General features: G+C 64.4%; 62 protein-coding genes, 2 tRNA genes and 1 pseudogene (1 of these 65 running past the window's edge). 39 read left to right on the top strand and 26 right to left on the bottom strand.

Features of this window, described 5'->3' with window-relative positions:
* Together VHK65_01605 and VHK65_01600 are read right to left on the bottom strand one after the other, a co-directional pair.
* On the bottom strand, positions 1-1077 hold the 5' portion of the coding sequence (locus VHK65_01605) for a GNAT family N-acetyltransferase (protein HVS04847.1). It extends 1632 nt beyond the left edge of the window; the window shows 1077 of its 2709 coding nt (coding positions 1-1077); it begins with the start codon at positions 1075-1077; its stop codon lies beyond the left edge, outside the window.
* Between the two features lie 4 nt (positions 1078-1081).
* Positions 1082-1747 carry a response regulator transcription factor gene (locus tag VHK65_01600; GenBank protein HVS04846.1) on the bottom strand — a complete coding sequence of 222 codons (666 nt, stop codon included), beginning with the start codon at positions 1745-1747 and terminating at the stop codon, positions 1082-1084.
* Positions 1748-1875: 128 nt separating this feature from the next.
* Between VHK65_01600 and VHK65_01595 the strand changes: the two genes are divergently transcribed.
* A complete protein-coding gene (locus tag VHK65_01595) occupies positions 1876-2322 on the top strand; it encodes a hypothetical protein (protein HVS04845.1) in 447 nt (148 codons plus the stop codon).
* 138 nt (positions 2323-2460) lie between these two features.
* Here the strand turns inward: VHK65_01595 and VHK65_01590 are convergent, their stop codons facing one another.
* Positions 2461-2616 (bottom strand): hypothetical protein, encoded by a 156-nt coding sequence (locus VHK65_01590; GenBank protein ID HVS04844.1) that lies wholly within the window; start codon positions 2614-2616, stop codon positions 2461-2463.
* Positions 2617-2745: 129 nt separating this feature from the next.
* On the bottom strand, positions 2746-3174 hold the full coding sequence (locus VHK65_01585; GenBank protein HVS04843.1) for a hypothetical protein: 429 nt from the start codon (positions 3172-3174) through the stop codon (positions 2746-2748).
* Positions 3175-3307: 133 nt separating this feature from the next.
* Between VHK65_01585 and VHK65_01580 the strand changes: the two genes are divergently transcribed.
* Both VHK65_01580 and VHK65_01575 read left to right on the top strand, forming a co-directional pair.
* Positions 3308-3829: a hypothetical protein gene (locus VHK65_01580; protein ID HVS04842.1), complete on the top strand. Its 522-nt coding sequence runs from the start codon at positions 3308-3310 to the stop codon at positions 3827-3829.
* Between the two features lie 156 nt (positions 3830-3985).
* A complete protein-coding gene (locus VHK65_01575; protein HVS04841.1) occupies positions 3986-4576 on the top strand; it encodes a hypothetical protein in 591 nt (196 codons plus the stop codon).
* 55 nt (positions 4577-4631) lie between these two features.
* Here VHK65_01575 and VHK65_01570 read toward each other — a convergent pair whose 3' ends face one another.
* A complete protein-coding gene (locus tag VHK65_01570; GenBank protein HVS04840.1) occupies positions 4632-5000 on the bottom strand; it encodes a hypothetical protein in 369 nt (122 codons plus the stop codon).
* A complete protein-coding gene (locus tag VHK65_01565; GenBank protein ID HVS04839.1) occupies positions 4997-5128 on the bottom strand; it encodes a SidA/IucD/PvdA family monooxygenase in 132 nt (43 codons plus the stop codon). The genes VHK65_01570 and VHK65_01565 overlap by 4 nt, the downstream gene beginning before the upstream one ends.
* A gap of 54 nt (positions 5129-5182) precedes the next feature.
* On the opposite strand from VHK65_01565, the gene VHK65_01560 reads away from it, so the two are divergent.
* The 8 genes from VHK65_01560 to VHK65_01525 all read left to right on the top strand — a co-directional run bounded on the left by VHK65_01560 (position 5183) and on the right by VHK65_01525 (position 13713).
* Complete coding sequence (locus VHK65_01560; GenBank protein HVS04838.1) at positions 5183-5521, top strand: MmcQ/YjbR family DNA-binding protein; 339 nt, start codon at positions 5183-5185, stop codon at positions 5519-5521.
* A gap of 81 nt (positions 5522-5602) precedes the next feature.
* Entirely contained in the window at positions 5603-6775 is a 1173-nt protein-coding gene (locus tag VHK65_01555; protein ID HVS04837.1) for an FIST N-terminal domain-containing protein, read from the top strand.
* Between the two features lie 2 nt (positions 6776-6777).
* Positions 6778-9105: an EAL domain-containing protein gene (locus tag VHK65_01550; GenBank protein ID HVS04836.1), complete on the top strand. Its 2328-nt coding sequence runs from the start codon at positions 6778-6780 to the stop codon at positions 9103-9105.
* A 91-nt stretch (positions 9106-9196) separates the two neighbouring features.
* Positions 9197-9658, top strand: a complete 462-nt coding sequence (locus VHK65_01545) for a chemotaxis protein CheW (protein ID HVS04835.1) — start codon at positions 9197-9199, stop codon at positions 9656-9658.
* Entirely contained in the window at positions 9655-10173 is a 519-nt protein-coding gene (locus tag VHK65_01540) for a chemotaxis protein CheW (protein HVS04834.1), read from the top strand. Before VHK65_01545 ends, VHK65_01540 begins: the two co-directional genes overlap by 4 nt.
* Positions 10170-11543 carry a methyl-accepting chemotaxis protein gene (locus VHK65_01535; protein HVS04833.1) on the top strand — a complete coding sequence of 458 codons (1374 nt, stop codon included), beginning with the start codon at positions 10170-10172 and terminating at the stop codon, positions 11541-11543. Before VHK65_01540 ends, VHK65_01535 begins: the two co-directional genes overlap by 4 nt.
* A 26-nt stretch (positions 11544-11569) precedes the next feature.
* A complete protein-coding gene (locus tag VHK65_01530) occupies positions 11570-13213 on the top strand; it encodes an ATP-binding protein (protein HVS04832.1) in 1644 nt (547 codons plus the stop codon).
* On the top strand, positions 13210-13713 hold the full coding sequence (locus tag VHK65_01525) for a response regulator (GenBank protein HVS04831.1): 504 nt from the start codon (positions 13210-13212) through the stop codon (positions 13711-13713). Before VHK65_01530 ends, VHK65_01525 begins: the two co-directional genes overlap by 4 nt.
* A gap of 5 nt (positions 13714-13718) precedes the next feature.
* Here VHK65_01525 and VHK65_01520 read toward each other — a convergent pair whose 3' ends face one another.
* Positions 13719-14177: an NUDIX domain-containing protein gene (locus tag VHK65_01520; protein HVS04830.1), complete on the bottom strand. Its 459-nt coding sequence runs from the start codon at positions 14175-14177 to the stop codon at positions 13719-13721.
* A gap of 61 nt (positions 14178-14238) precedes the next feature.
* Here VHK65_01520 and VHK65_01515 point away from each other — a divergent pair, with 61 nt between their 5' ends.
* Both VHK65_01515 and VHK65_01510 read left to right on the top strand, forming a co-directional pair.
* Positions 14239-15108 (top strand): metalloregulator ArsR/SmtB family transcription factor, encoded by an 870-nt coding sequence (locus VHK65_01515; GenBank protein ID HVS04829.1) that lies wholly within the window; start codon positions 14239-14241, stop codon positions 15106-15108.
* A complete protein-coding gene (locus VHK65_01510; protein HVS04828.1) occupies positions 15101-15505 on the top strand; it encodes a hypothetical protein in 405 nt (134 codons plus the stop codon). Before VHK65_01515 ends, VHK65_01510 begins: the two co-directional genes overlap by 8 nt.
* A 96-nt stretch (positions 15506-15601) precedes the next feature.
* Here the strand turns inward: VHK65_01510 and VHK65_01505 are convergent.
* Positions 15602-16944: pseudogene (locus tag VHK65_01505) on the bottom strand (FAD-binding oxidoreductase).
* Between the two features lie 78 nt (positions 16945-17022).
* Entirely contained in the window at positions 17023-17679 is a 657-nt protein-coding gene (locus VHK65_01500; GenBank protein HVS04827.1) for a CAP domain-containing protein, read from the bottom strand.
* A 173-nt stretch (positions 17680-17852) separates the two neighbouring features.
* Here VHK65_01500 and VHK65_01495 point away from each other — a divergent pair, with 173 nt between their 5' ends.
* Positions 17853-18278: a DUF952 domain-containing protein gene (locus VHK65_01495; GenBank protein ID HVS04826.1), complete on the top strand. Its 426-nt coding sequence runs from the start codon at positions 17853-17855 to the stop codon at positions 18276-18278.
* Here VHK65_01495 and VHK65_01490 read toward each other — a convergent pair.
* The 5 genes from VHK65_01490 to VHK65_01470 all read right to left on the bottom strand — a co-directional run bounded on the left by VHK65_01490 (position 18262) and on the right by VHK65_01470 (position 23492).
* Positions 18262-19080: an alpha/beta hydrolase gene (locus VHK65_01490; GenBank protein HVS04825.1), complete on the bottom strand. Its 819-nt coding sequence runs from the start codon at positions 19078-19080 to the stop codon at positions 18262-18264. The genes VHK65_01495 and VHK65_01490 overlap by 17 nt on opposite strands.
* Positions 19081-19203: 123 nt before the next feature.
* On the bottom strand, positions 19204-19683 hold the full coding sequence (locus VHK65_01485) for a DUF1801 domain-containing protein (protein ID HVS04824.1): 480 nt from the start codon (positions 19681-19683) through the stop codon (positions 19204-19206).
* A gap of 46 nt (positions 19684-19729) precedes the next feature.
* Positions 19730-20983 carry an MFS transporter gene (locus VHK65_01480; protein HVS04823.1) on the bottom strand — a complete coding sequence of 418 codons (1254 nt, stop codon included), beginning with the start codon at positions 20981-20983 and terminating at the stop codon, positions 19730-19732.
* A complete protein-coding gene (locus VHK65_01475; protein ID HVS04822.1) occupies positions 20980-23280 on the bottom strand; it encodes a LuxR C-terminal-related transcriptional regulator in 2301 nt (766 codons plus the stop codon). Before VHK65_01475 ends, VHK65_01480 begins: the two co-directional genes overlap by 4 nt.
* A gap of 80 nt (positions 23281-23360) precedes the next feature.
* A complete protein-coding gene (locus VHK65_01470; GenBank protein ID HVS04821.1) occupies positions 23361-23492 on the bottom strand; it encodes a hypothetical protein in 132 nt (43 codons plus the stop codon).
* 77 nt (positions 23493-23569) lie between these two features.
* Between VHK65_01470 and VHK65_01465 the strand changes: the two genes are divergently transcribed.
* The 3 genes from VHK65_01465 (at position 23570) to VHK65_01455 (ending at position 25224) form a co-directional block, all read left to right on the top strand.
* Complete coding sequence (locus VHK65_01465) at positions 23570-23740, top strand: hypothetical protein (GenBank protein ID HVS04820.1); 171 nt, start codon at positions 23570-23572, stop codon at positions 23738-23740.
* A 112-nt stretch (positions 23741-23852) separates the two neighbouring features.
* A complete protein-coding gene (locus VHK65_01460; GenBank protein ID HVS04819.1) occupies positions 23853-24569 on the top strand; it encodes a DUF4386 domain-containing protein in 717 nt (238 codons plus the stop codon).
* Positions 24570-24810: 241 nt separating this feature from the next.
* On the top strand, positions 24811-25224 hold the full coding sequence (locus tag VHK65_01455; GenBank protein HVS04818.1) for a hypothetical protein: 414 nt from the start codon (positions 24811-24813) through the stop codon (positions 25222-25224).
* Positions 25225-25379: 155 nt separating this feature from the next.
* Here VHK65_01455 and VHK65_01450 read toward each other — a convergent pair whose 3' ends face one another.
* The 3 genes from VHK65_01450 to VHK65_01440 all read right to left on the bottom strand — a co-directional run bounded on the left by VHK65_01450 (position 25380) and on the right by VHK65_01440 (position 26785).
* The gene (locus VHK65_01450; GenBank protein ID HVS04817.1) at positions 25380-25793 is read right to left on the bottom strand and encodes a VOC family protein; all 414 of its coding nucleotides are present in this window, start codon (positions 25791-25793) and stop codon (positions 25380-25382) included.
* Positions 25794-25798: 5 nt separating this feature from the next.
* Positions 25799-26299: a helix-turn-helix transcriptional regulator gene (locus tag VHK65_01445; protein ID HVS04816.1), complete on the bottom strand. Its 501-nt coding sequence runs from the start codon at positions 26297-26299 to the stop codon at positions 25799-25801.
* A 75-nt stretch (positions 26300-26374) separates the two neighbouring features.
* Positions 26375-26785: a VOC family protein gene (locus VHK65_01440; protein ID HVS04815.1), complete on the bottom strand. Its 411-nt coding sequence runs from the start codon at positions 26783-26785 to the stop codon at positions 26375-26377.
* Positions 26786-26949: 164 nt separating this feature from the next.
* Here VHK65_01440 and VHK65_01435 point away from each other — a divergent pair, with 164 nt between their 5' ends.
* Positions 26950-27363 carry a VOC family protein gene (locus VHK65_01435; GenBank protein ID HVS04814.1) on the top strand — a complete coding sequence of 138 codons (414 nt, stop codon included), beginning with the start codon at positions 26950-26952 and terminating at the stop codon, positions 27361-27363.
* Between the two features lie 84 nt (positions 27364-27447).
* Here VHK65_01435 and VHK65_01430 read toward each other — a convergent pair whose 3' ends face one another.
* The 3 genes from VHK65_01430 to VHK65_01420 form a co-directional block, all read right to left on the bottom strand.
* A complete protein-coding gene (locus VHK65_01430) occupies positions 27448-28473 on the bottom strand; it encodes a PHP domain-containing protein (protein HVS04813.1) in 1026 nt (341 codons plus the stop codon).
* Between the two features lie 119 nt (positions 28474-28592).
* On the bottom strand, positions 28593-30209 hold the full coding sequence (locus tag VHK65_01425; GenBank protein HVS04812.1) for a hypothetical protein: 1617 nt from the start codon (positions 30207-30209) through the stop codon (positions 28593-28595).
* Positions 30210-30486: 277 nt separating this feature from the next.
* Complete coding sequence (locus VHK65_01420; GenBank protein HVS04811.1) at positions 30487-30732, bottom strand: hypothetical protein; 246 nt, start codon at positions 30730-30732, stop codon at positions 30487-30489.
* Between the two features lie 390 nt (positions 30733-31122).
* On the opposite strand from VHK65_01420, the gene VHK65_01415 reads away from it, so the two are divergent.
* The 6 genes from VHK65_01415 (at position 31123) to VHK65_01390 (ending at position 36433) form a co-directional block, all read left to right on the top strand.
* Positions 31123-33102: a helix-turn-helix transcriptional regulator gene (locus VHK65_01415; protein ID HVS04810.1), complete on the top strand. Its 1980-nt coding sequence runs from the start codon at positions 31123-31125 to the stop codon at positions 33100-33102.
* Positions 33103-33190: 88 nt separating this feature from the next.
* Positions 33191-33853 carry a hypothetical protein gene (locus VHK65_01410; GenBank protein ID HVS04809.1) on the top strand — a complete coding sequence of 221 codons (663 nt, stop codon included), beginning with the start codon at positions 33191-33193 and terminating at the stop codon, positions 33851-33853.
* Positions 33854-33862: 9 nt separating this feature from the next.
* Positions 33863-34177, top strand: a complete 315-nt coding sequence (locus tag VHK65_01405; protein ID HVS04808.1) for a transcriptional regulator — start codon at positions 33863-33865, stop codon at positions 34175-34177.
* Positions 34174-35109: an ABC transporter ATP-binding protein gene (locus VHK65_01400; GenBank protein HVS04807.1), complete on the top strand. Its 936-nt coding sequence runs from the start codon at positions 34174-34176 to the stop codon at positions 35107-35109. The genes VHK65_01405 and VHK65_01400 overlap by 4 nt, the downstream gene beginning before the upstream one ends.
* Positions 35106-35885, top strand: coding sequence for an ABC transporter permease (locus VHK65_01395; protein ID HVS04806.1), 780 nt, complete (start codon positions 35106-35108; stop codon positions 35883-35885). The genes VHK65_01400 and VHK65_01395 overlap by 4 nt, the downstream gene beginning before the upstream one ends.
* A gap of 188 nt (positions 35886-36073) precedes the next feature.
* Complete coding sequence (locus VHK65_01390; protein HVS04805.1) at positions 36074-36433, top strand: hypothetical protein; 360 nt, start codon at positions 36074-36076, stop codon at positions 36431-36433.
* Between the two features lie 412 nt (positions 36434-36845).
* Here VHK65_01390 and VHK65_01385 read toward each other — a convergent pair whose 3' ends face one another.
* From VHK65_01385 to VHK65_01370, 4 genes are all read right to left on the bottom strand, one after another.
* Positions 36846-37196, bottom strand: a complete 351-nt coding sequence (locus VHK65_01385; protein HVS04804.1) for a hypothetical protein — start codon at positions 37194-37196, stop codon at positions 36846-36848.
* 222 nt (positions 37197-37418) lie between these two features.
* Entirely contained in the window at positions 37419-38015 is a 597-nt protein-coding gene (locus tag VHK65_01380; protein ID HVS04803.1) for a hypothetical protein, read from the bottom strand.
* 237 nt (positions 38016-38252) lie between these two features.
* Positions 38253-38325, bottom strand: a tRNA-Thr gene (locus tag VHK65_01375).
* 97 nt (positions 38326-38422) lie between these two features.
* Entirely contained in the window at positions 38423-39610 is a 1188-nt protein-coding gene (locus tag VHK65_01370; GenBank protein HVS04802.1) for a hypothetical protein, read from the bottom strand.
* Between the two features lie 79 nt (positions 39611-39689).
* Here VHK65_01370 and VHK65_01365 point away from each other — a divergent pair, with 79 nt between their 5' ends.
* The 12 genes from VHK65_01365 to corA all read left to right on the top strand — a co-directional run bounded on the left by VHK65_01365 (position 39690) and on the right by corA (position 47242).
* Positions 39690-40559 carry a sulfurtransferase gene (locus VHK65_01365; protein HVS04801.1) on the top strand — a complete coding sequence of 290 codons (870 nt, stop codon included), beginning with the start codon at positions 39690-39692 and terminating at the stop codon, positions 40557-40559.
* Between the two features lie 174 nt (positions 40560-40733).
* A complete protein-coding gene (locus VHK65_01360) occupies positions 40734-42113 on the top strand; it encodes a L,D-transpeptidase (GenBank protein HVS04800.1) in 1380 nt (459 codons plus the stop codon).
* A gap of 164 nt (positions 42114-42277) precedes the next feature.
* Entirely contained in the window at positions 42278-42436 is a 159-nt protein-coding gene (gene rpmG / locus VHK65_01355) for a 50S ribosomal protein L33 (protein ID HVS04799.1), read from the top strand.
* Between the two features lie 41 nt (positions 42437-42477).
* Positions 42478-42553: transfer RNA gene (locus VHK65_01350), tRNA-Trp, on the top strand.
* Positions 42554-42610: 57 nt separating this feature from the next.
* A complete protein-coding gene (gene secE / locus VHK65_01345) occupies positions 42611-42832 on the top strand; it encodes a preprotein translocase subunit SecE (protein ID HVS04798.1) in 222 nt (73 codons plus the stop codon).
* Positions 42825-43580: a transcription termination/antitermination protein NusG gene (nusG, locus tag VHK65_01340; GenBank protein ID HVS04797.1), complete on the top strand. Its 756-nt coding sequence runs from the start codon at positions 42825-42827 to the stop codon at positions 43578-43580. Before secE ends, nusG begins: the two co-directional genes overlap by 8 nt.
* Positions 43580-44008: a 50S ribosomal protein L11 gene (gene rplK, locus VHK65_01335; GenBank protein HVS04796.1), complete on the top strand. Its 429-nt coding sequence runs from the start codon at positions 43580-43582 to the stop codon at positions 44006-44008. The genes nusG and rplK overlap by 1 nt, the downstream gene beginning before the upstream one ends.
* Positions 44008-44712 (top strand): 50S ribosomal protein L1, encoded by a 705-nt coding sequence (gene rplA / locus VHK65_01330; protein ID HVS04795.1) that lies wholly within the window; start codon positions 44008-44010, stop codon positions 44710-44712. Before rplK ends, rplA begins: the two co-directional genes overlap by 1 nt.
* Before the next feature lie 17 nt (positions 44713-44729).
* A complete protein-coding gene (locus VHK65_01325) occupies positions 44730-45116 on the top strand; it encodes a DUF1801 domain-containing protein (protein ID HVS04794.1) in 387 nt (128 codons plus the stop codon).
* Positions 45117-45243: 127 nt separating this feature from the next.
* A complete protein-coding gene (gene rplJ / locus VHK65_01320; protein ID HVS04793.1) occupies positions 45244-45828 on the top strand; it encodes a 50S ribosomal protein L10 in 585 nt (194 codons plus the stop codon).
* Between the two features lie 9 nt (positions 45829-45837).
* Positions 45838-46224 carry a 50S ribosomal protein L7/L12 gene (gene rplL, locus VHK65_01315; protein HVS04792.1) on the top strand — a complete coding sequence of 129 codons (387 nt, stop codon included), beginning with the start codon at positions 45838-45840 and terminating at the stop codon, positions 46222-46224.
* Positions 46225-46276: 52 nt separating this feature from the next.
* Positions 46277-47242 (top strand): magnesium/cobalt transporter CorA, encoded by a 966-nt coding sequence (gene corA / locus VHK65_01310; protein ID HVS04791.1) that lies wholly within the window; start codon positions 46277-46279, stop codon positions 47240-47242.
* A gap of 13 nt (positions 47243-47255) precedes the next feature.
* Here corA and VHK65_01305 read toward each other — a convergent pair whose 3' ends face one another.
* Positions 47256-47651: a hypothetical protein gene (locus tag VHK65_01305; GenBank protein HVS04790.1), complete on the bottom strand. Its 396-nt coding sequence runs from the start codon at positions 47649-47651 to the stop codon at positions 47256-47258.
* A 13-nt stretch (positions 47652-47664) separates the two neighbouring features.
* A complete protein-coding gene (locus VHK65_01300) occupies positions 47665-48822 on the bottom strand; it encodes a cation:proton antiporter (GenBank protein HVS04789.1) in 1158 nt (385 codons plus the stop codon).
* A gap of 76 nt (positions 48823-48898) precedes the next feature.
* Between VHK65_01300 and VHK65_01295 the strand changes: the two genes are divergently transcribed.
* The 3 genes from VHK65_01295 to VHK65_01285 form a co-directional block, all read left to right on the top strand.
* Positions 48899-49033, top strand: a complete 135-nt coding sequence (locus tag VHK65_01295; GenBank protein HVS04788.1) for a hypothetical protein — start codon at positions 48899-48901, stop codon at positions 49031-49033.
* 301 nt (positions 49034-49334) lie between these two features.
* Complete coding sequence (locus VHK65_01290; protein ID HVS04787.1) at positions 49335-52889, top strand: DNA-directed RNA polymerase subunit beta; 3555 nt, start codon at positions 49335-49337, stop codon at positions 52887-52889.
* A 3-nt stretch (positions 52890-52892) separates the two neighbouring features.
* Positions 52893-55139, top strand: a 2247-nt coding sequence (locus VHK65_01285; protein ID HVS04786.1) for a DNA-directed RNA polymerase subunit beta', incomplete at its 3' end; no start/stop codon positions are given.

Raw genomic sequence — 55139 nt, 5'->3', positions numbered from 1 at the left:
GGCGCCGCTCTGTGACATGAAGCCGACGCGACCGCGCGGAGGTGTCGCCGGGCCGAACGTGGCATTCATCGAAACGTCGGGCGCCGTGTTGATCACGCCCATGCAATTGGGCCCGACAAGTCGCATTCCGGCCTCACGGCACACCGCGAGCAACTCGGCCTGTCGGTTGGCACCCTCGTCGCCTGACTCGGCGAACCCGGAGGAGATCACGACGAGGCTCTTGACACCTTTCTTCGCGCATTGGCGCGCGGTCCCGACCGCGTGGATAGCGGGTACGGCAATCACGGCCAGGTCGACTGGGCCCGGGATATCGAGGACGGTCGGATACGCCACCACCGACTGGACGACGGCAGCGGAGGGATTGACGGGATAGGCCGGGCCATTGAAGCCGTTCGAGAGCAGGTTGTGGAAGAGCTCCGCGCCGATCGTCCCTCGCGTCCGCGACGCGCCGATGACGGCAACCGACCCTGGCACGAGCACATGCTCCAGTGCCGCCATCGCCGCCATCTGCTCTCGCCGCGCGAACCGCTCCACCGCCTCCGGCCGAAGAGAGGTAGGGAACTCAACGTCGATAACGCCTGCCGAGGCGTGGGTCGAAACTTTGAAGCCGCTCTCGCGGAATACCCCGATCATGCGATGGTTCTCCGAAAGGACGGAGGCATCGAACGTGGTGATGCCGACGGCGTGAGCGATCTCGGCCAGCTGGCCAAGGAGGATGGTCGAAATCCCACGGCCCTGGAATGTGTCAGCCACGGCGAACGCGACCTCCGCCCGGTCCCCCTCGCCGCGGAAATAGCCGGCCTGGGCGACGATGCTGGGTTCGGCGCCGACGAGGGCGACCAGGTTGCATCGCTCGCCGAGCTCGGAGTTCGCTGCCCGGTGAGCCGCTTCGCTCAGATTCGGCGCGCCGGAGAAAAAGCGAAAATACCGTGACTCGTCCGATAGCCCGCCGAGAAACGCGAGGATCGCCGGCTCGTCGCCAGCCCGCGTCGGCCGCACGCGAACGGTCGACCCGTCGCGCAAGACGACGTCCGTCTCCAACGCCGGCGCGCCGGCCGCGTCCGTGACCTGGCTCACAAGCTCAGGCGCCCGGCGTCGTGGTGTGTCGCGTCAGGTAGGCGGCAGCTTCGGCGCGGCGGGCGACCTCGAGCTTGGAGAGGATGCTGGTGACATAGTTCTTGACCGTCTTCTCGGCAAGGTGCAGCTTGTCGCCGATCTCGCGGTTCGTCTTGCCCTCGGCGATCATCTCGAGGATGCGCTCCTCCTGGGCCGAGAGGCGGGCCAGCCGTTCGTCCTTGAGCAGGTGCTTGCCCCTTCGTAGCCGATCGAGCAGACCCTTGGTGACGGCGGGATCGAGCAAACTCTCGCCACGGCCGACGGTCTGGACGGCCCGGACGAGGTCGGCGCCCTTGATCTGCTTCAGGACATAGCCGGCGGCGCCGGCCATGATCGAAGCGAAGAGCGCCTCGTCGTCCGAGAAGGTGGTCAGCATCAGGACCTGGGTGTTTGGCAGACGCGCCCGGATTTCTCGGGTGGCCTCGATGCCGCTGCCGTCCGGCAGGCGGACGTCCATGATGACGACGTCGGGTCGAGCCCACATGGCCCGCTCGATGGCGTCCTTGACGGTGCCCGCTTCACCGACGACGCTGACATCCGGAGTCTCTGCGAGGAGCGACTTGATGCCGTTCCGGACGACTTCATGGTCGTCGACGAGGACGACCCGAAGGGGAATGCCGCTCACGATCAGGCTATCTTCGCAGAAGAAGCGGGGTTAACCAAGATCACTGGTCCTGTCGGGGAGGGGACCATGGTCCCTATGGCTGTCGAAGCACTGGCTGTAGCGTCAATGCCATCTTTATCAGGTATTACGTCGAATTGCCGCACCCACGCGCAGCCCTCGAGCAGACGCTCCTCTCGGTGCCTGCAGGCGTGATTCCGAATTTAGCCATCGTTGCGGATGATCGCGGCCAGCATCTCATGGCTGAGGTCGGCTTTGCCGTAGACGGCCATCGGGTTTCCAAGCACGTCGAGATCGAGATTGGAGAGCCGGTCATGGGTACCGAGCGAACCTGGTTCCCGCTCACGTGGCGCGCGACCGGACCGACAGGACTTTTCCCCGTGCTCGACGCCGAACTGGAACTGGCTTCGCTGGGAGCTCACCTGACGCAGCTTTCCATCAGCGCTCGGTACCAGCCACCGCTCGGGTTGGTTGGGCGGACCATGGACAAGGCTCTGCTCTCCCGCGTCGCGGAAGCCACGATCAAGGACTTCATCGATCGGCTCGCCTCGGCCATCGAGGCAACGATGACGCCGGCCGGCTGACAGGCGGTATCCGAGGGGCCTCGTCGACTTCGTGGTCGGTGCGATCCGCGGGAGCAATCGCGTGACCGGCTTCGCCTCCGTCCTGGTTTTTCGGCTGATCTGGCGGTGCTATTACGCCGAGACGAACGCAACCGGTCGCTAAACCGTCCGCAAGCGTAGGCAGCGCATGAGGCGTTCTTCCAGCTCGTAGACGTCGTCCATCAGCTTGATCACGCCACACTCGGTCTCGAGCTGCGGGTTCCAAATGCCCGGCCAGGTTCGCTGCCCGGCGCGGCGCCGTTTCCTTCTCGCCACACCAGGACGGTACTTCGGAGACGCCGCGGAGTTGCAGCTCCTCGAGATCGTCGAGCAAGTTCATCGGCCTGATGGAGCGCGCGACGGGCGATCCGCCGATCGTCCTCGTCGACTAAGAGCGCCATGGGGCTACCAGGTCGCCGCTTCTCGAAGAACCGCGCGAACCGCCAGCAGCAGCGACTCCCGCCCGGGATTCGGGCGGAGCACGAAGACCTGCTCCGGACGGAACGTCGGTTTCCGATAGCGATCGGCGATCACGACCACCGGCTTGCCATGCTCGAGGTAGTAGCGGAGTAAGCGCCACCCGGGCAGGCCCGCCGTCGAGGCCCCAGGCAGCCGGCGGACGTCGAGCACCGCCACATCGGCCAGGTTGACCAGCGGGCAGAGCGCGTTCGAGGTTCCAAGGCAGGTGAAGTCGGGAGCGTGGGGCCCGGGGCAGTTGATCGGATCGATGCCCGCCGATTCCATCCAGCCACCGAAGCGCTCGCGGTCCTCTCGGTCCGGTTCGACCAGGAGCACGGTCGCGCGGCGGACCATGGGAAGTGTGGTGTTCCTCATATCAGGTACCTCCGTATGAGATCGCCCGTCAATCGTGTTCGACCCTGGCATCGGCTAGCAGGCCCATTCGTCCTCTCTAGGTCGGGACCAGCGTCCCTATGTGTGCGGCCTGTATTGGCGCATCCTCGTTTCCATGGTTGTCGCAGTTCGTCCCCCGATGGCGGAGCTCAACGAGCAGCGGACCGAGTGGGTGCGCCAGTATCGGCACGACCACGCTCTGGCAGACGTCTGGGCACGAGGCCTGCGCCACGTGCAGCACTCGATCGAGACCCAGGAGCGGGTTTTTCGCATGACGGAGCAACTGGCGCGCAGCGGGGTCGATCGCACTGATTTCTTCACGGCGCTCGAGGAAGCCGATCGCTGCGTCGCGCTATCGATCGATCCGCACGTCGCGTCCGAGGCCGGCTACCGCGTGATCAGCACGCTCGTACCCCTCGCGCTGGAGTCTCTGGCTATTCATGCGGGCGAGGACGAGTCCGACCTGCGGGCGCTGGGATTTGACCCTCTCGCCTTCGACGGCCACGACCCAGGCGCCTATGCCTGGGTGATGTTCGAGCTGAGCACGCGCGCCAACGCCGAGCGGCGGTCCCGCTGGCGGCGTTGCGTCCCGCAGGCTTTCTCGACACCCACGGCGATCGGGCTCGCCCGCCTGTAACGCTTCGGTCGCAGGACTTAGGTCCCGGCCAGCGGAGATTGGGTCACCACGAGGTCGGGACCTTCGGTCCTGAAGCTTTCCGCCCTACTGCTGCAGGATGAGATCAACACCTGGAGCGCACGACCAGGAGGCAAATTTTCGATGGAGGTAATTGAGATGACAAAGACATTGCGGTGGCGAGTGTTGGTCCTCCAGGCCGGCCTCATTGGCATCCTGGTTTTCTGCGCGGGGTTCCTGTTCTGGGGGAATTCTTTCATTCACAATCAGATTTCGACCGAGTTGACAGCGCAGCAGATCTACTTCCCGGCTGCTAATAGCCCGGCGATCGCGGCCCTCCCGGCCGCCGACGCGACGGCCATGAACGTCTACGGTGGCCAGCAATTGACCACCGGCGAGCAAGCCAGGGTCTACGCGAACAGCTTCATCGGCGTGCATCTGAGCGAAGTCGCCGGTGGCCTGACCTACTCACAGATGAGCGCGCAGGCGATGGCGAACCCCACTGACACGAAGATGGCCGGCCAGGTGGCGACGCTCTTCAAGGGCGAGACGCTTCGAGGCCTGTTGCTGAACGCTTACGGTTGGTGGACGATCGGAACCTACGCCCTTTACGCGGCGATCGGTTTGGCGGTCGCAGCCTTCGTGGTCCTCGGCGCCTTTGCGCTGGAGATCGTCCTCTGGGTCCGCCAGCGGCAGAAGGTCGCGCTGCCATTCGCGACAGCCAAGCCCAAGGCGATCCCGGCTGTCTAGATCGCGACATCGAACCGGAACGTCCCTCGCCGCGCAGAGCGAGGGACGTTTCGCATTATTCCGGCCCGTGCCGCGATGGGAGGTTCAGGCGGAGATTCCTCAGGTGCAGGCCAATCGCGAGGACGAGTAACGGCACGTGGATTGCGGGAAGGTTGTGGGCGAACCAACGGGGAATGAAGATGTCGGTGACGCCACCGCGCTTGGCGCCAAACTTGACGGCCAGCTTTGTGAGTGGGCACCGAAAGCCATTCGCCGCGAAGATGAGGCTCTCTCCTACTACCACCGCTCCCGCGACTGCCGCTCGTCGGTCGGACTGCCTTCTGAGCCCCGCATAGAGCAGGTACCCTACGCCCGACTCGATGGAGAACCAGGCGAGCGTGTGCACCATCTTGATCGCCGCCAGAGCAACCGGTCGTCGCTTCATTTGCCGGTCTTATCGAAATCGAAGACCGAGCTCCTCTCGAAGAATCGCGCGTTGAAGCCCGTCGGAGCCAACAGGGCGGCTAGGCTGAGATTAAACGGACCTACCCCTACCCCGACCGCGTCCAGCATTCGATCAGAGCCTACCGCAGGAGAGGGAAGGTATCGTCCCGTTGTGACATCGCTATGACGTCCGTCCGCCAGCTGCGCCGGACAGCGCTGTCGCTCCCCGAAGCGACTGAGCAGGACCACCACGGCCGGCCCTCCTTTCGGGTCCGCGGGAAGATCTTCGCAACCCTCTGGGACCCGGAACGCGTCAACGTCATGCTCGACCTGCATCAGATCCGGATCGCGGTGAACGATCACCCAGGCGTGTGCCGGGAGTTTTGGTGGGGGAAACAGATCCGCGCCGTCCAGCTGACGCTGCCCCTGGCTGATGCCCGGGTAGTTCGCGAGCTGATCACAGCGGCGTGGCGACTGAAGGCGCCGCGAGGATTGACGAGGTCTCGGGATCAGGGAAGATGACGAGCCGGTGACGGCTGAGCGGCACGGCAGCGGCAAACGATGGGCTTTGCGAAGCAATCAAGGCCCACTGAGTTCTGGCCTATGGTGGACACGGGCCCGCGTCGGTGGATGCGCGTCGGCCGATCGGCAGCGGGTGATGCCCGGTCGGCTGGCGAGGAGGCGGCCGGCCAGGCACTCGAGCAGGACAAGGCGAGCCTCCTCGTGGTGTTCTGCTCTGATGCCTACGACCTGGAGCTGCTGATCCGAACGATCAGCGAACGGTCGGGTGGCGCGCCGCTCATCGGATGCTCGACAGCGGGTGAGATCGGTGTCTCCGGCCCCGGGGATTCCAGCGTGGTTGTGACGGCGTTAGGCGGCGAGGGCTTCTCGATCGCAACGGCGCTGGCGACTGGCGCCTCCGGGCGCCTTCGTTTGGCGAGCGCGGAGGTCGCAGCGTCGGTATCTCGCCTGGCCGAGCGCCCGCACAAAGTCTTGATGCTCCTCAGCGACGGCCTTTCCGGCGACCAGCAGGAGGTCGTCCGAGGTGCCTACTCAGTCGTTGGCGCGGCCGTCCCCCTGGTGGGAGGCTGCGCCGGCGACGACCTCAAGATGAAACGGACGTACCAATTCCACGGCACCCAGGTGGTAACCGATGCCGTCGTTGGGGCAGCGATTGCCTCGGATTCCCCGATGGGCATCGGCGTTCGGCATGGTTGGCGGCGCGTCGGCGAACCGATGCTGGTCACAGGCAGTGCCGACAACCGGGTCCATACCCTCGACGACAAGCCTGCGCTCGACATTTACCTGGATCGCCTCAACGCGCCGGCCAGCGCTCGAACGGATGCCGCGGCCTTCACCCGGTTTGCGATCACCCACCCCCTCGGCCTCAGCCGGCGTAGCGGCGAGGAGGTCCGCTTCGTTGGCGAAGCCAATTTCGAGGACCGGTCACTCATCTGCATCGCCGGCGTCCCGCAGGGTGGCCTGGCCTGGTTCATGGAGGGCGACGACACGTCGGTGCTCGAGGCCACTGACGCGGCCTGCTCCGATGCGCTGGCCTCCCTCGATGGTCACCGCCCGGTCGGGTTCCTCGCCTTCGACTGCATCGCCCGGCGCGGCGTGCTGGGCGACGAGGGGATTCGCCGCGAGGTGTCGCGCATCGGCCTCCATGCCGGCGGCGCGCCCATCGCCGGGTTCTATACGTATGGCGAGATCGCGCGCACGAATGGCGTCAGTGGTTTTCACAATCAGACGCTGGTAATTCTCGCGCTGAGCTGACGATGTCGACCTACTCCGGTGGTTGGTCGACCCAACAGCTCGCCGAGTTCCTCACCGCCATCGCGTCCTACTCAGACCGTGCGGGTGCGCTCACCGGGGCCGTCGAACGGGTCGCCGAGGCGCTTGAGGCGGAGGTTGCCGCCGTCGTTCAGGGCGATGTTGTCCTGGCCGCGGTCGGATTTCCGGCGAACGATATCCCCACAGCGCTGCTATGTAGGGCTGCCGCACAAGACTCCGCCACGATCGAGCTGCCGTCACTTGGGGTCTGCCGCGTCTCCATCGTGGCATTGGAAACTCCGAAAGATGCCCGTCTGCTGGTGGCACGGACCGGAGCTTCGGAATTCGTCCGCGAGGAGGCGGTCCTTTTGCGGGCGATGGGTCGCGGCCTTGCGCTGACGGTCCGCTCGCTCGCGGCGCTCGAGGAAGAGCGCCACCTGCGCGCCCGTAGTGATGCGCAAAGCCGAGAGAACGTGCGCCTGGTGCGTCAATTGCAGGAACGGCAGACCCTACTCGAACGTCTGGCCAAGATCGGGCAGTCGATCTCGCATCGCGCTCCGTTCACCGAGGTACTCGACGCGATCGTCCGGGGCGCCAGCGAGCTCGTCAACGCGGAGATCGCCAGCTTCCGCTTGCGCGACGAGGCCAACGCGGACGCCCTCGTCATTCTGGCGCAGGTCGGCCTCGCCCCCGAGGTGCTCGCTGAGATGGCGCTGGAACCCTCGTCTCGCGGCGCCAGTAGTCGGTCGGTGGCGGAGGACCATCTGGTGGTCATTGCGGATTACCCGCGGTTCGAGGGAGGGGTCGCCGCCCTCGTCCGCGACGGTGTCCAGGTCGCGATGGCCGCGCCCGTACGAGAGACCGGGCGGGTCGTGGGTAGTCTCACGGTGGCCTCGCGCGAGGCCGGCCGCGTCTTCACGCCCGCGGAGCAGGACACGCTGGTCGCTTTCGCCGAACATGCCAGCCTCGCGCTGACTGACTCCAAGATGGCGGCTGCCATGCAGCACCAGGTCTTGCACGATGCGCTCACCGATCTGCCCAACCGCACGCTCTTCCTGGATCGGCTCGAGCACGCGCTCGCTCGGGCGCGGCGGGAGGTCGGCTCGATCACCGGAGTGCTCTTCATCGATCTCGACCGCTTCAAGAACGTCAACGACAGCCTGGGGCATGAGGCAGGCGACCAGTTGCTGATCCAGCTAGGGCGTCGTCTGCGCGGGTCGATTCGCGAGGTGGATACGCCGGCCAGACTTGGCGGCGACGAGTTCGCCGTCCTGGTCGAAGGGGTGGCCGACCTGAATGAGGTGATCATTGTCGCCCAGCGCATCCGCGACAACTTGCGCGAGCCCGTGACGATCGGCGGCAACGAGATCTTCAGTAATCCCAGCATCGGCGTCGCCACCAGCAGCGATGGGCGAGAGGCCGCATCCGAGCTACTGCGCAATGCGGACACGGCCATGTACCGCGCCAAGGAGACGGGCACCAGGCCCTGTGTCGTCTTCGAGCCGACGATGCACGCCGCGGTTATGCGCCGCCTCGAACTGGATGCCGACCTCGCCCGTGCGGTCGAGCGAAACGAATTCGAGCTGCATTACCAACCGGTGGTTCGGCTCGAGGGGGAGACCATCGATGGCGCGGAGGCGCTGGTCCGCTGGCGCCATCCGGTGAAGGGGCTGATCCCGCCCGCGGAGTTCATCGGTGTCGCGGAGGAAACCGGGCAGATCGTGCCGCTGGGACGCTGGGTCTTGCAGGAGGCAATCCGCCAGGCAACCGAGTGGAGGGCGGCTTTGCCGGATCGTCGCCACTTCAGCCTGAGCGTCAACGTCTCTGCACGGCAGCTCCAGGACCCGGACCTACTTGGGCAGCTGACGCGCATGCTCTACGAATCCGAGTTCAACCCCGCTGACCTCGTGCTCGAGATCACCGAATCGGTGCTCATGAAGGACATGGCGGGGACCGTAGGGAGGCTGCGGGAGCTAAAGCAGCTCGGGCTGCGGCTGGCCATCGACGACTTCGGGACGGGGTATTCCTCGCTCGGATACCTGCGTCACTTCCCAGTCGATGTCCTCAAGATCGATCGGGCGTTCGTCGATGACATCGCCGAAGGCACCGAGCAGTCAGCCGTCGCCCGAGCCATCATCGGCCTGAGTGATGCCCTCCACTTGACCACGGTGGCGGAGGGGATCGAAACGGTGGGTCAACTTCGCCTGTTGCGTTCGCTCGGCTGCGAGCTGGGACAGGGCTACTATTTCTCGCCGCCGCTGCAGGCGAAGGCGTTCGAAGCTCTTTTGCAGCGTGGCATCGGCTGGAGGCCGGGCGTCGCAGTCGCCGCCTAGGGCGATGGCCACCTGCATATATAGGTGGCGAGTAGTAACAGACTAGGAAGTTATGTAGTAGTGGACGGAGTCAATGGGTCCGTGGCCTGAAATGAGCCAGCACCTGGTGACGTTCGTCGTCGACGGCCTGCTCTGCTCGCTGCCGATGGAGCAGGTCGAGCAAGTTGTCGCTATGCCCGCTATCACGCCGCTTCCCGGCGCCGACCGTCAAGTCCTGGGAGTTATCGATCTGCATGGATCGCCGTGCCTGGTCATCAACCTCCGCCGGCTCCTTGGATTGCCGGAGGCGCCAATCCAGCCCGAGCAGCACCTCTTGATCGTTAAGGCTGGCCAGGGCGTCTGCGCCGTCGGCGTCGACCAGGCGCTCGACGTGGCAGCCGGCGATGTCCTGACGGTGCCGGGTGACCGCCGCTCAGGAGAGCTGATTCAGGGGCTGTCGCCGAGCGGCGGCCTCTTGCACCTCGTCCTGGACAGTGCTCATTTGCTAGATGCCGCGCCGCTCGCGCCGGGACGCGCACGGAAACTCGCCACGGCCGCGGAGATTCCGGCATGACCCGAGATTCTCAGCAGGTCCTGGTCGAGCGCGCCCGACGACTCGCGATGCCCCTCGGCGACGGTGCCGACGCCCGAGTGACGATGCTTGGCTTCACGCTCGGCGACGAAGGATTCGTCACCGCCCTGGCAGGGCTCACGGAGGCGACACCGGTCAGCCATCTAGCGCCGCTTCCCAACGTTCCCGCCCTCTACGCCGGGATTGCCAACGTGCGGGGAGCCTTGATTCCCGTCTTCGATCTGCGAAGCGTGCTGAACATTCGCGCGCCCCGTGCGGGGACGCTCCCGATCATGCTGGTTATCGACACTCCGCAACCTGCAGGGATCTGGGTCGACCGGCTGGACGGGCTGCTGTCCGTCGAGCCCGCGACCCTCCGCCGCGATCATGGGCCGCAATCCGCGTGGTTCCTCGGGCGAACGCCGGACCTTCGTACGGCGATCGACCTTCGCGCGCTGCTAACGACGGCCATTGCACTGCAGACGAACCGGGCTGTGGAGGCATCCACCCGGCCATGAACATCTTCGCCCGAATCCTTGCTGGCTACGCGTTGACGCTATTGATGACGCTCAGCATCGCCGCGGTCGCCGTCGTTCAGGTGGGGCAGATGGAGACTGCCAGCAATCGGGGTGCGGGCGCGAACGCTCAACTGATCGTCGGCTTGATTGTTGTGCTCGCCATCTTTATCACGGTCGGGATTGGCGTGTTCATCGCCCGCAGCATCTCGGTGCCGCTCGGCCAGATCACCGTCGCGGCAAACCGGATCGGCGATGGCGAGCTGATCGAGACGCCGCGCTTTGCGCGGCAAGACGAGATCGGGCTCCTGGCGGGCGCCCTCACTCGGATGATGCAAGGCCAGCGAAACCTCGCGGAACGCGAGCGCACGGCGAAAGAGGAATCGGCGAAGACGATCACGCGCTACATCGCCTTCGTTGCGAGAGTCGCCGACCGTGATCTGAGCGGGACCCTTGAGGTGTCCGGGAATGGGGAGATCGCCGCGCTTGGGCGAGACCTTAACAAGATGAACGCCAACTTGCGGGAACTGGCCGTCCAGATCCAGGACGCCACCAACGACCTGGGCTCAGGTGTTTCCGAGATCCTGGCCGCCGCCAGTGAGCAAACCTCGAGCGCGGCCAACCAGGCGACCGCCATCCAGGAGACCACCGCCACGATCAACGCGATCCGTACCACCGTCGAGCAGACCTCGCAGCGCTCGGGTCAGGTGGCGAGCATGGCCCGGGACTCGGTCAAGGCCACGGACGACGGCAGAGGCTCGGTCGAATCGACGATCGAAAGCATGGCCGCCATCAAGGCGCAAGTGGAGGGCATCGCGCAGAACATCCTGGCGCTGAGCGGACAGGGCCAGCAAATCGGTGACATCATTACCACCGTCAACGACTTTGCCGAGCAGTCCAACTTGCTCGCCCTCAACGCCGCTATCGAAGCGGCCCGCGCGGGGGAGCACGGAAAAGGATTTGCGGTCGTTGCCTCAGAGGTTCGCAACCTGGCGGAACAGTCCAAGGTCGCCACCACTCGGGTGCGGGAGCTGCTGAGCGAGATTCAGAAGGCGACGAACAGTGCCGTCATGGTCACCGAGGAGGGACTCAAGGGCGTCGAGAGCGGATCGAAGAACGTCGACGGCGCCGGGACCGCGATCAAATCGCTCTCGGAGACCATCCGCCGAACCGCGCAGACGGCCGAACAAATCGCGATCGCAGTGCAGCAGCAAACCGTGGGCATGGAGCAGATCGCCGTGGCAATGGGCGAGATCAACCAGGCGACCGCCCAGGCAGTGGCGGGGTCACGACAGACTCAGCTATCCGCTCAAAACATCACCGAGCTCAGCGAACGCATGAGCAAACTCGCCAGGAGTTACATCCTGTCGTAAGGGCGAAGCATGAGAACAAAGAAAGCATGAACGAAGAAGCCCTGACTCAAGAGCTGATGGCCACCTACCGGGCCGAGGCACGAGAGCGACTGGAGGCAATCACCAGGGTTCTGCTCGAAATCGAACGGAATCCTTCAGGGTCGGAGCGTGCTCAGCAAGTGGAGCACATCTTTCGTGAGGTGCACAGCCTGAAAGGCGCGGCGCGCTCGGTTTCGGCGATCGCCGTAGAGGGGGTCGCCCATGCTTTCGAGGATGCGATTGTCGCAGCGCGCAAGCGACCAACCGTCGAGGAGCTGCCGCTGCACGACTGGTACGGGCACCTTGATCAGCTGAGTGCCTTGATCGACCACTCCGCCGTCCCGAGTGCATCGGCAGAGGAGAGTATCAGAGTGGCGACGCCGCGACTCGACCGGCTGATGGCCGACGTCGGCGCGCTTCTTGTGGGGGAGCAAGCACGGGCCCAGCTAATCCGAGACCTCACGGGTCTAGCCGCGAGCCTGAGTTCGGCCGAACAGCGCTGGCGCCGGTCGCAGGCCGGGCGGCAGTCAGGCGGGTGGCCGGACGACCTTCACCACGTCCATCAGCGACTGAAGCTCAGCACCCAGTCGGCGCGCCAACAGCAAGCCGAGATGCGTCGGCAGCTCGACACGCTGGACAACGACATCCGCGAGCTTCGCATGATGACCGTTGGAGGACTTTTCCGATCGTTCGAGCGCATGGTTTTAGACCTGACTCGGGAGACAGGCAAGCGGGTTGACCTGGAGCTGTTAGGCGAAGCGACGAACGTCGATAAGGGTGTGCTCGACGCGCTTCGCGACCCGCTGCTGCATCTCATTCGCAACGCCATCGACCACGGCATCGAAACGCCTGCCGAGCGGGAGTCGGCTGGCAAGCCGGCGACCGCCCACCTGGCGCTGAGGGCGGACCGAGGAGGAAACGTGGTCGTCATCACCATATCGGACGACGGTCGGGGCATCGATCTCACCGCGGTGCGCGGACAGGCGGTTCGCCTCGGGCTACTCAGCGCCGCGCAGGCAGACGGCCTCTCTGGTCCTGAGGTCTTCGAACTGCTCTTTCGGAGCGGCCTTTCGACCCGCACCGAGGCGAGCGAAGTCTCGGGTCGTGGGCTCGGTCTCGCCATCGTCAGACAGGCCGTGGAGCTTTTGCGCGGGCAGGTCATAGTCGAGCGCTCCGGTCCTCAGGGAACGGTGTTTCGGCTCTCGGTCCCTCTCACCTTGTCCACCACGCGATGCCTGCTGGTGCGGGCTCTCGGCGGTACCCAGGCAATTCCACTGGAATTGATCGAACGAACCGCGCTCATCCGGCCGGAGCAGATCTTGACCGTTCAGGGACAGCCCACGATCCGCCTGGACGGGCGGGCGGTAAGCCTCTTCTGGCGCGAGCGCGCGAGCCCGCGGGCAAAAGAGAAGACGCCGGTCGTCATCTTTCAGACCCGCGGTGGCCTGGTGGCGTTTCCAGTTGATGCGTTGCTGGGCGAGCAGGAACTGGTTGTGAAGCCGTTTCCCGCCCTGCTTCCGCTCGTGCCCACGATGAGCGGCGCGAGCACGCTCCCATCGGGAGAAGTCGTTCTGATCCTCAATCCGATCGATCTCATCGACCACGCGCTCTCGCCAGCCGGCATCGCTCAGGCGGTCGCGGAGGCAGCATGACCGACGCTAAGAAAGCTTCGCGAATTCTGATCGCTGAGGACAGCCATACTCAAGCCAAGCGGGCGCAACTGGTGCTCGAGGAGGCAGGCTTCCAGGTCATCATTGCCGTCGACGGCGAAGCTGCTTGGGAGGTGCTCATGCAAGACACGATCGACATGGTGGTGTCCGACATCGATATGCCACGCCTCGATGGGTTCGGGCTGTGCGTTCGGGTCAAAGCCGACCCACGGCTCGCGCAGGTGCCATTCGTGCTCCTGACCGGCCGGATGGACCTCGAAGCCCTCGTGCGGGGGCTCGAGGTAGGCGCCGATGACGTCATCAACAAAACATGGGTTCCGAGCCTGCTCGTGGCCAGGCTGACCGCCCTTCTGGGGGGTCGGAGGCCGGCGGCTGGTGGGACCGGATCACGCGAGCGGCTGCTCGAGCTCATCTTGAGCCGAACCATCGAATTGGAGGACGCGTACCGAGCGCTTGACGAGGAGCGGCGCCGCGCTGCGTGAGAAGCCTACTGGCGAGTGAGGTCGGCGATGACGTCGAGCAGCTGAATCGGCTCAATGCGCTCGGAGGATAATCGGAGCTCCTCCGGGCTGAACCAGCGGTAGCCCAGAAAATTGTCGCGTTCGTCAGGCCGCAGCCCAGCGGGACGGACCTCTGTCTTCGGAATTCGCGCCAGGTAGAACCACTCCGTGTGCTCGTGGTCGCGGCCGTTCCAGCGAAAGGTGCGAGCAATTTCGACCGGCCGAGGCTCGACCAGGTCGCCGGGTAGGCCGGTTTCCTCGACGAGCTCGCGGCGCGCTGCCTGTAGCGGCGTCTCGCCTGCATCGATGCCCCCTCCTGGCGGCTCCCATTTGGTGGATCCATCGAAGGGATCGCGCCAGTGAAGCAAGAGAATCCGGCCCCTGTCATCGAGACAGATGGCTCGCGCGGAGGGACGGGAGACCTTGGGGAGCACCGCCACGATCATCTATCAAACGTGCCGCCAGGTTGCAAAGGTTCCGAGAATATGTAATGCTGGAGTTACATGTATGGGGCGGCCACCAGCCCGTTCCGCCGGTGGCAGCAGGGAGGCGGAAACGGCGCCGCTGTGGCGGGCATTGGCGGATCCGACACGACGGCGAATCCTCGACCTGCTGCTCCAACGGCCGCGGATCACCGGCGAGGTCGCCGGATACTTCCACATCTCGCGAATCGCTGTGATGCGGCACCTCACGGTCCTTTCAGACGCCGGTCTGATCGCCAGCCGGAAGCGGGGTCGCGAGAGACGGTATTACCTAAACGCGATCACGTTGCAACAGATCTACCGCCGCTGGTTCGATCCCCTGGCGGCGGGCTGGGTAACCGGAATCCTCCGCCTCCGAGCCGGCGTCGAGGCTAGCGGGCCGGGCGTGGAATCGGCGAGGCCGTCGGTCGATATTGCCTTCGACGCCGTCATCCAAGGATCCAATAGCGCCGTCTTCCACGCGCTGACCAAGGACCCGGGGGCCTGGTGGGGTCATCCGATGCTTCGTCCAGAGGCGACGGGGCTAACGCTCGAGCCCCGCCTCGGCGGCCTCTTCGTGGAGAAGTGGCGCCAGGGCGGCGCCGTCCTGGCCGCGGTGACCCAGTGGTCGACCGATCGGCACCTCGAGCTCACGGGTCCGTTCCACCTGGGGCTGGGCGTCGGGATCGCAAGCTTTGCGCTGGCGACCGAGGGCGAAGGAACGCTTCTCCAGTTTTCTTTCCGCGCCTTCGGTCCGATCGACCCGGATCGCGCGCGGATCTTTTCGGATGGATGGCGTGAGTTGGTTACCGGTCGGCTCAAGGCGCTGGTTGAACAGGGAACCCGTTTGGGCGTCTCTCCCGGAGCCCAGGCGGTCGCGAAGCAACCGGGAGCGAGGAGGAGAAGCGATGGCTGACTCGAAGTCCGTTTACGAGGACGACTGGGGTGAAATCATCGATCGCCCATCGAGCGACGTGATCGAGTTGCGCTGGTTCGACAGCACCGCGTCGATGTCCAAAGAACAATTCCAGCAATGGCTGACCACGTTTGCCGATCAGGTCGCGCGATTGCACCGGTCACGCGTCCTGATCGATGGCACCAATTTCAAGATGAATCCGGCGTTCATGGATGGAGGATGGAGGGACGCCAACATCATTCCGCGCTACAACGCCGCCGGTGTGGTGAGCTTCGCCTTCCATATGCCAGCGGAGATGCCGATGGTCGGCAAGCCGCCCGCGCGCGAGGAACCCGGTCGATTCCCGACGGGATACTTCGGCAGCCGCAAAGAGGCGGTTCGGTGGTTAAAGGGCTAGCCGTCTTCCGAGGCTCGGCAGGCACCACATATAGATATAGGTATCGCGGTTAGGGGTCGCTCGGTCCGTCGGTCGCTGCCAGCCTTTTCGGGCTGACTAGTCACGTGGGTCTGAGGGAGGAATATTGTGGTTGAGATGGAAGATGTTCCGTGGGTCATATTTGTCTTTGAGCGCGGTCAGCCGCGCCAGCTTATCCGGCGGATACGCGCGACGCACCCCTTCGGCGCCTTCGTCGCTTAGCGTATTGACGTACTGGCCTCGAGCGAACGGATCGAGAGCGGCGGCTGTGCGCCGCGCCAGGCCGATTCGGGTGTCGTCTTCGGCGGGATCGGTCCACCGACTCGCGGCGACGTATTCGAAGGACGTGTCGCGGAAGGCAAAGGCAGTGTCTTCATCGGGCACCTCGGCGATCGCGCCGCCATACGCCTGCAAGCCGATGCTTGGGAGACCTCCGGTCGGTGGGTCCGTTCGGCTCTTCAACAGGGACTCAATTGCATCGTTGGATAGCTCGCGGAGGTAATGGCCCTTCCAATTTCGACGCAGCGCGTGTCCCTGGGGAGTGTCATCCATCCGCTGGAGATCGACGTATGACAGCTCGGCCACATGCTCGGTCAGCGGCCTGCCCAGCGGCTTCATGCTTGGTAGCGGGTGGCCGGCCCGTGGATGGCCCACCCAGACGAACCCCACCGTGACGACGTTCTGGTCGCCCGCCAGGCTGGCGGTGAAGGTCGCTTGGCGGGGCGCCTCCGCGCTCAGGTCACGCCAGGTGCGAAGCACGGAGTCAGCAGCCTCGATTGGAAATGAAAGCTCAGTCACGAGCGCGGCGTGTGTGACTTCGTGGAGCCGGAATTCGAATTCAGTGACGACGCCGAAGTTGCCGCCACCACCGCGCAGTCCCCAGTAGAGATCGGCGTTCTCCGTAGGGCTTGCATGGACGACGTCGCCGTCGGCCGTGACCATCTCGAACCCCGCGACGTTGTCGCACGAAAGTCCATATTGCCGCGCTAGCCAGCCCATGCCGCCGCCGAGGGTGAGGCCACCGACCCCTGTGTGCGAAACGTTTCCTGCCGTCGTGGCTAGACCATGCAGTAGGGTCGCTCGGTCGAGCGCACCAAGCAGTGCGCCGCCCTGCACCCACGCACGCTTCCGGATCGGATCGACACGAACCGCACCCATCGGGGTGAGATCGATCATCAGCCCGTCATTCGGACCCCGTGGCCGACCACGCTGTGTCCGCCGCAACGCACGCCGATCTCGAGGTTGAGATCGAGGGCGGCCCGCACCGCGGACCGCACGTCCGCGACGTTGCGGCAGCGAGCGATCAGACGGGGCCGCCGGTCGACCATCGCGTTCCACACCGCCCGCGCCGCGTCATAGCCAGGATCTCCCGGTAGGAGGATGTCGCCGTCCAGGGTCCTGGTAAGGCGTTCTCGGATCATGCTCACTATGACCGCCTCAGGCGACGAAAGTCATCGCGCGGCTGGTATGAGCTTTCGACCGTTCAGCAGTCTGGGGGGCTAACCGAATTCGATGGCGAGATAGGCGGTGCCGTTGGGCGCGATCACCCAGGCCACGCCGACGTAGCGATACGGCCCCATGATGTTGGCCCGGTGGATCGGATCGCCCATGAACCACGCGTTCATGGCCGCATCGTTGATGCCGCCTCCCTGGAACCCGATGCTCTCACTGGCCCGCGAGCCAAGGTGACAGGCGAGGTCGAGGCTACGGCCGTTGGCATGAGAGATGTAGCCCTGTGCCGCCATGCGCGCCGCCTGCCCGGTCGCCACGTTTGCCAGGCAGGGGCTCCATTGCAGCGGCGCTAGACCGGCGGCCTGGCGGTCCTGATTGATCATGCGCCATTGGCCGCTGCCGACGACGGCCTGGGACGGCGCTGCCGACGCGGGCACCGGCTTCGGCTTGGCTGTTCGTTGCGGCACCCGCGCGGCCACAACTCGGGGCTGCGCCGATGGCGTTGGCGTCCGGCGGGCCACCTCCCGTGGGAGTAGTTCGGATGCAGGGTCGAAGATTTGCCGGATCGTGGTGGCTGCCGCCGATTGCACTAACAACGCATGCTGCGTGGGAGCGGAATACGGCGACGGGGCGGCGTACCCGATCGCGACCACTGCCAGCAGGATCAACCAAACCAGGGCGCCCCGCGACAGAAGCGACCTCATCAGTACTGATACCGGTCTGATCCCCAAATTCATATAGCGGAAGGGACGTTTCCCCGGGTGGAGACTATAACATCGGTGCCCTCGGTCGGAGCAGCGCCCAGAAGCCGCGGAAGCGGTACAGTGGCAGGCTCACATCCGGCGCCGGGACTCAACAGCAGGGCCTGAGTTACGTTGTGGGAATCGCACCTGAGTCGGTTGCCCCTGGGCCAGCACCTCGAGACATCTTCCACATCACGACGGAGGCCGACTGGGCGCACGCGCAGACGGAGGGCGTCTACGCCTTATCGACGAGAGGGCTGAGGCTGGCCCAGGTGGGCTTCGTGCATTGCGCCTTCGAAGCGCAGGTCTCTTTTGTGGCCAACGCGTTCTTTCGCGGCGTGGGGAACCTGGTCGTCCTGCGTATTGCGATCGACAGGCTTAAGGTCGACGTGCGATACGAGGATCTTCAGGGCGGCCATGAGCTCTTCCCTCATGTCTACGGTCCGCTCAACCTCGATGCGGTCGTCGCCACCACGCCCCTGGCCGCCGGCACGGACGGCACCTTTACTTTCTCGGTCCCCTCCGCCCAAACCATGACACCGCCTATTCCAGAAACGTGAGAGTAGCCGCGGCGAATAGGGGCGAGCTGAAGATGTTGTAGTGGGTCAGGCCCGGCAGGATCGCGAGCGCGTGGCCGCCCTTCGGCCGGCCCTCGCCCATCCAGCCGCCGTCTTTGAGGCCGCCACCAAGCAGTTTGAACACCTCGACGTAGTGGCTGGGCGGCGCCATGTCGGCGTCGGCAGCGACGATGAGCGTCGGCACCTGGAGCCTGCGGACGTCCTCGGTGAAGTCGAAGTCCTTCGACATCGCTTCGCCGATCTTGGTCAGTAACCGTGGGAAGTCCTCAGGGTGTGGCGCGACCCGCTGGTACAGCTGGTACATGGGCGTGTCTTTCATGAAGTCAGCTGCGGCGGCGTTTACCTGGCTCTGTTGCGCCCGCATCTCCGGATAGATGGCATTGGGCCGGATGTTCGCTGAGGCAACGACGAGCCGACGGACCTTCGCCGGGTACTGCACGGCTGTCTGCAGCGCTACACCACCACCGAGCGAGTAACCCACGACGTCGGGTTTGTCCAGCCCGAGGTGGTCGATCAGTGCCGCGATGTCACCGGCCATGAGCCGGACGTTGATCGGTCGATCGATGTCAGCCGTGCGACCATGTCCTTGCAGATCGACGGTGACGACCTGGTGACGCTCCGCGAGCACTGGAAGAATCGGCCCGAACATCTCGCCCGATCCAAGCCCACCGTGCAGCAGGATCACCGGGCGCCCAGCTCCATAGGTTTCGTAATAGAGGTTGATGCCGTTGACCTCGGCGTACAGGCCGGTGCCCGTCGTCTCGGTGGTCCAATCGGTCTTCACGTGGTGCTCCTTCTTTTGATGATGGAAACGGCGTGCCGAAGATGAAGACTCCATCCGTGCCGCGTATTCATCGGAGACGGACCGGCGATCCGCCTAGTGCGGGGCCAGTGGCGAGCTCAGTCCTCAGCTCACCGCTTTCTTCACGAGCGCGCCGATCCTTGCCTCGTCGGCGGCGGTCAACTGCTTCAGCGCGAAGGCGACCGGCCACACGGTGCCTTCGTCGAGGTTCGCCGCGTCGCTAAATCCCAACGTCGCGTACCGCGTCTTGAACTTCTGCGCGCTTTGGAAGTGGCAGACGACCTTGCCGTCCTTGGCATACGCTGGCATCCCGTACCAGAGTCTCGGCGAGAGAGCTGGTGCGCCGGCTTTGATGATCGCATGGAGCCGCCTTCCCAGGGCGCGATCCGGCGCCGGCAACTCGGCGATCTTCGCGAGCACGGCGCTTTCCCCGTCCGCCTCGTTCCCGGCCGCCTTCATCTCTTGGACGCGGGCCTTCATCGCGCCTCGCTCCTCGTCCGTAAATCCGCTGAACCTCTTGCCGATCGCAGTGGTGCTCTTGGCGGACCGCTGCGTGGCCTTCTTTGCAGGTTTCTTCTCAGCCATAGATGCTTGTTCTAGGTTCACGAGCCCTGTCTGCCATTTGACCACTTTATCTGACACCCCTGACCGGCAGGATGGCGAGGGCCCCGATGATGGCGCAGATGCCGGCGAAGGCGTAAAGCACGCCGTAGTTGCCGCTGCCGATCGCCAGGATGGCGGGCGCGCCCGCCGGCGCGATGGAGAAGGGGAGAGCGCCGGCGATGTTGAACACGCCGAGATCTTTGGCGACGTTGTCTTTGTGCGGTAGCACGTCGACGACTAGCGCGAGGTCGACGGCCGCATAAATGCCGAAGCCGAGTCCGCTGATAGCCAAGCCCACCAGGAATCCGTTGAAATTGCTGGCGGTCGCGACCGCGAACATCGCCAGGCCGTACACGATCGATGCGGTGAAAACGAAGATCTTCCTTCGGCCCGTCCGGTCAGAGAGCTTGCCGGCGATGAGCGAAGCGGCGATGATGACGACCGACTGGGCGAGTGTGCCGAGGAAGATCTGTTGCGGCACGTCGGCCACGGCGCTGCCGATTTTGCTTAGCAGGAAATAGGCCTCGTAGGTGGTCAGGAGGGCGTAGGCCAGAAGGAACATGAAGCGACTAGCGAAGGCCCAAACGAAGTCTGGGCTGGTCCGCGGTTTGACGTAGAAGGTGCTGGCGAATTCCCGCAGCGACCAGGTCGGCCTGCTCGCCCTGGCAAGCCGACGGTCCTTCAGCGCGATCGCGAAGAGCAGGATGAAGAGCCCGCCAGTCGCGCACGGGACCAGGAACGCAGCGATGGGGCGGCCGGTGAAAAGTTTGACGAGAAAGGTGCCACTGACCGACGCGATCGGCAGACAGACGCCCAGGACACCGGAGACCAGACCGCGTTGCGCGCGCGCGACCTGGTCGGGCAATACCGCCACCAGGGCGGCGAGCAGCGCGTTGAAAAATAGCTGGGCAATGCACCATCCAACGAGGACGACCGCGATGTTGGGTGCCAACGCCACGATTAGGATGCCGACGGTACCACCCACCAGGCCTATGACCATCCATGGGCGTCTCATGCCCAGCCGCGACGAAGTGCGGTCGCTCATCCTCCCGAAGAACGGATTACCGAACATTGACACCAGCGCGCCGATCCCGGCGACAAGCGCCAGGCTCTTCGGTGCCTGTTGGAGCCCCACCAGCGAGTTGACCCTTAGTGGCAAGGTGACCAGCACCGGCGCGAGGAACACCAGGTTGGTGCTCATGAACGCCAACGTGTAGAGCGAGATGAACCCCCATCCGACCCTGTGCGCTACGGGCGACTCAGGGGCCAGCGCAGCCGTCATCGATTCAACGATGCCATCCAGCTCGCCACCTGGGCGCGTGAGTTGAGCCCGAGCTTGTTCAGGATGTTGCCCACGTGAGTGGCGACAGTACGATCGGAAATGAACAAGCGGGCGGCGATCTGCTTGTTGCTCAGCCCGTCGGCGACTAACCGCGCGACCTCCAGCTCCCGCTTTCCGAGGGGTGCGCCCCCCGCGCCATCAGACGCGGCGACCTCGGCTTGATCGGATTCGCCAAGCGCGAGGTGCAATGCCGCCACGCGGCTCAAGCGGGCGCCCGCCTGAAATTCGGCCTCGAACTTCGACGATCCCAGCGCTCCCCTGGCCGACGCTTTGGCCTGGGCCAGCACTGGAACAAACGGGCCCATGATGTCCGCGCCGGTCTGCCTCCCCGCGGCTTCTGCTGCCCCGAGCAGCTGTGCCGCTGCTCGCGCCTGGCCGGTGTTGGCCGCATACCAGCCTGCAGCCCCGAGTCCGTAAGACTGGCCCAGCCGGTTGTCGACGTGCCGAGCGACCCGCAAGGCTTCGCGGAACTGCGAGCTGGCGGTATGAAGATCGCCTGACATCATTCCCACCATGCCGAGGTTGCGAAGCATGGCTTCCAGTTGGTACAGGTCACCGGCTTCTCGGCTGAGGCGTACGCCCTCCAAAGACGCAGCTCTGACAGTCTGGAGGTCCCCCTCGAAGATCGCGTGAATCGCCCGAGACTGCACCAACTCGATCGTCGCGGGGAAGTCATCCAGACCCGCGGTGATGGCTTCGGCCTCATCGAGGTAGCGTCTCGCCACTTCATGCTCGCCAGCCATGTTTTCGACGGTCGCGGCTATCGATAGTGCCTCGGACAACAGCGCTGCTGGCCCCGTCCCGCGAGCGGCCACAACGGCTCGCGCGATCCATGGCCTGGCGGCCGCGGGATCGGCCTGCAGCAGGCTCAACCAACCACGAAGGTAATAAGCCCGCACAAGCGTGAGCGGAGACGCCTCGCCGGACGCGAGCAGTGGGTCGAGCCAGCGCACGGCCTCCGTGGTCCCGTGCGTGATCCAGTAGTACTTCATCGAGGCGGCGATATCGAGCCCGCGCGCAAAGTCGCCGCGCGCCAGGCATTGCTGAAGCACCGCTCGGATGTTGTCGATTTCCAGCTCGGCCCACGCGAGCCACTCGAGAAGCCGGTACCGAGCCTTGTCCGCCGATCGCAGACAGGTCGTCCGGTAGTGCTCGAGGCACCGCTCGTCGAGACGTTCCTCCTCATGTGCATCCCCCAACTTCAGGCGGGCGTATTCGCGCAGCGTCTCGTGTAGTCGATAGCACGCAAGTCCCCTGACGTCCTCTTTGGTTACCAGCGATTTGTCGACCAGAGCGGACAGGATGTCCAACGCCCCCATGGCAGGCACCTCATTGGACGTACAAACCGACTCGACATCCACCAACGTGAATCGACCGGCGAACACGCATAACCGCCTGAACAGCATTTGCTCGGCCGGCGTCAACAGGTCGTAACTCCAGTCAATCGTCGTTCGAAGCGTCTGATGACGCGGGAGTGCCGCGCGGCCTCCGCCGGTGAGCAGCGCCAATCGGTCAGTTAACCGATCGAGGATCTGCTCCACGCTGAGCACTCGGGTTCTGACCGCCGCGAGCTCGATCGCCAGCGGCAAGCCGTCAAGCCGGCGGCACAGCGCGACGACCACCGCCTGGTTGGAGCCGGTGAGCTCGAACGTGCCCGATGCCGCTCCCGCCCGCTCACTGAACAGCATGACGGCTTCGTTCTGTCGCAGCTGAGCGAGCGGTACCGTTCCGTCGCCAGGAGGGATCTGCAGCGGCGGAATGGGAATAACGTGCTCGCCTGGCACCTGGAGCGGCTCTCGAGTGGTCGTGATCACCGTCAGCCTTGGCGCGGCGCGAAGGACTTCGGTCACCAGAGGAGCGACGTCTCCGAGGAGGTGCTCGCAGTTGTCGAGGAGGAGCAATAGCTGCCTGTCTTGCAAGTCGGAGAGCAGGATCTGCAGCGGCTTCATAGCGGCTTGGTCTCGGAGGTCCAGGGCTGCGAGCACGGCGTTGGTCACGAGGGCCCCGTCCCGAATGTCGGCGAGCTCGACCAACCAGGCGCCGTCCGCGAATCCACGCCCGAGATCCGCTGCAATCCGAAGTGCGAGGCGGGTCTTCCCGACCCCTCCTGGCCCCACGAGGCTGACGAGCCGGGCCGTCGTGAGCTTCTTTCTGATCTCGCCAAGCTCGCGGCGGCGGCCGACGAAGCTCGTCGCCTCCGCCGGTAGATTGCCCACCCGGTGCTTAGGTCTGGCCATGGTGACTACGCATCGAATCAGTAATCCTGACGATTCGCGCGGCAGGCTGCGGCCTCAGGCTGACAAGTATGACGAAGGAGCTAGCGATCCAGCGAGTTGAGGTGACATTCGTCGGCCCGCCTCCGGCGCGACAAATCGCGCAGGCAATAGGGGTCACCGAGGTCGAGGTCGACGGCCACCGGGTTTGCTGCCTGGTTTGTGGCAGCTTTCAACCATTTCTCGAAGCCATGCACGGTTACGAGGTCACAAGCCTGTCTTCCACCCCGGCACTTTCCATAGGAGATGAGTGATGAACGAGCTAAACAGTCACGCCGAGACCGCGCGCAACGAACCAACAGCAATCGCCTCGCTCGACGCACAGCTGACGGAGCTGATCGAGTTCGTCTCGGCCTGCGAGGCTGCGGCCCGCAGAGAAGACTACGTCGACGCCGTGCTGCGGTACGGGAGCAACGGAGGCTGAGATGAAGGCGATCACAGGGGAGGTGGTTGATGGGGGCAGGTGATGCCGCGCTCGTCGTGAACATCAAGTCGGTGGTCGTCGCGTCGATGACCTTAAGAACAAGGAGCTTCAGATGAGTCCAATTAGAAAAACAGCGTTTGCCGCGGGCGCGCTCTACCTGCTCAGCTTCGTCTCGATCCCGACCCTCTTTCTCTACAATCCGCTGCGCGCTTCGAACTACATCCTCGGGCATGGCTCGAACACCGGCATCATCGTCGGCGCCATCCTGGAGATGATCGTGGCCCTCGCCGGCATCGGCACCGCCGTCGCGCTGTTCCCGGTGGTCAAGAGGCAGAACGAGGGAGTCGCGCTGGGCTTCGCCGCCACGCGAACCCTGGAAGGCGGGGCCATCCTCGCTGGCGTGGCGTGCATCCTGTCGCTCGTGACCTTGCAGCAGGCGGGAGCCGGAACAAATGGGTTGGTTACCGGCCATGCGCTGATCAGCATGTACGACCGGATCTTCTTGCTCAGCCAGAGCTTCATTCCTGCCGTCAACGCCCTGTTGATTGGCTCGCTCCTGTACCAGTCGCGCCTGGTGCCACGGTGGCTTCCGCTGCTGGGATTCGTCGGCGCGACCCTTCTGGTCGCTGGGGACGTCGCCGTACTCTTCGGTCTCACCGGCCAGCATGGTGCTATTGGGGTGGCCGCGTTCCCGATCGCGATATGGGAGTTTTCGCTGGGCGTTTATTTGGTCGTCAAAGGCTTTAAGCCCTCGGCCATCACCGCCCTTTACAACCGCCCCGTCGAAGTGGACCAGCGTTATCTGGTCCCTGCGGACGCTGCCCGGTAAGCGTTCCCGCCTTGACCCGGCACAACTTGGAGCCCGGCGTTGGCCGGGCTCCTTATGAAATTCAAAGGAGTCAAAGTTGAATTCAATCCTCGTCCGCATCGCCACGACAACCGTCGCCGCATTAGCGCTTGTCTTGGGAGCCGTTTCCCCTGTCCAGGCCGCAGGCTAGGGTAATTGCAACGATAGCGGCGCCACTACGCCCTGCTTTGAGAAGATCTGGTCGGAGGGGGTCCAGATCAAGATGACGTTTGTCGACCTCAACCCCACGCCATCCAACGCGCCCACACACCCCTTCTACGTCCTGGCGCCACAGACCCGCACTCCCCAGGGGAGTGTGCCCTTCCTGCACGATCACGTCATCGGCGACGTGTCACCACAGAACCATGGCGACGACCGTGGCAACAACCGTGTTCGCTACCACGGCTACTTCGTCCTCTGCAGTGCTCAGGGCATCTCCAGCGGTGGCTGCGTGCCTACGATGACCTCAATCCCGGGTCTGGGAACAATTCCCTTCGCCAAGACAGTAAACGGGCAGAAGCTGACCTCCGCCGACCCCATAAAGTCGCCGGCAAACTCCGGACTCCTCACGGTCTTCGATACGGGGGGAGAGTTCATCGCCACAATCAAACCCCGGCAAGAAGACGAATCCCGATAACACGCCACTGCCCATTCGAGGGGCCGAGAGTGTGAAAGACGGGGGCTTATCGGCCCCTGTCTTTCTCTTTCGACGCCGTAGTCTTTGATATGTCGTGCGAGTGGTAACCGAGGGGCGCATCCAGCGACGCTGCAGCCTTGGGCGAGCCGGTCGGCTCAGCCCAGCTCGTTGATGCGGATCAGGTTGCCCGCGGGATCGCGGAAGGCGCAGTCGCGAACCCCGTACGGCTGCTCGGTCGGCTCCTGGACGACTTCGGCGCCGCTCGCCTTCAGCTGCGCGAAGGTGCCCTCGAGGTCGGTGGTGGCCAGGATGAGGGCGGCGTAGCTTCCCTTGGCCATCATCTCCACAATGGTGCGGCGCTCCTCGTTGGTGACGGGGCCGGGGCCGAGTCCCGGCGGGTGCAGGACGATGGACGTGCCGGGCTGACCGGCGGGGCCGACCGTGATCCAGCGCTTCCCGCCGTATCCGACGTCGTTGCGGACCTCGAAGCCGAGGGTGTCGCGATAGAAGGCCATGGATGCGTCCGGGTCTTCGTGCGGGAGGAAGGTCGCGTGAATGGTGAGGTCCATGGCGGTCATGCTAGTCGCGGCTCGGTGACCGGCGCTTCTCGATTCCTGATCGGTCTGGTCACCTGTTTCGCCACGCACGGCGGCATCCCCGCCGTCGCGCGCGCCGCCTCGCGCCGGTAGGTGCTGGGCGGTATACCGACCAGTTCGGTGAAGCGACTACTGAAGGTGCCCAGCGACGAGCAGCCGACCGCGAAGCAGACCTCGGTGACGCTGAGGTCGCCACGACGCAGCAGCGCCATCGCGCGCTCGATGCGCCGCGTCATCAGGTAGCTGTACGGCGACTCGCCGTAAGCGAGGCGGAACTCGCGGCTCAGGTGCCCGGCCGACATGGACGCGCCGCGAGCGAGCGCCTCGACGTCCAGCGGCTGCGCGTACTCCTGGTCGATCAGGTCGCGGACGCGGCGCAGTCGCGCGAGGTCGCGCCGGCGCTGCGCCGATGCGGGTCTGACATCTCGATGTACGGTCGAGCGGACATCTCTGCCGTTCGGGTTTACGCCGACCTCCATGTTCTTCAGCTTAAAGCCTACGTAGTACTGCCAGATACACATAAGGCTCAACTTCTTCTGGCAGGCCCTCGCCCATCACCGCTTCTCGCTGAAGCGCACCATGTTGCCCGATGGGTCGCGAAACGCGCTGTCGCGGACGCCGTAGCCCTGGTCCATCGGCTCCTGCAACACCTCCGCACCGGCTCGGCACACGTGCTCGAAGGTGGCGTCGCAGTCGTCGGTCGCGAAGATGACGGCGCGCAGCATGCCGTCGGCCAGGAGCAGCGACATCAGCTTCTTGTCCTGCGGTGAGGCGTTCGGACTGGCCGCCGGCGGCTCGAGCACGATGTTGACGTCGGGCTGTGCCTTCGGGCCCACCGTTACCCAGCGCATGCCCTCGTACCTGACGTCGTTGCGAACCTCGAGACCAAGGACGTCGCGGTAGAACGCCAGGGCTTCGTCGTGGTCGTGCACGGCTATAAAGCAGTGCGAGACTTTCAATTCCATATCCCGCACGTTAGATAGGTCGCGCGGGGAATGCTTCTCCATTACTGACCGATGTGGGGGCGTATTCCTGAGACCCGTCAGAAATCAAGAAGCAATCGCGGAGCGGGGGGCCTAGGCTGACCGTATGACGCGGCCAACACCGCGAATTTGACAGGAGGAAAGCAATGAAGATCAAACTGACCACCATTTACGTCGATGACCAGGAGAAGGCGTTGCGCTTCTACACCCAAGTGGCCGGCTTCGTGAAAAAGGCGGACGTTTCGCAAGGGGGGTATCGGTGGCTCACGGTGGCGTCGCCTGAAGACCAGGATGGCACCGAACTGCAGCTCGCGCGCAACGACAACCCCGCGGCCAAGGCCTACCAGGAGGCGCTCTTCCAGCAGGGCCAGCCCGCAGCCATGTTCTTCACGGACGACGTCCAGGGCGACTATGAGCGGATGAAAGCCGCCGGCGCCGAATTCAAAATGACGCCCACCAAGGTGACAGGCTCGACCATCGCCCAGGCAAATGACACCTCGGGCAACCTGATCCAGATCGCGCAGCTGGACCGCGCACGAAGCGGAGCGGGGCGCCGGTAAGCCGGTCGAAGTCGGCGGGTCGCGCCAGGACGTGTCTGGCGCGGCTCGTCGCCCTCTGAACCACGTCGCGCCCGCGGCACCTACCTACCTCCCGTGGGATGCGGTCCAGGCGAGGAGGCGGTCGGTGTCCCAGCAGTTGACGACTTTGGCGGGATCCACGCCGGCTTCTGCTGCCTGCTGGCATCCGAGTCCCATCCATTCCAGCTGGCCGGGTGCGTGGGCGTCGGTGTCGATGCTTATGTAGCAGCCCGCGCCGACCGCCAGACGGAGCAGCTCGGGGGGAGGGTCGGCCCTCTCGGGGCGGGAGTTGATCTCGACCGCCGTTCCGGTCCTCGTGCATGCCGCGAAAACCTTCTCCGGATCGAACGTCGAGGGCTTGCGACCCCGACCGACGATGATCCGGCCGGTGCAGTGCCCGAGGATGTCGCTATGCGGGTTCTCGATTGCCCGCACCATCCGCCGGGTCATCTCGGGAGACTCCATTCGCAGCTTGGAGTGGACACTGGCGACCACCACGTCGAGGCGACTCAGCAGATGCTCTTCCTGGTCCAGAGTGCCGTCTTCGAGAATGTCGACTTCGATCCCGGTCAGGATCCGGAAAGGAGCGAGCTCGGCATTGAGCTGGTCGACCAGGTCGAGCTGCCGGCGGAGCCGCTCGGCGTCCAGGCCGTTGGCGACTGTCAGGCGGGGGCTTTGGTCAGTCAGCGCCAGGTAGGCATGCCCGAGCGATGCGGCCGCTTCCGCCATCACCCTCACCGGGCTGCCGCCGTCGGACCAGTCGGAGTGACTATGGCAATCTCCGTGCACAGCGCCGCGCAGCCCGGTCGCCGTCTGGCTTAAGGCCGGCCCGCCTCGGCGCTCGAGCTCGAGCAGGTACCCCGGGGTCTGTCCTGAGAGTGCTTCCGTGATGATCTTGGCGGTGGTCTCACCGACCCCTGGGATCTGAGCCAACCTTCCTGATCTGTGCAGCGCCCGTAACTGCTCAGGTTCGAGCCCCGCCACCGCCCGAGCCGCGCGGCGGAACGCGCGCACTTTGTAGGACTCAGCACGCCCCCGCTCCAGCAAATAAGCGATCCTCTCGAGGGCCTCAACCGGCCCCGCTCGCGTCATGGCTTTCACGGTACTGAAGACCTGAGGCGGCCTGAAGCTCCGCCGGTTAAGGCATAAGAAAGGCAACGCCTCCCGGCCCTCGCGATCCGGGAGGCGTCAGCTTTCAGCAGCGCGTCAGCCTATGGGCCACTGTTGACCCCGGTCGCAAAGGTGGCCGTTACGCTATGGGCTTGATCCATTGTCACGACGCAGGTCAGGGCGGTGCCGCTGCAGTCGCCGGACCAGGAGTGGAACAGAATCATCGAGAGCCCCCCGTCCGGGGTTCGTGTGAGGGTTACCGAGTCGCCGAGGAAATAGTAGACGCAGTCGACGAAATCAACGTCCCCGAGGTCCGAACAGGCCTGGAAAAGTGTTGTTCCAACGGATGGCGTCACCGCTCCCGTATCCCCTAGAGAGAGTCCCTGAACACGTAGCGCGAGCCTATAGCCGTGGATGAGCGTGACCGACGCCGCTTGATTGGAGGTGGCTGTGAATGAACACGTCGTGGCATTTCCGGTGCAGGGACCACCCCAACTCAGGACCGACCATTCCTTCGGCACCGTCACGGTCAGAGTCACAGCTGAGTTGAAGGCGAACGTTGAGCTGCATGTCCCTGGGCATTCCATCCCGGCTGGTTGGCTTGAGACCACGGCCCCTAGAGGGAGGGTCGTCGCCGTTCCGTCGAGATTTTGGGCGGCCATCGCGACGGTGATGGCCGGGTCCCCCTGGAATGTCGCGGTCACTGCGCGTGCACCCGCCATCGAGACCGAGCAGCTCGCGCCGCTACAGGCGCCGCTATACCCCGCAAAGCCAAACCCTGACGGAGCCGTTGCGGTCAGCGTGACGGTCGTATTGAAGGGGTAACCAGCCGAGCATGTCGGCGGACAGCTGATTCCGGCGGGTGCGCTGGTGATGAGCGCCCCAGTCGGGACCTTAGTCGTCGTCCCGCTGCCATCGAGCGCGGCGAGCGTGACAGTCAACGATTGATTCCCGGGCACGCACGTTATCGTGGCGCCATGCGAGCCGGCATTGTCGAAGGAGATGGCTATGGTCCCGGTCCAGTTGCCGCCGCCGAGGTTGCATGGCAAGCCTGCCAGTGCGTCAAGGGATGCCAGCCCGCCGCCGGCCGGTCCCTGAGGGCCTTGCGGGCCCTGGGGACCTTGCGCCCCTTGCGAGCCCGGGGGTCCCGCCGCACCCGTGTTCCCCTTCGGGCCCATCAGGCTGACGCCCGACGCAGGCCAACCACCCGAGTCCTTCGGGCCGTAGAGCACATTGGCGGCCGTGTCAATGTAGAAGTCGCCGACGCTGCCCAGGGCACTTCCTGGCGCGCCGGCTCCATTGAGCACCGAGTGCCCGTTGGCACCGGCGGGTCCGGTCAGCCCGGTTGCGCCGGTGTCCCCCTTGGCCCCAGTTGCGCCGGTGTCTCCCTTGGCCCCGGTTGCGCCGGTGTCTCCCTTGGCCCCGGTTGCTCCTTGGATCCCCTGCGGTCCCTGCTGATTCCAGCTGACTGGGACCTCGGTTAAGGCCGGGTTCAAATGGAGGGCCTTGATGACGGCCGCCTCCAAGCACTTGTTCCACGGTGGCGGCAGATTCGTATTGTTCAGCAACCGCGTCAAGCCGGTGGCGACGTTTTCGCAGCCGTTGTAGGTAACCGGCGAATCAGCCACGCCGATCGACCCCGCAACGACGATCACCGCGGCGCTGATGATGACCGATGACAGCAAGCGCGAGCTCGTAACGCGGCCAGCCAGGTGCATGTGTCCTCCTTCCAACCCCAGGGTTCTGTGAGGACCATAAGTGAGCCACGCCAAGCGAGCATCGGGGGAAACCCTGAAACTCCCTCTGGACTGTCCGTTACGACGCCGCTAGGATCCAATCGTGGTCGTGGGGAGGGAGGCGGAGCTGGCAGCCATCGATCGCGTGATTCAGGCCGCCGGTCGTCACGAGGGGGGCGTCCTGCTCCTGGCTGGCGAGCCCGGAAGCGGCAAAAGCACGCTTCTCGAATATGCGCGCTCCAAAGCCACTGGTTTGACGCTACTGCGGAGTGATGGGGTCGCCTCGGAATCGAGCCTTGCCTTCTCCGGGCTTGCCGAATTGCTCCGTCCGGTCCTCGGCCATCTCGACCAGATTCCGGAGCTGCAAGCGGCCAGCCTGCGGGCCGCCCTCGCACTCGGCCCGCCGACGGCGAGCGATCGGTTCGTCACCTACATGGCCGGTTTCAACCTCATCGCCGCGGCGGCCGCAGTGCAACCCGTCCTGATCACCGTTGACGATGCTCACTGGCTCGACGCGTCCTCTGGAGAGGCCCTGTTCTTTGCATGCCGGCGATTGAGCGAAGAAGCAGTGGCAGCAATCGTCACGATGCGACCCGAAATCGACCTTCCCACGGATCCCGTAGGCCTGCCAAGGTATCAACTCATGCCGTTGACCACTGCGGACTCGCTTTTCATCCTCGAGCGGCATCCTCGACCGATGAGTAGGGACGTTGCCCAAGCGCTCTGTTCGGCAGCAGCAGGCAACGCCCTAGCGTTGGAGGAGCTCCCCTTTGTTCTGAGTGACGCCCAGCTCATGGGCCTTGAGCCGCTCCCAAATCCATTGCCGGTCGGGTCGCGCCTGATGCGGGCGTTTGAGCCGCGCCTTCGGCAGCTCCCGCCGTCGACCCGGACGGTATTGCTGCTTTCGTCGGCTATGGACGCTGGCTCGCTATCGATACTCTCACGCGCAACCGGCCAACTGGGCATCGACTGCGAAGCAGCCATCACTCCAGCCGAAGACGCGGGCCTGGTGACGGTTACCGACGCGGTTCGTTTCCGTCACCCCCTGATCCGATCGACGGTGTACGCAGGCGCAAGCCCAAAAGACCGCCGCCAAGCTCACAGGGTGATTGCGTCGGTCCTTCCCGTTGCAGCCACGGCGGAGCGCGCCATGCACAGAGCGGCCGCCACCATCGGCCCGGACGACGCGATCGCGAACGACCTCGAGGCAATCGGTCAGCAGGAACAAGCGCGCGGTGGATACCAGTCCGCCTCGGCGATCTTCGGTCGAGCCGCCGCCCTCTCAAGTCGAACCGAGGATGAGGTCCGCCGACTGACAAGCGCCGCGATGACGGCCCAGCTTGGCGGCCGGAGCGCACGCGCCGTCGAGTGTTTGGACCGGGCTCTGGCATTGACGGAGGAGCCCCTGACGCACGCGGACTTGACCTTGCTGCGACACACCATTTCCCAATGGCTCGAACACCCGATAGCGGCGTACGAAGCGCTCACGCGGGAGGCGTCAGTCATTAAGTCCCGCGACATCGGGCGAGCTGCCCGTCTTCTGACGAACGCTGTCTACCCATGCTGCATGGCGGCCGAGCTCGTAAAGGCGGTAGAAACGGCCACCCAGGCACGCGAGCTTGCGCAAGCGTCAGGAGATCATCTCTTGATCACCGGTGCTATTGCGGTCGAATCCATCGCCCATTTGTTGCACGGCGACGGCTTTCGCAACGCGGAACCGCTGAAAGCGGCCCTGAGCGCGTTCCTCGATCCGGATCTCGGCACCACTATCCCCGTGGAAGTGTGGAACGGAGCCTACGCCATGTTCGTCGCCGAGGACTACCGGATCGCGCGAAAGTTGCTGACAAAGGCTATACAACAGAACCGCGCCGCCGGAGCGCTCGTCACTCTGCCCTACCCGCTGGCGCTGCTGTCGGAGATCGAATTTCGAACGGGTGCCTGGTTGGAGGCCTACGCAGATGCTAGTGAGTCAGTGCTGCTGGCACTGGAGACTGCTCAAGACAGTTCCAGAGCTTACGGCTTGGTGTGCCTCGCCAGGGTGGAAGCGGCAACTGCCCGGGACAACGTGTGCGCTGGGCACCTGGCTGAGGCATTGGAGCTCGCCGAGCGGTTCGGCACGGGCTCGATCCCGACCTATGTATGGTCGATCGAAGGCTTCAAAGCCGTGACCAACCAGCAATGGCAAGCGGCGATCACCGCACTCGATGCTTTACGTCGGCGATGCCGGCAAATTGAACAGCGGGAGCCAAATATCCTGCGCTGGCAAGCTGATCTGATCGAGGCCTATGTAAGGGTCGGCGACGTCGAAAGAGCTGCTGCTGTGATCAACGAACTCACGGCGGACGTCGAGCGAACACGAGGACGTTGGGGCTATGCGGCAGTAGCCCGCAGTCGCGCTCTCCTGGCTATGAACGAGGGAGAAGCCACCAGCTTGTTTTCGCAGGCGATCGATCTCGAGGCTGACGATCCATTTGAAGAAGCTCGCACTCACCTCTTGCTTGGCGAATGGCTGCGGCGAGCGAAGCGCGGCGTCTCAGCGCGCGAACATCTGCATTCCGCCCTGGATGCATTCGAAAGGCTTGGTGCCTCGACCTGGGCCACTCGCACGCGACGCGAACTGATGGCTTCCGGGGAACGAATCGGGCGGAGACGAGGGCCCGCCGTCGAAGCGCTTAGTCCCGCGGAACTCCAGGTTTGCCGTGCCGTCGCTAGCGGTGAGACCAACAAGGAAGTCGCGGCCAACCTATTCATCAGCCTGAAGACTGTCGAGACTCACCTGACGAATGCCTACGCAAAACTGGGCTTGCGATCTCGCTCGGAACTAGCTCGTCTCTTTGCCTTGGAGCCTGAGCGAGCCGTGATGCCAGTGGCTTAGCGGAGTTGCGTCGTACGGCAGTTGGCGGCTCTGTGGGGATTGACTTTGTGCTGCAAAACATGTTAGTTTGTGGCGCAAAGGAGGGGTGATGAACCCAGCAGGCGACAGCAACCAGATTGGAACAGCAGGGGAAGGCGCCGGACTGGATCCGCGCGAAGCGGCGAGGATCCTCGAGCAAACCAAACGGCAGGCTCGGCGCCAGTTCGACCCTCAGTCGGTGTTGGGCGCGGTGGCGGGAGCGGGGGTATTCCTGTTCGGCTACGGCGCGGTCTGGTGGTCGATGCACGATCAGCACGTTTACAGCGGTCCGGCCGGCTGGTCGCTGGCGGTGTTGTACGGGCTCATCGCCGTCTCGGCGATCGCCGGCAGTGTGGCTCCTCGGCGCGCGAATGCCGGCGTCAGCGGCAGGGCTCGGCGCCAGCTGCAGGCCCAGGCCGCCGCCATTGTGGCCGCAGGGGTCGGCGCATGGGTGATCCAGGGCGCGTTGCGCTACCGCGGCGTGAGCTTCGAGATCGTGTACGGGGTGTACGGGCCGACGGTGCCGCTGATGGCCCTGGCCGCGGCCGCAGCCGGCATCATGGCGATGCGGGAGAACTGGCTCCAACTCGGCGTCTGCATCGCCATCATCGGCGTCGCCTCCGTCAGCACGTTCTTCGGACCGCTCGGGGCGTGGGGACTCACCGGCCTGGGCTGCTGCCTGGTGCTGCTGGCTTACGCCGCCGCCCTGGTGGTCCAGCAGCGCCGCCCGTAAGGGCTAGCCATGCCCACCAACACGCTTGAGCCGCTCGACCCGCTGATCCACGTCCCAGCGCGGTTACGGATCCTCGTCACTTTGGCCGCGTTGAACGAGGGCGACATGCTTTCCTTTACCCGCCTTCAGAACATGCTCGACCTGACGCCCGGCAACCTGATCACCCATCTTCGAAAGCTCGACGACGCCCGCTACATCAGTACCTTAAAGACCGGCAACGGGGTCGCGTCGCTGACATCGGTAACACTGACTCGCCACGGCCGCGCGGCGTTGGATGCCTACACCGAAGCGCTGCGCAATCTGCTCGGCGGGCTGGCATCGTGAACGCGGCACCAGTGGTTACGGTTGAACACCTGGTCAAAAGGTACGGGCGACTGGTCGCGGTTAATGACGTTTCTTTCTCGATACGCGAAGGAGAGATTTTCGGGCTCATTGGCCCAAACGGGGCTGGCAAGACCACGACGGTGGAGTGTATCTCTGGGCTCCGTGCTCCCGATTCGGGATCAATCAGTGTGTACGGGCTTTCTCCGCAGAAGGACCGAAACAAGATGAGGGAGTTTGTCGGCGTTCAGTTGCAGGAGAGCGCACTGCCTCCGCGCATGAGGGTTGGTGAGGCGGTCAAGCTCTTTGCCTCTTTCTATCCTCATCCACAGGATCCGAATGAACTGCTCGAGTCGTTGGGAATCAAAGAGGTTGAGAATTCAGCATTCACCAAGCTGTCCGGCGGGCAGAAGCAGAGGTTGTCTATCGCGCTGGCTCTCGTGGGAAACCCCAAGGTCGCCATCCTCGACGAACTGACCACCGGGCTCGATCCTGAGGCAAGGCGTGAGACCTGGAGCCTCATCGAACGGATGAGAGACCGTGGCGTGACGGTGATCCTGGTTACTCACTTCATGGATGAGGCAGAGAGACTGTGTGATCGCCTCGCGCTCATCAACCATGGGACGGTCAGGGCGCTCGACACGCCAGAAGCGATCGCGGCAAAAGCCGGGGGGAGCAGGGTCCGATTTGCCCCATCGCAACCGGTTGACGAGGAGACCCTGCGAGCAATACCCGGTGTCAACGAAATCGAGAGGAAAGAGAGGTTCGTTACCGTCACCGGTACGGGCGATCTCGCGGGAGCGCTAATCAATGCGCTGGCGGCGCTCGGGGTTCGGGTATCAGATGTAGAGGCAAGAGCTGGGAATCTCGAGGATGCCTTCATCAAGCTGACGAAGGACGACGCCTCCAGCTTTGGGAAAGGGGTTCAGCCATGACCGGATCACGTCGGGGTGAGTCGACCAGTCACAGGTCGAGGGTTCAGTTCGCCGAATTGCTCAAAGTCCAGGGCAAGCTCGCCTTACGAGAACCGATTGCCCTTCTGGGCGGGATTGGATTGCCAGTAATCTTGCTGCTCGTGTTCGGGTTCATCGGACAGCAAGTACCAGGAAACGTTGGCAGCACCGGCCTCACGATCATCGATCTTTGGACCCCAACCATCTTGGTCATCGCGTTCATATTTATCTCGGTTTCCCTGCCGAACACTCTGGTCAGAGATCGTGAGATCGGCTGGCTGAGAAGGGTTTCCACGACACCGCTGCATCCGTCCCGGCTGCTTGCGGCGCAGCTCATCATCGATCTGATTCTTGCGGCAGCGGCCGTCCTGATTGTTCTCCTGGGTGGCGCGCTCCTGTTCGGCGCATCACTCCACATGGAGATTCTGCCTTTTGGTGTTTCGCTCCTGCTCTCGATCGCCGAGATATTCGCACTTGGCCTGGTGCTCGTGGCCTTGGTGCCATCACAGGCGGTCGCCAGCGCCGCCGGCGGGGTGATGGCATTCGGTTTGATGTTCCTTTCGGGTCTGTGGGTTAATCCGGCACAGGTGGGCGACCCCTTGCGGACGATCATGTATTACTCGCCGAGCGGCGCCGCTACGAGGGCTGTGCTCGATTCGGCGTTCAATGGGGGCCCATCATATGCGGCGCTACTAACTACGGCCGTCTACACGGTCATCTTCGGATTCATCGCGGTTCGCTATTTCCGCTGGGAGTAGCGCACTGGGACGCACACGCGAATCGGCCAGCGCCGGATCACAGCAGGATCACGCACTACCGGAACCAGCCGGACACAGGACCCGGTGGCCACCAGGGCGGCTCGTTGGCGATGAAGGCGCACATCCGGTCCCAGTCACAGAGATCCTCTGAGTGTGATCTGGGGCCACAGGCCCGGCACGCCCGCAGTATGCAGCAGCACATCGCGGAGCGTCACGCGATCCTTGCCGTGCGCGGAGAATTCGGGCCAGACATCGGCGACGCGCTGCTGGTAGCTCAGCTCGCCACGGTCGATGAGTGCGTGCGCGACCGACGTCGCAACGCCCTTGCCCGTGGATGCGGCGAAGAACAGGGTGCCCGCAGTCACGGGTTATGCCGCCCGCGGATCGGCGAGTCCGGCAACCGCGTCCACGACAACTTCGCCTTGATGAGGGACCGCGACCTGAAGCCCGGTCTCGCCACCGGAGGCGACGAGCTCGTCGATCGTGGCCTGAACTTGCCGCTGCGGGTCGACCGACAGGCTCACGCGGGAAATCGCCAGGTGGTCTGACTGAATAGCTCGCCCTTGCGGAAGCCGAGCCCGCGGACGGGTCGCACGCGGAACACCAAGGCGCGCCCGCCGGCATCGTGGTGGCTGAATGCGCCGTCGCGAACCACGAAGTGCCAGACCTCGGTCCCATACCTTCCAGCACTACGTCGAGCCCGCCTGCCACGAGGTCGGTGCGGCCAGTGGTCAGGATGCACGAGGAGTTCGCCGCCAGGTTTCTCGCCTTGCGTTCTTCCGCTCCAGCGCTAAACCAGATCGCGTCGCCATGCCAGACGGCCACCAGCGGCGCGACGTCGGCATCGTGCCCCTCTCCCGCTCGACCTGACGCTCGCCGCCACCCGGGTGATGAATGGAGGCGCGCTGGACCGAGATTCCGCCGGCTAAGGGTGGTCTTCGGACTGGGGCTCAGTGACCCTCAAGCCTGTGTTTTGTCGAGACGCTGCAGGAGCTGATGGGCTGCGAGCTCAAGCTCTTTATGCTGCCACTCCGCGGCTCGAAACTGACATGCGATCAGGCCCATCCGATGCACGCGACGGAAGTCACCATAGACGAACCCGTAGCGGGCCTTAGTGTCGTCGTTCGCTCCGTCGGTCAGGCCGAGATGCCATTCCCCGTACTCGTCCCACGAATGCGACTCCAAGAAGGCGTTTTCGTCTTCGGCGCTGGGCTGACTGTCTCCCCAGGTGCTGTCGAGGACGTACTGATGGGCGTCGATGAGGCGTCGGGCTCGTGCTACCGCGCGCTGGTTGACCGAATACGAAGCCATCATTTCAAGTATCGCTGATGCTATGGCTCCTCGTAAATGCGGAGAGCGGCGGTAGCCCGCCACGCCCTACATGAGGAGAACCCGGCATGATGCAACCACGTCACTGCAGCCCGACGCGCGCGAGGGCCGGATGCCCTGCTGCTTGGCTGCGACCCAGGCCCCAGCGATGCTTAGCGGGTCGCAGGTACCGGCGCCGAGAGTCTTCAAGGCGGCAGATTTCGCCTAAGCGGGTACCCTCAGATCGGCGAGGCCAATGTTGTACTCACGGATGGCGACCCTCGCGTGAGCCAGGTACAGGGCAGCCGCGATGAACGTAGCCAGGCCAACGGCCCAGCCAGCAGAAAGGTTCGCGATTGCGTGCCCGCCTAGCGCGACCGCAACTCCCGCGAGCATGCTGTTGATCGCGGCAACCATGCTGGAAGCCGTCAATAGCACGTTCAGATCACGGGCCCGCACTCCCATGAATTCCCTCCCCGGTGCTGTTGGATTCTGCAGCCGTGCGTCGGCAAAGAACACTAAACCCGGCGGCACCAGCTGACGGTAGTAGACACGAATGCGCTGCATTTCCCAAGAATGATGAAGGTCTTCGACGCCAGCCTGGACCAGGCGCCAGTATGTGAACTCACCCAGGATGAGCAGCGCAGGCAGAACGGCCGCCGCGAACGGTCCGAGCACCGCGGCGTCACGCGTCACGAATCCGAGGGCGATTAGCGAGCCGGTGAGTGATGCTAGATACAGCGCGGAGCGGCTGGCACTCTCAGCAGTGAGCGTGCCACGAGCTCCCTGAAGGACGAAGTGCTCCGTCACAAGCGCGGTCATGAATGCGTCCGGTGGCCTTTGGTCTGAATCCATCGGTAATCCTCCTGGCAATCGCGCCGTCGTAGTGTGGGTTGGGTCAACTGATCCTCAGAACTATCGCATCCTATTGATGTGATCCGCTGGCCACCCGTCCGTCGGGTTGGCACCGCAACCCAGCCGCGCTCTGGCTTCTACAAGCCGGAATAACGGATCGGGTCGTGAGCGCTTGACCGGGCCCATTTGAAGCCGGAAAGGGTCAGCCGACGGTCGGATTCGAACCGACGACCCGCTGTTTACAAAACAGCTGCTCTGCCAGCTGAGCTACGTCGGCGTGCGTTCCGATTATATGTGGGGCTTACCGCCCCCACCCTGCCCTCCCCCATAGGGGGAGGGATTCGTATCCCGACCCTTCCCCTGCGGGGGATTCTTTATGAAGTGGCGACGGTCGTGTGGGCCGGTTCCAACGGATTGACGGTGACCAGGTTCACCGGGAGGCTGTCGTTCAGGAAGGTGGTGACGAAGGTACTCCGGGTCGGGTCCCACCAGGTGATCAGGTACTTCGGGCCGGGTGGGATGCCTCCAGGAATGGAGAAGTTGCCCTTGGCGTCGGTGGTCGTCTGGTAGATGTGGCCGCCCGAGTCGTCGTAGGTGTGCGCCTTCACGATCTTCCAGTGGCTGGCGATCCGCACCAGGCGGTTGGCCACCGGCGTTGGGTTCTGGTCGCTCACGATCAGCAGGCCGGTGAGCGGCTGGTTCGCCAGCAGGGCGGCGTTCCCCTGCGCCGCCCAGGTGCTTGCAGGATACGTCTGGACCAGCTCGGTCATGGCGTCGCGCGCCTGCTGGAATCGCATTTGCCCCACGAAGGCGATGCCCGCGTTGTACAAGGTCTGGGGCAGCGACGAGGCCTGCGCCAGCTTGGCGTCCGGGCTGTCGGGGAATTCCTTGAGGAGGTTCTCGTACCACATCAGTGCACTCGGGTAATCGATCGGCTGCTGCTGCAGGTACCACTTCGCGAAGCCGGCATAGGCGGCCGCCAGCCCGGCATTCGTCGAGGCCGTCAGATTCCCGGTGGGATCGACGGCGGCGACCTGGCGGTACTTGTCGATTCCGGCTTGGAACTGGTCGCTCGCCACCAGGGACTGACCCCAAGCGTGGTAAAGGTCGGCGAGCGCAGCGTTGCCGCGGACGGCCCAGTCGGCGATTCCGCTCTTGATGGCCGCTCGAAGCTGCGTCTCGCTGTCGGCGAACTTGCCCTGCTGCGTGAGCTGGACGCCCCAGACGAAGTGCGTTTCGGCGGTGCCGGACCTCGCCCGGTCCGCGAGGTCGCCCAGCAGGAGGCGCGAGACCGGGTTGCCGGCCACCGACTGCGCCGTCCCGAATTGGCTCAGGGCCTGGCTATAGGCGCCATGTGCTTCCGAGGTCTGGGCCTGGGAGAGCTGGTTATTGGCGAACGCGTAGGTCACGCACGGGATAGCCACCAGGAGCAGGGCGATGCCGACCGGCAACAGGAAGAGGCGGGTGCGGCGCGGTCGGGCTGCAGGCTGGTCCGGACCGGCCGGCGCGTATTGGGCTGCCTGGCTCATCTCGACTGGGGCGAATAACGAGTTGACCTTCACGAGCCTGCGCCGGTACACTGGTGGACCGGAATTGTTGAGTTTGTGAATCCAGTAAGTCAACTTTAAGAGGAGAGGCAATATGGCGAAGTCTGCGACCGAGCTCAAGGAAACTGAGTATGCGCATCCCGAGGTACTGGTCGATACGGCATGGGTCGCCGAGCACGCGAACGACCCGAAGGTCAAGCTTGTCGAGGTCGACGTCGATACCTCGGCGTACGACGGCGGTCACGTCAAGGGTGCGATCGGGCTCGACTGGCGCAAGGATCTGCAGGCGCGGCCGATCCGCGACATGCTGCCTAAGGCGGAGCTCGAGAAGCTGCTCTCGTCCAAGGGCATCAGCAACGAGGACACCATCGTCGTTTACGGCGACAACAACAACTGGTTTGCTGCCTGGTTCGTCTGGAATCTCAAGTACTACGGCCACAAGGACGCCCGGCTGATGAATGGCGGCCGGAAGAAATGGCAGGACGAGGGGCGCGAGCTTTCCACCGACGCTCCGATCATCAAGCCGGCCAGCTACACCGCGGGCCAGCCGGACAGATCCATCCGGGCACTTCGCGACGAGGTCCTGGGCGACCTGGGCAAGGCCGGCGTGGCGCTGGTCGACGTCCGCTCCCCGAAGGAATACAGCGGCGAGCTGCTGGCGCCGGAGAATCTTCCGCAGGAAGGGGCGCAACGCGGTGGGCATATCCCGGGCGCGGCCAACATTCCCTGGGCGCAGGCGGTCCGCGAGGACGGCACCTTCAAGCTCGCGTCCGAATTGAAGGAGCTGTACGAGGCGAAGGGCGTGACAGCGGACAAAGCGGTCATTGCCTATTGCCGGATCGGGGAGCGCTCCTCCCACACCTGGTTCGTCCTCCACTACTTGCTCGGCTATCCCAATGTCCGGAACTACGACGGTTCCTGGACCGAGTGGGGGAGCCTGATCGGCGCTCCCATCGAAAGATAAGACCGCCTAAAACGCGCCGCAAGAAGTCACGGCCGAATGACGGTCGTGACTTTTTGCCACATGACGTGACCTCGCGACCGGAGTAGCGTTATGGGATCGGCGAGAGCGGGTGGCCGGCTTCCTTAGGAGAGGTGCCGTCCCAGACGCTGCCTGAAAAAAGAGGGGTGTCGGTCGGTGAGGGGTTTGCGCCGTTTGGTTTTTGTCCTCGTGGTCGGCGGACTGTTGGCGGCCGTCCCGCTGTCTGCGGTTGCCAGCGAAAACATCCTCGCGACTAACGTCCAGCGGGCGGAGGTTGGCTTCAACCAGGCGCTGGCGGATGCGATCCGCAGGGGATTGGATACGGGTGCGGTCGACACACTGACGTGGCGGTTCACCCAGGTCCAGGCGACCAAGGCATCGTCCTGGTGGCAGCTGCCGATCACCGATCACCGCAAGCTCGACGCACTCAATCAACTGGACGCCGACCTGCACGCGCTCTACGAGAAGCAGGTCGCTGAGACCCGGGATGCGCTGGATCGCCAGCTTCACCGCTGGAACGCGATGTTGGCCGAGGCGCAGAGCGCCGGCGTGTCGGTCGATGGTCTCGATGCGAACTCTGCGCGGTTCTCGAAGGTGGGCGCCGAGGCCACCACGCCAAATCAACTGCTCGCGCTCGCCTCCGTCTTGAGTCAGCAGTACTGGATCCTCGACGGGCGGCTGGCCGCCTTCCGGACGGCCAGCGCTCAGGTGGACGCGGCGATCCAATCCGCCAGCTCGCTCGTGGCGAACGCCGCCCAGTACCCGCAGCTCAGTCTTGCCCCCTTCAATACGCAGATCAGCGACGCGAAGACCGCGCTGGCATCGGTGCATAGCGCCGACGCCTTCGCACCGATTCTGGCGCAGGTCCAGCAGACGGCAGTCGGCGTCCAGGGGTTGCTCGATTCGCGCACTGCCGCCTTCAACCAGCTGGCGGACACGCGCTCGACACTTGCCTCCGCGCAGTCGATCGGCGCGGCGCTCGGCAACCACCCGGGCACGATCAATTATCTGGCCGGGCAGCTTTCGGGAGCCGCCGATCAGGGAACGTTTGAATCGATCGCGGGTCAGCTCTATCAGGAGAAGCAGTCTCTGGCCAGCGCCATCTACCTCAAACAGCAGGTCCCAATCTCGTACAACGCCGGCGTCGGCAAGGTGATCGTGATCTCCCTATCTCGCCAAGTGCTCACGGCCTTCCAGGATGGCAACGCAGTCCTAACCACCTTCGTCGCGACGGGCCGCCCCCAGCTGCCCACCCCGCCGGGTGTCTATCGGATCTTTGCCCGGTATTCGCCCTACAAGATGATCTCGCCCTGGCCCTACGGCAGCCCCTGGTGGTATCCGCCGTCCTGGACCAACTGGGCCATGGAGTTCATCGGAGGCGGGTACTTCATCCACGACGCCCCCTGGCGCTCTTGGTACGGTCCCGGCGCCAACCTCTATAACGGCACCCACGGTTGCGTGAATGTGCCTTACAGTCCGATGGCCACGCTATGGAACTGGGCGCCCAACGGCACAACTGTCGTCGTCCAGTACTAGCGACCGATACCTTACTTATATTGGGCGGGGGCCGGCGGGGCCCCCGCTTCGGTCTTAGGCGATGACGTCATTGACGATCACCCCAAAGTCTGGTATGATTTGAATTCGCCTAGCAGTTGCTAGGTCTTTTTTGTGTCTGGACCCTTTCATCCCCTGGAGATTCAATGCCTGCCCTAGCGTCGATCATCACCCTGCAGTGTCAGACTTGTAAGGAGCGCAACTACACCACCGTCAAGAACAAGAAGAACGACCCCGACCGGCTCGAGGTCAAGAAGTTCTGCCCGCGGTGCCGGAAGCATACTGCGCACCGGGAAACGAAGTAGCGTGGCAGCAACCTTCTTATACTGTTGGCGCCGACCGGCACAGGGGTGTAGCTCAGTTGGTAGAGCAGCGGTCTCCAAAACCGCGGGTCGGGCGTTCGAGTCGCTCCACCCCTGCCAGACTCAGGTATAACTACCATGGCCAAAGCTGTTCCGACCGAACCAAGGGCGAATAGAGTGCAACGCACCACAACTCCCGCACCGCGCCGGGGTATCATCCGGAACTTCGAGGACATCCTCGGCGAGCTCCGAAAGGTGATCTGGCCCAGCTGGGGCGAGCTACGCACGATGACGTTTGTCGTGATCGTGACGGTGGTAGTGGTGTCCCTGATGCTTGGACTGATCGACTACGTGTTGACGCAAACGCTCGTAAAACTGGAGTTCCCAAAAGTTGGCTGAGGCAGAGTTGAACGGCAAGACGCAGGAGGCGCAAGGCGCGCCCGCGCCGGCAAAGCCGCGCGGCCGCCGGCCGGCGCCCAAAGAGGCTGCTGAAGCCGGCCGCGTCTGGACCGGCGAGCGAGTCTCGGTCGGCGAAGGCCATCCGGCCCCGCCCGAAACGCCCGCGTCGCCGCCGCTCGCGGTTGTTCCGGCGGGCGAGGCCAAGCCGGTCCCCGCTGAAGGCGAGCCGCACTGGTACGTCGTCCATGCCTATTCCGGTCACGAAGAGAAGGTGCGCAACAACCTGATGAAGCGCGTCGACTCGATGGACATGCACGATCGGATCTTCGAGGTGCTCGTCCCCACCGAAGACGTCATCGAGATCAAAGACGGCCAGCGGCGTCACGTCGCCAAGCGAACCTTCCCCGGCTACATCCTGGTCAACATGATCATGTCGGACGAGTCCTGGTATGTGGTGCGGAACACGCCCGGCGTGACCAGTTTCGTCGGCTCCGGCAACAAGCCGGTGCCGCTGCAGGAGAAGGAGATCAAGTCGATCCAGAAGCAGATCAAGGCGGAAGCGCCCAAGGTACGGGTCGAGTACCAGGTGGGCGAGAACGTGCGCGTCATCGATGGGCCGTTCTCGGACTTCCACGGCAAGGTCGATGAGATCAACGCCGACAAGGGCAAGCTCAAGGTGTTGGTGAACATGTTCGGCCGGGAGACACCGGTCGAACTGGACCTCCTCCAGGTGGAGCGGTTGAAGTAATGGCAAAGAAGAAAGTCAAGGCGATGGTCAAGATCCAGATGGAAGCGGGCAAGGCCACGCCCGCGCCGCCGGTGGGCACCGCGCTCGGCCCGCACGGCGTCAACATCATGGAGTTCGTCAAGACCTATAACGACCGCACCGCGTCGATGGCCGGCCAGGTGATCCCGGTCGAGATCACCATCTTCGAGGACCGCACCTTCACCTTCGTGACCAAGACCCCGCCCGCCGCCGCCCTGTTGAAGAAAGCGGCCGGTGTGGAGAAGGGCTCGGCCAAGCCGAACAAGGAGAAGGTCGGCAAGGTCAGCAAGCAGCAGGTCCGCGAGATTGCGCAGCTCAAGCTGAAAGACCTCAACGCCTACGACGTGGACGCCGCGATGAAGATGATCGAGGGGACTGCGCGATCGCTCGGTATCGAGGTGTCTGCCTGATGCCGCAAGCGCGTGGCAAGAAATACAAGGAAGCGGCCAAGGCCATCGAGCGCACCGAGCAGTACGCGCCGGACGAGGCGGTGCGGCTCGTGCTGAAGAGTTCGACCTCGAAATTCGACGGATCGATCGAGGCACACCTGCGGCTGGGCGTCGACCCGCGCCACGCCGACCAGATGGTCCGCGGCTCGGTGGTGTTGCCGCATGGCACCGGCAAGAAGCGTCGGGTGCTGGTGTTTGCCACAGGCGAGAAGGCCCGCGAGGCGACCGAGGCTGGAGCCGACTATGTCGGCGCCGAGGATCTCGTCAAGCGGATCCAGGAAGGCTGGCTTGACTTCGATGTCGCGCTGGCGACGCCCGACATGATGGGCCAGGTCGGCCGGTTGGGCAAGATCCTGGGGCCGCGTGGCCTGATGCCGAACCCGCGGGCGGGCAGCGTCACCTTCGATATCGGCCGGGCGGTGAAGGATATTCAGGGAGGCCGGATCGAGTACCGCGTCGACAAGACGGGCATCATCCACACCAACATCGGCAAGGCCTCCTATAGCGAAACGCAGCTGAAGGATAATTTCGCCGCTCTGATGGACGCGGTGGTGCGCGCCAAGCCGAGCTCGGCCAAAGGGCAGTACCTGAAGTCCGTCTACCTGTCGCCCACGATGGGTCCGAGCGTCCCGGTCGACCCGGCTGCCGCCGGCCGGATGAGTTAGCCACAACCCGGCGTCCGATGGCTAACACGAAAACCGGTGACCCCGCGGTCGATACCTTCCTTAAGGGCTACGCTCCGCAGGTCCGCGAGATCGCCGTCAAGGCGCGCGAGGTCATCCTTTCGGTCCTGCCGAACGCGACGGAGAAGGTCTTTGTGGGATGGAAGGTGATTCAGTACGGCGCGGGCGCCGGTCGCGAGGACGTCTTTGCGGTGATCTCGCCGCAGCGCGAGCGGGTCAACCTCGGCCTGGCGAATGGTGCCGGGCTGCCGGATCCGGAGGGACTGCTCGAGGGAACGGGGGTGGGTATCCGGCATGTCAAGTTGACATCGCCCGAGGCCGCGGGTGCCGCGGCGGTCAAGGAACTCATCCGAGGCGCCCTGCAAGCAACCAAGAACGGCGCCTGATATACTCACGCTCCACAACTGAATAGCCGAAGACCGCTGGTGCCGGCCCGACCGGCTTAATGTCCAGCGCAGGCGAGCAGGATGCGATAACGGCCTCCTCGCCTGTTGAGCGAAGGAGGTTTTTTTATTGGCCACAGGACTCAAGAAGAAAGACGAGAAGATCGATAAGAAGGCGGAGAAGGCCGCGACCGTCGCGGACATCACCGCCCGGCTGAAGGCCACGTCGACTGCGGTGCTCGCCGACTATCGCGGCATGACGGTCGGCCAGATGCGCGACCTCCGCAGCAAGCTGCGAGGCGGCGGTATCGAGATGATCGTGGTAAAGAACACCCTGGCTCGGCGCGCCGCCAAGGCGGCGGGCTACGAACCGCTCAGCGCCGAGCTGGTCGGGCCGATGGCGCTGCTGTTCGCCGCCGATGACGTCTCGGCGCCGGCCCGCATCCTCAACGAGTTCATTCGGGCCAACCGCAAGATGGTGATCAAGGCCGGCCTGCTCGAAGGCCAGGTGATCAAGGCTGAGGCCGTCACCGAGCTCGCCGACCTCCCCTCGCGGGAGATCCTGCTGAGTCGCCTGCTTGGCGCGATGCAAGCTCCCCTGGGCAACCTGGCCAGCATCCTGCAGGCCCCGATCTCCACGCTCGCCCGTACGATCGATGCCGTTCGCACCCAGAAAGAATCGCAGTCACCGGCCACGGCGCCGGCCACAAGTTAGGAGGAACCAATGGCAAAAGTCAGTGTCGACGATTTCGTCTCCGCGTTGAAGGAATGGACCGTGGTGGATGTCATGAACGCCATCAAGGCCATCGAAACCGAGTTTGGCGTAACGGCCGCGGCCCCGGTGGCCGTGGCGGCGGCGCCGGCCGGCGGGGTGGCCGCAGCCGCTCCGGAAGCCGAGCAGACCGAGTTCCAGGTAGTGCTGACCTCGGCGGGAGACGCCAAGATCGGCGTGATCAAGGTCGTCCGCGAGATCACGGGCCTGGGTCTCAAGGAAGCCAAGGACCTGGTCGACCAGGCGCCCAAGCCGGTCAAGCAGGGCGTCAACCGCGAAGAGGCCGAAGCCGTCCTGAAGAAGCTGAAGGACGCAGGCGCCGGCGCCGAAATCAAGTAGCGGGGAAGGGGATTGATCCCCTCCCCACCCTCGCTGCGGGAAACGTGAGGCCGTGCCCAGGCACCTGATCTCGACGCAGGGCCCACTGGTCGACGCTCAGGCCGAGTCCATCGCCACCTGCCTCGCCGAAGGCAAGCAGGGATTCTGGCTGGACATCGAGAGTCCCGACGACTCGGACTACGAGCTGCTCGAGAAGACCTTCAAGTTTCACCCGCTGGCGCTCGAGGACATCCGCCACCAGAACCAGCGACCAAAGCTCGACGAGTACACGGGCTACGTCTTCGTCGTCCTCTTCACCGCCGAGTTCGATGGCGAGCGGATCCAGATTCGCGAGCAACACCTCTTTCTCTCGCCGCAGTACCTGGTCAGCGTCCACCTCGAGCCGTCACCGCCGCTCGACCGCCTTCGCGAGCGGATCAAAGCCAACCCCGACCTCGCCCACCGCAACCTGCCGTTCCTCTTTTACCTGGTGGTTGACCAGTTGGTCGACGCGATCTTCCCGGTGATCGACCAGGTGGACGACGCCACCGAGCGGCTCGAGGAGAGCATCGTCCTTAAGGCTGAACCGGCCAGCCTGGGCAGTCTCACCAATCTCAAGCGGGCGGTGATCGACCTGCGCAAGGTGCTGGGAGCGCAGCGGGACGTCTTCCAGCGGCTGACCACCCACACGGTCGGCCTCGAAGGCGGACAGGACATGACGATCTACTACCGCGACGTCTACGACCACATCATTCGCCAGTACGAGACGGTGGACTCGCTGCGTGACCTGCTCACCAGCGCGATGGACGTCTACCTGTCGACCGTGTCCAACCGGCTCAACCAGGTCATCACCCGGCTCACTGTCTTTGCCACCCTCTTCCTGCCGTTGACCTTCATCACCGGCTTTTTTGGCATGAACTTCGCCTGGCTGGTGGCCCATATCGCGCCGACCTGGACCTTCTGGGTGCTGGCGGTGAGCGTCATGCTGGCGACGACCGCCCTTCAGCTCCTGTATTACCGCCGGAAGGGCTGGATCTAAGGATCGTCCCGGGTCAGGACTTCGTCAGATCGGCGATCCGGCAGGGAATATCGGCGTCCTCGTCCAGGTGATAGCTGGCGCAGACCCGGTGGTAGCCGTCGGCGATCGTGAGCGGGACCTCGGAACTCAATTGGCCACGAACCAGCAGCACGGGAGAGAGCTGCTTTCCTGCCTTGACCTTCTGGAGATCGTGGGCGACGTGAAAATTTTCCGGCGCCAGCACGCGTAGCCTGCTGGCTCGCAAGAGATCCTTCGCCTTGCGGGTGACGAGCGGAGCCGTGCGGAGCCGGCGGACGACTCGCTTGGCCTGGGCGGGCGGCATGAGCAGGCTCAAATAGTCCTCGGCCGCCGGGTAGTCATGGTCGTCGGGTTCTTTCTTCCAGGTCTCTTTCGCGGGCTTGGCGGGCATGATCGGGAGCGTACTACGTTGGCGGTGCCGCCTCGTTGGTCGCCGCGCGGGCGAGCAGCAGGGCGCCGGTCGTCGCGGGGATCAAGGTGAGCAATCCACCCGCGACGAGGGCGGTCGCGACCGGTGGGCTGAGCGCCCGCGTAGCAAGTCCGAGCGCGGCGGCGGCTGCGGGGAGACCGAGCTGCGCAGAGGCGAGAAGGCCAGCCGCGAGCCGCTGGCGTTTGCCCACCGTGATCGCCGCCACCACGTGCACCACGGTGGCGGCCAGTGCCATCCCAATTGCCAGCGCGATGGCGGAAGGTGAGCGTGCCAACCCCTTCAAATCGAGACTGGCGCCCAGCAGGACGAAGAAGGTCGGGACGAAGAACCCGGTCGCCAGCCCAGTGAGTTCGAGGGCGAGGCGGTGCGGCTCGCCGAACTGGCGGAGGACGATGCCGGCGGCGAAGCCCGCCACGAGGAGGCTGGCGCCGGTGTGCTCCGCAATCGCCCCTAGGAAAAGCAGCATCAGCACGGAAAGCCGAAGCCGCAGGGCCCAGTGGCGCTGCTTCGACAGACGCTTGGCCCCTTGGGCGGGACCGGAGCCAAAGAAGCGGCGACCCAGCGCAATGATCAGCGCAGCGGCGGCGATGATCAGCCCGTCGCCGAGCAGCGCCGCCGGGATCCGGCTGGCGCTGGTCAGTGCGAGGGGCATCAGGAGTGCGGTGATGGCGTCGGCGAGCGCGATCCAGGCGATGACGAGCGTGATGGCGGGGCCTGTCAGCCCTTCCTCGCGGATTGTGGGCAGCGCGACGGCGGCCGAGCTTCCAGCGAGCAGGACGACAAAGAGCGCCACGTGGGTCGACCCCACCCACACGCCGATGAGGAGGCCGGCCGGGATGGCCACCAGCAGGGTCACCAGGAAGGCCAGTCCCGCCCGAACCGCGCTATCGCGCAGCAGCTTCGAGCCGAGATCGATCTCGGCTCCCGATTCGAGCATGAGCATCGCGAACCCGAGCGAGGCGAACACCGGAAAGGGCTGCGTGGTGGGATCGATCAGGTGCAGGCCGGTCCGCCCGAGCAGGATCCCGCCGATGAGCTCCCCGACAAGCACAGGAACCCGCAACCGCCGGCCGGACGCGAGAAGAGGGCCGAGGAGGCCGGCCAGCACGACGACGGCCAGGTCGGTGTACATCGCCTTGTTATACCGGTCGGCCGGGCTCCCTAAGCTTTGGTGGGCGGATGCCGTTGTTCTTCCCGGAGGGCCGACCATGTTCCGCTGGATGCTCTTCTTCGTCCTGATCCTGGCCGGGATTCTGGCCTTCGTGACCTGGGTCATGGGGGTGCCGATTCCAGGCCTTTCCCAGTTCGGGATCCAGCAGCCGACGTCGCCCTTTGGGCCCTGAGCGGGAGGCGCCCGGCGGAGTTTCGCAACCCCTTCCCCTGGGGGAGATGGAGTGCTAGACTAACCGCCGATTAGTCTGACGGATCTCAGATCGGCGACCTGACCCGATTCCCGCCCCAGGGAACCCGCCCTGGGCCGCTCGCGAAGCTGTTCCGGTTTCGCGGCGAGCCTGTTTGCGCGCTTGACAGCCTGGGTAGGCTCCTGTTACTATTGCCGTTCGGTGCTTCCAGGGTTGCTTTTCCGCGTCCCTAGCACCACCAGCCTGCCCACCATTTTTTCCTGCTTCATCTAAAGGAGAGTCCATGATTCAGCCTTCCTCCAACGGCTCTTCTCGAATCACCTACGGCCGCATTCCGGACATGCTTCCGGTCGCCGAGTTGATCGAGACCCAGATCCGCTCCTTCAATTGGTTCAAGCGCGAGGGGCTTCGCGAGCTGTTCGAAGAGATCAACCCGATCACCGACTACACCGGCAAGAACTACGAGCTCAAATTCCTGGACTACGAGTTCGGCCAGCCCAAGTTCGACAAGGAGGAGTGCCGCAACCGCGACATGACGTTCGCGGCTCCGCTGCGGATCAACACCCGGCTGACGATCCGCACCGGCGAAAACGCGGGTGAGATCAAGGAATCGGAAGTCTTCATGGGTGACTTCCCGATCATGACCGAGGAAGGCACGTTCATCGTCAACGGCACCGAGCGGGTGGTCGTCTCCCAGCTGGTTCGTTCTCCCGGCATTTACTTCACCAGCAGCGAGGATCGGGCCTCGGGCCGGATGCTCTACGCGGCCAAGCTGATCCCCAATCGCGGCGCCTGGCTCGAGATCGAGACCTCGGGCAAGGACGTGCTCACGGTCAAGATCGACCGCAAGCGGAAGATTCCCGTCACGACGCTGGTGCGCGCGCTCGGCTACGGCAGCAACAACGAGATCAAGGCGCTCTTCGCCGACGTCGACAACAACGGCGAGCATAAGTTCATCCAGTCGACCCTGGAGAAGGACTCTTCGACCGACGTCAATGACGCCCTGGTCGAGATGTACAAGAAGATCCGCCCCGGTGACCCGCCAACAGTCGACAACGCGCGGGCGCTGATGACGGCGCTCTTCTTCAACCCGCGCCGCTTCGATCTCTCGAAGGTGGGTCGTTTCAAGCTAAACCGGCGACTGGGCCTCGGCACGGACATGAATGTCCGCACCCTGTCCAACGACGACTTCATCGCGATCATCCGCAAGCTGATCGAGCTGAACAACGGCACCGGCGAGCCGGATGACATCGACCACCTGGGCAACCGCCGGGTGCGCGCCGTCGGCGAGCTGCTGCAGAACCAGTTCCGCATGGGCTTGATCCGGATGGAGCGCATCATCAAGGAGCGCATGACGATCTGCGACGCGGCCACCGTGACTGCCGCCAGCTTGATCAACGCGCGCCCCGTGGTGGCGGCGATCAAGGAGTTCTTCGGGTCGAGCCAGCTTTCCCAGTTCATGGACCAGACCAACCCGCTGGCCGAGCTGACGCACAAGCGCCGCCTGTCGGCGTTGGGCCCTGGCGGCCTGTCGCGCGAGCGCGCCGGCTTCGATGTTCGAGACGTTCACCATTCCCACTACGGCCGCATCTGCCCGATCGAGACCCCGGAAGGTCCGAACATTGGCCTGATCGGCTCGCTGGCAACCTTCGCGCGCGTCAACGAGTACGGGTTCATCGAGACGCCCTTCCGCCGCGTGTACAGCACGATGCCCGCTGACAAGGCGCACCGCGACAAGCTGGTGGGCCGCACGCTGCGCGACGACGTGCTGGATTCCGCCAACCGCAAGACCAAGCTCGGCAAGAAGGGCGATCTGCTCGATCGCGACCTGGTGGAGTCGCTCGTCAAGGGGAAGGCCGGCGATATTCCGATCAACGCCTGGGTCTCCGACGAGGTCGAGTTCCTGTCGGCCGACGAAGAGGACCACTTTGTCGTGGCGCAGGCGAACGCGCCGCTCGACAAGGACAGTCACTTCACGGAGGAGCGGACCACCGCCCGCACCAAGAACCTTTTCCTGGTGGCGGACGTCAACCGCATCGAGTACATGGACGTGTCGCCCAAGCAGACGGTCAGTGTCGCGACCGCGCTGATCCCGTTCCTGGAGCACGACGATGCGAACCGGGCCCTGATGGGCTCGAACATGCAGCGCCAGGCGGTGCCGCTGGTCGTGACCGAGGCGCCGATCGTGGGCACCGGCATGGAGTGGGCCGCCGCCAAGGACTCCGGCGAGTTGATCGTGGCCAAGGTGGACGGCACCGTCGTGTCGTGCGCCGCCCCGCCGCCGGCGGACTCGCCCGCGGCCAAGTTGGATAGTTTCAAGCGCGAGCTCGGCATCCTGCTGAAGCCGGATGACGGCTCGGCAGAGCAGTGGTATCCCATCCACAAATTCGAACGCTCCAACCAGGGGACCTGCCTCTCGCAGCGCGTCATCGTCAAGGCGGGTCAGCATGTCGTCGCCGGCACGCCGCTGGCGGACGGTCCGGCCACCTCCGAAGGTGAGCTGGCGCTGGGCCGCAACATCCTGGTGGCCTTCATGCCCTGGGAGGGTTACAACTACGAAGACGCGATCCTGATCTCTGAGTCGGTCGTCCGCGAGGACAAGTACACCTCGATCCATATCGAAGAGTACGAGATCGAGGCCCGCGACACCAAGCTGGGCCCCGAGGAGATCACGCGCGACATCCCCAACGTCAGCGATGAGACGCTGAAGAATCTCGACGAGCGCGGCATCGTCTATATCGGTGCCGAGGTTCATCCGGGCGACATCCTGGTCGGCAAGATCACGCCGAAGGGCGAGTCGGAGCTCTCGGCCGAGGAGCGCCTCCTGCGCGCCATCTTTGGCGAGAAGGCGCGCGAGGTGCGCGATTCCTCACTGCGCGTGCCCCACGGCGAGCGCGGCATTGTGGTCGATGTCAAGATCTTCAGCCGCGAAACCAAGGACGAGCTCGCGCCCGGCGTCAACCAGCTGGTGCGGGTCTATGTCGCCCAGAAGCGCAAGATCGCGCAGGGCGACAAGATGGCCGGCCGGCACGGGAACAAGGGCGTCATCGCCCGCATCCTTCCCGCCGAGGACATGCCCTACATGCCGGATGGCACGCCGGTTGAGCTGGTGCTGAACCCGTTGGGTGTGCCGAGCCGCATGAACCTGGGCCAGGTGCTGGAGACGCACCTGGGCTGGGCGGCGCACGCGCTGGGCTTGAAAGTTGCGACGCCCGTGTTCGACGGCGCGTCGGAGGAAACGATCGAGAAGGAGTTGGTGCGGGCGGGCCTGCCCGAGTCGGGCAAGATCACGCTGCGCGACGGCCGCACCGGTGAGCAGTTCGACCACGAAGTGACGGTCGGCTACATCTATATGTTGAAGCTCGCTCACCTCGTCGAGGACAAGATCCACGCCCGCTCGACGGGTCCTTACTCGCTGGTCACCCAGCAGCCGCTGGGCGGCAAGGCGCAGTTCGGCGGCCAGCGGTTTGGGGAGATGGAGGTCTGGGCGCTCGAAGCCTATGGCGCCTCGCATATCCTGCAGGAGATCCTGACGGTCAAGTCCGACGACATCGTGGGCCGCGTCAAGGCCTACGAGGCCATCGTCAAGGGCGAGAACACGCTCGAGGCGGGCATTCCGGAATCGTTCCGGGTGCTGGTGAAGGAGCTCGAAGGCCTCGCGCTGGGTGTCGAGATCCAGTCCGACGGCGAGAAGCAGGTCATCCTTTCCGAAGACGACATGAGCGAGATGCCGCTCGACCTGGGCATCAACCTCGAGCGCGATGAGATCGATGAGTCGGACCAATGGGCGACCGGCGCGCCGCGCGCCGCGCAGAATCCGCTTGATTCTTTGAGGTAATCAATGACACTGAAACTGGAAAACTTCGACGCACTGAAGCTCTCTCTGGCATCGCCGGAGACCATCCTGTCGTGGTCGCACGGCGAGGTCACCAAGCCGGAGACGATCAACTACCGCACGCTCAAGCCTGAGCGCGACGGGCTGTTCTGCGAGCGCATCTTCGGCCCGCAGCGCGACTGGGAATGCCACTGCGGCAAATACAAGCGCTACCGCTACAAGGGGATCATCTGCGACAAGTGCGGCGTGGAGGTCACCCGCTCGAAAGTCCGGCGGGAGCGGATGGGGCATATCAAGCTGGCCTCACCCGTCAGCCACGTCTGGTATTTCAAAGGGATCCCGTCGCGGATGGGCCTGCTCCTCGACATGTCGCCACGCAACCTGGAGAAGGTCCTCTACTTCGCCAACTACATCGTCACGCACATCGATGAGGAGGCGCGCAAGGAGTACCTCTCCAAGTCCTCACCTCAGCACAACGACCGGGTGATCAAGCTCCAGGAGGAGCGCGACACGGCAGTGAAGGAGCTCAAGGAAGAGCTGGACCAGCGGGTCAAGGCCAAGCAGGAAGACACCAAGGCCAAGATCAAGGGGCTGGAGGAATCGCTCGACGAGACCGTCGACGCGATGACCTCGCGTGCCAAGGAACTCGTTGAGAAGATCAAGGCCCAGAAGGGCAAGAAGGCCGCAACCAACTTCACCATCGGCGAAGGTGAGGACGAACAGGTCATCATCGAGAAGGGCGTGATGTTCGAGGACAAGCTGGCCCGCGAGCTGCCGAAGCAGGTCGAGAAGAAGATCGACCAGGTCCAGGCCTCTACCAAGAAGCGCCAGCAGGAGCTGAAGGGCAAGTCCGACGAAGAGATCGCCAAGTGGCGTGAGGACTACGAGCAGAAAGCCGGCGTTCTCACGAGCCAGCTGAAGAAGGACACCGAGGGCCTCTCGGGCGACATCGAGTCGTCCAAGACCCAGCTCGACTCGCTCTACGTCAAGCAGCTGCTGTCTGATCAGGAGTTCCGCGAGTTCACCGAAAAGTTCGGCAAGGTGTTCAAGGCGGGCATCGGCGCGCAGGCGATCCACGACCTGCTGGCCCGCATCGACCTGCTCCAGGAATCCGCCATCCTGCGCGAGGAGTCGAAGTCGAACTCCGGCCAGAAGCGGCAGAAGGCGATCAAGCGGCTCAAGGTGGTCGAGGCTTTTCGCAAGTCAGGCGCGTCGGCGACCTGGATGATCCTCGACGTGCTCCCGGTGATCCCGCCAGAGCTGCGCCCCATGGTTCAGCTCGACGGTGGCCGCTTCGCGACCTCCGACCTCAACGACCTCTACCGTCGCGTCATCAACCGGAACAACCGGCTGAAGCGGCTGCTGGAGCTTGGCGCACCCGAGATCATCGTCCGCAACGAGAAGCGGATGCTCCAGGAGGCCGTCGACGCCCTCATCGACAATGGCCGTCGCGGCCGTGCCATCACAGGCACCGGTAACCGCAAGCTGAAGTCGTTGAGCGACATGCTCAAAGGCAAGCAGGGCCGTTTCCGCCAGAACCTCCTCGGCAAGCGCGTCGACTACTCGGGCCGTTCGGTCATCGTGGTCGGCCCCGAGCTGAAGTTGCACGAGTGCGGTCTGCCCAAGAAGATGGCGCTCGAGCTGTTCAAGCCATTCGTGATGCGCGACCTGGTGGAGAAGGGCTACACCCAGAACATCAAGTCCGCCAAGCGGATGGTGGAGCGTGTGCGCCCCGAGGTCTGGGACGTCCTCGACGAGGTCATCCACGAGCACCCGGTGCTGCTCAACCGCGCTCCCACCCTTCACCGTCTGGGCATCCAGGCCTTCATGCCGGTGCTGGTCGAGGGCTCGGCGATCCAGATCCATCCCCTGGTCTGCCATGCCTTCAACGCCGACTTCGACGGCGACCAGATGGCGGTCCACGTGCCGCTCTTCTCGGGCGCCATCGCCGAGGCACGCAACCTGATGATGTCGAGCCAGAACATCCTGAGCGCTGCCGACGGGCATCCCGTCGTCTCGCCGACCCAGGACGTCGTGCTCGGCTGCTACTGGCTCACCGCCACCCGCCAGCAGGCGCCCAAGGACGCCGCCAAGCTGCGGGCGTACAGCTCGGCCGACGAGGTCGTGCTCGCCGTCCACGAGGGCGGCGTCCACCTCCACGATTGGGTCAAGGTTCGGATCCCCGCCCACGGCCGTGCCGACGGTACCGGCACCGGCAGCCTGGTCGTGACCACGCCTGGCCGCGTCATCTTC

The organism is Candidatus Dormiibacterota bacterium (assembly GCA_035544955.1).
GTDB lineage: Bacteria > Chloroflexota > Dormibacteria > CF-121 > CF-121 > CF-13.
The sequence above is the reverse complement of the archived record's forward strand: the minus strand, read 5'-3'. Positions and strand labels throughout refer to the sequence as shown.

Bases quoted from the DNA above. Each gene is read 5' to 3' on its own strand.
- VHK65_01300 (HVS04789.1), bottom strand. From the start codon at position 48,822: ATGTACACCGACCTGGCCGTCGTCGTGCTGGCCGGCCTCCTCGGCCCT.
- VHK65_01550 (HVS04836.1), top strand. From the start codon at position 6,778: ATGTCGACCTACTCCGGTGGTTGGTCGACCCAACAGCTCGCCGAGTTC.
- VHK65_01480 (HVS04823.1), bottom strand. From the start codon at position 20,983: ATGACGGCTGCGCTGGCCCCTGAGTCGCCCGTAGCGCACAGGGTCGGA.
- VHK65_01460 (HVS04819.1), top strand. From the start codon at position 23,853: ATGAGTCCAATTAGAAAAACAGCGTTTGCCGCGGGCGCGCTCTACCTG.
- VHK65_01410 (HVS04809.1), top strand. From the start codon at position 33,191: ATGAACCCAGCAGGCGACAGCAACCAGATTGGAACAGCAGGGGAAGGC.
- VHK65_01435 (HVS04814.1), top strand. From the start codon at position 26,950: ATGAAGATCAAACTGACCACCATTTACGTCGATGACCAGGAGAAGGCG.
- VHK65_01555 (HVS04837.1), top strand. From the start codon at position 5,603: ATGGTGGACACGGGCCCGCGTCGGTGGATGCGCGTCGGCCGATCGGCA.
- VHK65_01290 (HVS04787.1), top strand. From the start codon at position 49,335: ATGATTCAGCCTTCCTCCAACGGCTCTTCTCGAATCACCTACGGCCGC.
- VHK65_01325 (HVS04794.1), top strand. From the start codon at position 44,730: ATGGCTAACACGAAAACCGGTGACCCCGCGGTCGATACCTTCCTTAAG.
- VHK65_01500 (HVS04827.1), bottom strand. From the start codon at position 17,679: ATGAGGTCGCTTCTGTCGCGGGGCGCCCTGGTTTGGTTGATCCTGCTG.
- VHK65_01485 (HVS04824.1), bottom strand. From the start codon at position 19,683: ATGGCTGAGAAGAAACCTGCAAAGAAGGCCACGCAGCGGTCCGCCAAG.
- VHK65_01570 (HVS04840.1), bottom strand. From the start codon at position 5,000: ATGAAGCGACGACCGGTTGCTCTGGCGGCGATCAAGATGGTGCACACG.
- VHK65_01445 (HVS04816.1), bottom strand. From the start codon at position 26,299: ATGGAGGTCGGCGTAAACCCGAACGGCAGAGATGTCCGCTCGACCGTA.
- VHK65_01395 (HVS04806.1), top strand. From the start codon at position 35,106: ATGACCGGATCACGTCGGGGTGAGTCGACCAGTCACAGGTCGAGGGTT.
- rplL (HVS04792.1), top strand. From the start codon at position 45,838: ATGGCAAAAGTCAGTGTCGACGATTTCGTCTCCGCGTTGAAGGAATGG.
- VHK65_01380 (HVS04803.1), bottom strand. From the start codon at position 38,015: ATGACCGCGCTTGTGACGGAGCACTTCGTCCTTCAGGGAGCTCGTGGC.
- VHK65_01535 (HVS04833.1), top strand. From the start codon at position 10,170: ATGAACATCTTCGCCCGAATCCTTGCTGGCTACGCGTTGACGCTATTG.
- VHK65_01540 (HVS04834.1), top strand. From the start codon at position 9,655: ATGACCCGAGATTCTCAGCAGGTCCTGGTCGAGCGCGCCCGACGACTC.
- VHK65_01385 (HVS04804.1), bottom strand. From the start codon at position 37,196: ATGGCTTCGTATTCGGTCAACCAGCGCGCGGTAGCACGAGCCCGACGC.
- VHK65_01305 (HVS04790.1), bottom strand. From the start codon at position 47,651: ATGCCCGCCAAGCCCGCGAAAGAGACCTGGAAGAAAGAACCCGACGAC.
- VHK65_01525 (HVS04831.1), top strand. From the start codon at position 13,210: ATGACCGACGCTAAGAAAGCTTCGCGAATTCTGATCGCTGAGGACAGC.
- VHK65_01450 (HVS04817.1), bottom strand. From the start codon at position 25,793: ATGGACCTCACCATTCACGCGACCTTCCTCCCGCACGAAGACCCGGAC.
- VHK65_01390 (HVS04805.1), top strand. From the start codon at position 36,074: ATGCAGCAGCACATCGCGGAGCGTCACGCGATCCTTGCCGTGCGCGGA.
- VHK65_01565 (HVS04839.1), bottom strand. From the start codon at position 5,128: ATGCTGGACGCGGTCGGGGTAGGGGTAGGTCCGTTTAATCTCAGCCTA.
- VHK65_01440 (HVS04815.1), bottom strand. From the start codon at position 26,785: ATGGAATTGAAAGTCTCGCACTGCTTTATAGCCGTGCACGACCACGAC.
- VHK65_01520 (HVS04830.1), bottom strand. From the start codon at position 14,177: ATGATCGTGGCGGTGCTCCCCAAGGTCTCCCGTCCCTCCGCGCGAGCC.
- VHK65_01475 (HVS04822.1), bottom strand. From the start codon at position 23,280: ATGGCCAGACCTAAGCACCGGGTGGGCAATCTACCGGCGGAGGCGACG.
- VHK65_01580 (HVS04842.1), top strand. From the start codon at position 3,308: ATGGTTGTCGCAGTTCGTCCCCCGATGGCGGAGCTCAACGAGCAGCGG.
- VHK65_01530 (HVS04832.1), top strand. From the start codon at position 11,570: ATGAACGAAGAAGCCCTGACTCAAGAGCTGATGGCCACCTACCGGGCC.
- VHK65_01425 (HVS04812.1), bottom strand. From the start codon at position 30,209: ATGCACCTGGCTGGCCGCGTTACGAGCTCGCGCTTGCTGTCATCGGTC.
- rplA (HVS04795.1), top strand. From the start codon at position 44,008: ATGCCGCAAGCGCGTGGCAAGAAATACAAGGAAGCGGCCAAGGCCATC.
- VHK65_01405 (HVS04808.1), top strand. From the start codon at position 33,863: ATGCCCACCAACACGCTTGAGCCGCTCGACCCGCTGATCCACGTCCCA.
- rpmG (HVS04799.1), top strand. From the start codon at position 42,278: ATGCCTGCCCTAGCGTCGATCATCACCCTGCAGTGTCAGACTTGTAAG.
- VHK65_01585 (HVS04843.1), bottom strand. From the start codon at position 3,174: ATGAGGAACACCACACTTCCCATGGTCCGCCGCGCGACCGTGCTCCTG.
- VHK65_01575 (HVS04841.1), top strand. From the start codon at position 3,986: ATGACAAAGACATTGCGGTGGCGAGTGTTGGTCCTCCAGGCCGGCCTC.
- VHK65_01510 (HVS04828.1), top strand. From the start codon at position 15,101: ATGGCTGACTCGAAGTCCGTTTACGAGGACGACTGGGGTGAAATCATC.
- VHK65_01545 (HVS04835.1), top strand. From the start codon at position 9,197: ATGAGCCAGCACCTGGTGACGTTCGTCGTCGACGGCCTGCTCTGCTCG.
- VHK65_01295 (HVS04788.1), top strand. From the start codon at position 48,899: ATGTTCCGCTGGATGCTCTTCTTCGTCCTGATCCTGGCCGGGATTCTG.
- VHK65_01465 (HVS04820.1), top strand. From the start codon at position 23,570: ATGAACGAGCTAAACAGTCACGCCGAGACCGCGCGCAACGAACCAACA.
- VHK65_01365 (HVS04801.1), top strand. From the start codon at position 39,690: ATGGCGAAGTCTGCGACCGAGCTCAAGGAAACTGAGTATGCGCATCCC.
- VHK65_01515 (HVS04829.1), top strand. From the start codon at position 14,239: ATGGGGCGGCCACCAGCCCGTTCCGCCGGTGGCAGCAGGGAGGCGGAA.
- VHK65_01430 (HVS04813.1), bottom strand. From the start codon at position 28,473: ATGACGCGAGCGGGGCCGGTTGAGGCCCTCGAGAGGATCGCTTATTTG.
- VHK65_01560 (HVS04838.1), top strand. From the start codon at position 5,183: ATGACGTCCGTCCGCCAGCTGCGCCGGACAGCGCTGTCGCTCCCCGAA.
- VHK65_01455 (HVS04818.1), top strand. From the start codon at position 24,811: ATGACGTTTGTCGACCTCAACCCCACGCCATCCAACGCGCCCACACAC.
- rplK (HVS04796.1), top strand. From the start codon at position 43,580: ATGGCAAAGAAGAAAGTCAAGGCGATGGTCAAGATCCAGATGGAAGCG.